Below are 46676 nucleotides of genomic sequence, written 5' to 3' on the forward strand. Positions count from 1 at the left end.
CTGGGCGCAGATGAACCACCAGGTCGACGCGGTCGTGTGCGGTGTCGGTTCGGGCGGCACGATCACCGGCCTCGGTCGTTTTTTCCAACGGGTCGCGCCCCATGTCGAGATGGTGCTTGCCGACCCCGAAGGTTCGGTGCTGGCGGACTACGTGAACACGGGCGAGATGGGCGAGCTCGGCTCGTGGCTTGTTGAAGGTATCGGCGAGGATTTCATCCCGCCGGTCAGTGATCTCTCACTCGCCGCGACGGCCGTTACCGTCTCCGACAAGGACGCGTTTTTGACCGCGCGCGAATTGCTGAAGAACGAGGGCCTGTTGGCGGGCTCGTCGTCCGGCACCTTGATTGCCGGCGCGCTCGCCTATTGCCGCGCTCAGAAAACACCGAAGAGTGTCGTGAGTTTCGTCTGCGACAGCGGCAACAAGTATCTCTCCAAGGTCTACAACGATTATTGGATGATCGATCAGGGATTCATCGAACGCGAAACCTACGGCGATCTACGCGATGTTATCGCCCGACTCTATTCCGAGCGCGCCGCCATTACGGTCAAACCGGACGACACGCTGGCCACGGCGCTGGCCCGCATGAAGCTCTACGACATCAGCCAGATACCCGTTTTGGAGGACGACAAGCCAGTCGGCATCATCGATGAGTCCGACATTCTGTGGGCCGTGCATCACGACCACGAGACGTTTACCGACACGGTCGGATCGGCGATGACCGCCGAGATTGAGACCATTCCGGTCAAGGCGGGGATCAAGAGCCTGATGCCGATCTTTCGCCGCGACCTCACGGCGATCGTTGTCGACGAGAACGATGCGTTCCTGGGTGTCATCACACGCATCGACCTGCTGAATCACTTAAGGCGCGGACTGTCGACGGCTTAAGACACGGGGCGATCGAAGGAGACGATCATGTCTGAGACAATAGCGAACTCAGGACGCGCGTTGGGCAACATTGCAAGTTTCACGCCGCCTGCCTTGGACGATCCCGGTGACGAGGCGATCGAGGCTTACAAGCGAGATGGCGTCATCTGTCTGCGCGGCGCGTTCGGGCGTGACTGGCTGGACGTGATCGAGTCCGCCGTCGACGACGCGATCGATGAGCAAAGTGCGAGCTCCGCGACCGTCCGGCACGATGACGAGCCGGGCTTCTTCTATTACGACAGCCTGATGTGGAAGCGGGTCGAGGCATTCCGGCGTTTCGTCTTCGACTCCCACGCGCCCGACCTCTACTGGCGCCTGCTCGAAACCAGCAGGCTCAATTTCTACTACGACTTCATTCTGCTGAAGTCGCCGGGTTGCGCCAGCGCCGTCACGCCGTGGCACCAGGACCACTCATACTATCCCCTGCACGGCAACAAGATCATCAACTGTTGGACGGCGCTTGATCCCATTCCTCTGGAAACGGCGCTGCGTTTCGCTAAGGGATCGCACCTGCGGAACACGATCCATCGTGCCGTGCACTTCGCGCCGGACCGGGAGTATGCCGGCAGCATGGCCGAACGGCCGCTGCCGCCGGATCTCGACAACGACCCCGACGCCGACATCGTCGCCTGCGCGTTGGAGCCGGGCGACACACTGGTCTGGAATTCCCGCATGTTCCACTGCGCGCCCGGCAACACGCTGGATCGCCGGCGTGCGGCACTGTCGACCAACTGGGCGGGTGACGATGTCACGTACTTCGACATGCCCCAGGAGTCCGACCCGTCCTATCGCGGCGAAAACCTGGTCGAAGGCGGGCCGATCACCTGCGAGACGTTCCCACAGGTAAGGCCGATCTAGATTGCGAGGTTCGGCCGGCGTTCGGGTCGGTCGAGCCAGGGCCGGCGTTCTTCCAGTGCGGCGGCAACGCGGAACACGGTGACGTCGTCCTCGACCCGGCCGATGACCTGAAGTCCGGTCGGCAGGCCCGTTACCGTCATGCCCGACGGCACGGCGAGCACCGGACAGCGGCCGAACATGTTCCACAGGACTGTCATGGCCGTATCCGTGTCGGTCAACGTCTTGCCGTTGACCGTGATCGTGTCCTTCTGCCAACCGTCGGCCGGAATGTCCGGGCACGACACCGTCGGTGTGATGAAGACATCGTGATCGCGCAACATGGGACCCAGATGCTGGTCCCAGACCTGCGCGGCCAGGCTCAGCGAGCGCCGATAGTCGTCCGCATCGAAGCTCAATGCCGTTTCTTCCAGTTGCGGCACGTAGTCGCTGACGATGTCGCCATGATTGCGCACAGCGTCGCTGATGCCGGGCGCGAACAGAAACTCCTGGGATCCGTGACCCAGGCGGATGACCTCGCCCGCCCAATCGACCGGGATCTCCGTTACTTCTGCACCGGCATCGCGCAACGCATCGAGCGACTCAAGCGTCGCGCGCCTGACGTCGTCGATGACCTCGTAGTGACCGAGGTCGATGGAGTACGCGATCTTCATCCCCTCGATCCCCTTGAGGTCGGCGGGGATCGTCACCTTGCGATGCAGGCTGTTGTGATCCAGCGGATGGGGACCGGACATGATGCTGGCCATCACCGCCGCGTCGGCCACCGTGCGCGTCATCGGACCGTGATGCAGGTAGCTTGAGAAGCTGGCCTCGCCCACCATGGGAATGCGGCCGAACGGCGCCTGATAGCCGACGACGCCGCACTGGCTGGCCGGCTGACGGATGGAGCCGGTGCTGTCACCGCCGGTAGCCAGGATGGTCGCACCGGCGGCGAGTGCGGCCGCCGAACCGCCCGACGAGCCACCTGGTGAGGCGTCGGGTCGCCAAGGGTTCCGCGTGACACCCCACATCCGCGACTGCGTCGTATAGAGCCAGCCGAACTCCGGACAGGTGGTGCGCGTGAAGATGTTCGCGCCGGAACGGATCAGCCGTTCGATATCGGGGTCGGTGCGCTCGGCGATCGCGTCCTTATAGATCATCGAGCCCATGGTCGCGCGCTTGCCGCGTATGGCGGAGGTGTCCTTGACGGCAAGCGGCACGCCTTCCAGGCGTCGCGGCCGGCCGTCGGTCTTGGCGTACTTTTCTTCGGCTTTGCGGGCGCGCTGCCGCGCTTCGTCATAGTAGGTATCGGCGAAGGGGTTGATGGTTTCGCGGATGGCCTCGCCTCGCGCGACGACGGCCTCCAGCAGCTCGACCGGCGACACTTTCCTCGCCTTGAACAGGCCGACTGCCTCGCTTGCCGTTAGATAACAGAGATCGTCATCGACCATGGTCTGAGCCCCCTCGACACTTGTATGGTGGGCGCGAATCCTGATACCTCCCGCCCACTCAGAGTTTCGCGCGCATCATGCCACAGCCTCGCACGAGGGGAACGTTCCCGTCATGACCGATCGACAGCAGTCCAACCGGCCCGGCTTTTCGACCCGGGCGATCCACGCCGGCCAGCGGCCCGATCCGACCACCGGCGCCATCATGACGCCGATCTACGCGACCTCGACCTATGTGCAGGACAGTCCTGGCGTCCACAAGGGCTACGAGTACTCGCGCTCGCAGAATCCGACGCGCATGGCATTCGAGGACTGCGTCGCCGATCTCGAAAGCGGCAACAGAGCCTTCGCGTTCGCCTCCGGTCTCGCCGGCTCGGCGACGGTCTTGGAGCTGATGGAAAGCGGCAGCCATGTGCTGGCCGGCAACGACCTCTACGGCGGCACCTACCGGCTGTTCGAGAACGTGCGCAAGAAGAGCGCCAACCTGGATTTCACCTTCCTGGACATGACCGACGAAGCGGCGATCGAGGCGGCGATCCGACCGGAGACACGGATGATCTGGATCGAAACGCCGACCAATCCGCTTTTGACCGTAATCGATCTGGACATGATCGCGCGGGTCGCCAGGCGGCACAACTTGCTCGCCGTCGCGGACAACACATTTGCCACGCCGTGGGTGCAGCGCCCCTTGGAGTTCGGCTTCCATCTGGTCGTGCATTCGGTCACCAAGTATCTCAACGGCCACTCCGACATGGTCGGCGGCATGGTCATTGTCGGTGACGATGCCGAGCTCGCCGATAGCCTGGCTTATCTGCAGAACGCGGTCGGCGGCGTCGCCGGGCCGTTCGACAGTTTCCTCGCCATGCGCGGCTTGAAGACACTGGCGCTGCGCATGGAACGCCACTGCGAAAATGCCGCGGCCATCGCCACCTGGCTCGACAGGCACCCAAAGGTCGCGCGCGTCTATTATCCCGGCCTTGAGAACCACCCACAGCACGACTTGGCCAGCCGCCAGATGCATGGCTATGGCGGCATGGTGACGGCGGTGCTGGACGCCGACCTGGACGGCACGCGGCGGTTCCTGGAGCGCTGCGACCTCTTCGCGCTAGCCGAGAGCCTGGGCGGCGTCGAAAGCCTGATCGAGCATCCGGCGATCATGACACATGCCTCGATCCCGAAGGAGATCCGCGAGGAGATCGGCATTTCAGATAGCCTCGTCCGTCTCTCGGTCGGCGTCGAGGACGGCGACGATCTGATCCGCGAATTGGAGAACGCACTGGCCGCCGTCTGACCCGATGGACGACCGCCGCCTAGCCTTCACGCTGCTGGCCGCCCTGACCGTGGTCTGGGGGCTCAACTGGCCGGTGATGCGCGTCGGTGTTCTGGGCGTCGAGCCCTGGACCTTCCGCGCCTTCACAACCGTCTTCGGCGGCATGGTGCTTTTGGCGGCGGCCTATGTGAACGGCCAGCGTATCACCGTGCCGCGCGATCAGTTCCGCCTGATCTGCATGATCGCGCCGGTCTCGATCGGCGGTTGGATGGTGTTCTCCGCTCTGGGCCTGGAGCACATGGCGTCGGGCCGCGCCGCGATCGTCGCTTACACCATGCCGCTATGGGCCGTTATCTTCGCGCGGCTCCTGCTCGATGAGCCCATCACCTGGCGGCGCGTCGTGGGTCTGGCCACCGGGCTTGCCGGTATGATCGTCCTGATCGGCGGCGACCTGCCGGCGATCGGCGAATCGCCGCTTGGCGCCATTTACATGCTGTGCGCTGCCGTGACCTGGGGCCTCGGCACCGTGCTCTTCAAGCGTGCGCCCTGGCGCATCCCGGTGCCGGTTATCGTCGGCTGGCAGTTTCTCGTTCTCAGCGTGCCGATCACCGCGGTCGCCTTGATCGTGGAGGCACCGGATTTCGACTACACGGCGTGGTCCTGGTTCACGATCGCCTATCAGATCTTCGCCGGCGCGCTGATCGGCAACTACGCCTGGGCCAAGATCGTGACCCTGTTGCCGGCCGGTGTCGCGGCGATCAGCAGTCTGCTTATACCGGTCATCGGCGTCGTCAGCGGCGCCTTGATCCTGGGTGAGCCCGTAACGTGGCGGGAGATTGTCGCGCTAGCCTGCGTCATCGGCGCGCTCGCCGTCGTGCTGATTGGCCCCGACACGCAGGCGAGGCGAACAAACTGATCACATCATTCCGGCATCGCCTCGCAGGTTCCGATGTTCGCGGTGACAGTGAGCCAATCCGGTTTCGAGCGTGTGAAGACGTAGCGCTCCGGTTTGTACCAGAACGTCGGTTGATCGAATGTGCCGCCGGCCAATCCGCGATAGTCTGGCCGGAACTCCAGCGTCCAGGTCAGCGCCGTGCCGCATGCGGTGCAAAAGCCCTGTTCGAGCCAGCGCCCGGCATCGGATGTCAGGCGATGGATGCCAAGCAGGCTCTCGTCGATCTCGACATTCTGTTTCAGGAAGTAGACGGAGATGCCCAGCGCGCTTCCGGTGCGCTTCTGGCACCATGTGCAGCTGCACAGGCTGACCCGTTGCGGTTCGCCGCTGGCCTTGTAACGGACCCGCCCGCACACGCACCCGCCTTTGTGACTGTCGACCATAGTCTCCCCGGCTGTCGTTAACTGTGCTGCGCGGCGATACGCGCCATGGTGTCCCAGAACAATCGCTCATAGCCCTGGATCAGGCGGGTCGCGCGCATGATCGCGATGTCGCTGACGCCGTGATCGAGACCGTCCTGGATGATCGCCAACGCGGTAGCCTCGATCGACGGCATCTTGGAGAAGCTGTCGAGGAACACGGTGTCGTCGGTCGAAAAGCCGTAGGCGTCGCGCAGCGCCGCGCCCACATCGGCGCAGTTCGCCCCCCACGCCTGGAAGTTGACGAAGAGACCGCACACAACCTCGGCCGCCGACCCGCGTTGGGCGAGCCACGCCATGTAGGCGGCATAGGCATAACCTTCCGGCTCGACCTCATAAGCGTCGAGGCCAGCTTTCGTCATGCCGAGCTTCTTAGCGAGCACCAGGATCTTCTCGCGCTCGCCAAGCTGGCCCTGCAGGATGCCGTTGAAGAAGTCGACATGGGGCGTATCGCCGAAGCGCGCGACCAAGGTCGCGATCGAGCGCATGTCCGAGATCGCCATGTGGTGCTGATGCCCCGGCAGCGCCTTGATCGCTTCGAGCGGCACGTCACCGGCGCGCAGTGAGGCGATATAGGGGTGGTTGCGGATCGCCGCCTCGACGGCGGCTAGCTGTTCGCGGGTTCGCGCAACGACGTCCTCGGCCTTCATGATGCTAACCCTCCCGACTTCCGTTCCTAGCCTCGACCGCATTGCCCGCCCAGCCAAGCGAAATCAGGTCGGAATCGCGCCTGGTTCAACGCTTCACATGTTATCCCGGGTTATCCCGAGCGGACTGTGTACAGATCCGCGGCGGACCGGTGGCATCAGCCCTGCCCTGTGCTAGAAGCCCGGGCTCCCGATCGGTTCAGGCAAGAGAGGACAGATGGCCAACGTGGACGGCATCGCCGGCGAACAGCTTCTCAACTACATCCAGCGCATCGAGCGGCTTGAGGAAGAGAAAGCCAACCTCGCCTCGGACATCACCGACGTCTACCGCGAGGCCAAGGGCATGGGGTTCGACACCAAGATCGTGCGCCAGCTCATCAAGCTCAGAAAGATGGAGCCGGACGACCGCCAGGAGCAGGAAGCGCTGATCGAATCCTACAAGATCGCTATTGGCATGGGCTGAACGCCATCGCACCATAGGTCATGGCCGAACGACATCTTGCGAAGGAACTGAAGCGCCGCATGGCGGCACTGTCCCTGTCGCAGAAGGGCCTGGCGCAGCTGGCCGGGTTGAACGACACGGCGGTGCGCGACATCGTCTCGGGCCGCTCGCGTCATCCGCGCCACGACACCATCGAAAAACTTGCCGAGGCGCTGGGCTGCAGCGCGGCCGAACTGCTGGACGACAAGGCGGGCCCAGTCGTCAGGGCCCACACGGATGGCGAAGGCTATGTCCTGATCGCGCGATACGACCCGCGCAAGGATGCCGGCCGGGAAATGTTGACGGGCCATGATCGCAGCTTCGCCGATGTGGCATTCCGCGCCGAGTGGCTGGCCGAGTTGACCCGCACACCGGCCAATCAGCTCGCCATGGTGACCATGTCTGGCGACAGCATGACGCCCACGGTGGGTGACGGCGATCAACTTCTGGTCGATTTGACCCAATGGTCGCCGGGCACCGACGGCATCTATGTGGTGCGCCAGGGCGATAGCCTTCTGGTCAAGCGGTTGACCGCCGATCCCATGCGCCAACAGGTGGTTATGAGCAGCGACAACCCGACTTACGCCAGCCTGGCGCCGCTGGCGCCCGCGGAAATCGACCTTTTGGGTCGTGTGATTTGGATCGGGCGCAAGGCTTAAGCAGGTTGCTTTTCCCCGATTTCCCCCCTTAAATGCAGCGATTCGGCGTCCCCAAGACGTGGGCGCGACGCCGCCGCAAGACACATACTCTCATTCCAAGGCCGGACGACGAGGTGCCAAGCCATGACCGTACTGCCCAATTCCCCCCATGCTCGCGACATCAAGAACGTGCTGCATCCCTATTCCAACCTCGTGAAACACGAGGAAAAGGGTCCGCTGATCCTGGAAGAAGGTGACGGCATCTATGTCAAGGACACCGAGGGCAAGAGCTATATCGAGGGTCTGGCCGGCCTTTGGTGCACGTCGCTCGGGTTCAACAACGAGCGTCTGGTCGAGGCGGCCGCCAACCAGATGCGCAAGCTGCCCTACTACCACGCGTTCTTCCACCGCTCGAGCATGCCGGCGATCGATCTGGCCGAGCGGCTGATCGATATGGCGCCTGCGCCGATGTCCAAAGTGTGGTTCGCCAATTCCGGCTCCGAGGCGAACGACCACATGGTCAAGTTCGTCTGGTACTACAACAACGCGCTGGGCCGGCCTGAGAAAAAGAAGATCATCGCGCGTATCGGCGGCTATCACGGCATCGCCGTGTCGTCGGGCTCGCTGACCGGTATGCCGCTGATGCACGCCGGCTTCGACCTGCCGATCCACAACATCATGCACACGGGATCGCCGCACCATTACAAGTTCGCCGAGTCCGGTGAGTCTGAGGAAGATTTCGCGACCCGGCGCGCCAACGAACTGGACCAGATGATCCAGGACGAAGGACCGGAGACGGTGGCCGCGTTTGTCGCCGAGCCGATCATGGGCGCCGGCGGCGTTATCCTGCCGCCCAAGACCTATTTCGAGAAGATCCAGGCGGTGCTGAAGAAGCACGACGTGCTGATGGTCGCCGACGAGGTCATCTGCGGCTTCCACCGCACCGGCAATCTGTTCGGCTCCAACACCTATGACATCAAGCCGGATATCATGGTGGTTGCCAAGCAGTTGAGCTCGGCCTATCTGCCGATCTCGGCCACGATCATCAACGAGAAGGTCTATCAGCCGATCCGCGACTTCTCCGGCGAGAACGGCGTGCTGGCGACCGGCTTCACCTATTCCGGCCATCCGGTACCGGCCGCGGTCGCCATCGAGACGCTGAAGATCTACGACGAGATGGATATCGCGAGCCACGTGAAGAAGGTCTCGCCGCTGGCTATGGAGCGGCTCGCCAAGCTGGGCGATCATCCGCTGGTCGGCGAGGCCCGCGGCACCGGCCTGATCGGCGCCGTCGAGCTGGTCAAGGACAAGGAGACGAAGGAGAACTTCGGTCCGGAAGTCGCGGCCTATTGCGGCGAGGCCTGCCTGGACCACGGTCTGATCCTGCGCGCGGCCGCGGGCAACTCCGTCGCGTTCTGTCCGCCGCTGATCATCCAGGAAGACGAGATCAACCAGCTGTTCGACCGCTGGGAAAAGGCGCTGGACGACACGCTGGCCTATGTCCAGTCGGAAAACCTGATGGCCGCCGAATAGACGGTCTTCAGAGACCTAGAGAGAGCCGCCGGGACCTTCAGGTTCCGGCGGTTTTCTTTTGGCCACGAAGTCAAGGAGATCATCCAGCAGATCCATGTCGTTGATGATACGCGGGACCTTGTGCTGACCGCCCAACTGGCCACGTTTCTTCATCCAGTCGTAGAAAGCCCCGGGCGTGGCGGCGTGCAATTGCGGTGCGAGCATGCCGATGCGGTGCGCGCCATAGTCGTCGTTGCACTGGGAGAGACCTTCGTCGATCAACCGCATGAACCGTCCGCATGTGTCGGGATCGGGCACCGGCCCGTCGAACTCAACGATATAGACGTGACCGCCCTTCGGTTCCGAGGCGGTCGGGTAGATCGGGCCCACGGCGAACTCAACGATACGCCTGCCGATTGCCGAAGCGGAGTCGGTGACGACATCGTCAATCTCCGAGGCAATCAGATGCTCGCCAAAGGCTGAGAGCATGAATGAGGTCCGGCCGGTAACCAGAAGACGCGGCGGCGCCCTGTCGACGAAGGCGACGGTGTCGCCGAGCACGTAACTCCAGGCGCCCGCGCAGGATGTGACGACGATGGCGTAGTCGACACCGGTTTCGACATCCGCAAGCCAATGACGCGTCGGGTTGGCGGTGCCGAGTTCGTCGGCCGGCACGAACTCATAGAACAAGCCACCATCGGCGATCAGACGCATGCCCTCACCGTCCGCGCGGTCGGCGATGGCGATGAAACCCTCGCTGGCGGCATAGACTTCGCGAGTCTTGCATCGGCTTCCCGTGAGCCACTCGCCGAAAGATGCACGGTAAGGCGCAAAATGGACGGCGCCGTGGACGATCATCTCGAGATTGGGAAAGAACGACGTCAGACGCGCCTCGTTGTCCGGCTGCAGCGCACGCAGCCTGTCGAGGAAGACCAAAAGCCAGCTTGGCGTACCGCTGATCGAACGGATGTCCTGGCCAATTGCGGCACCCGCTAAGGCATCGAGCCGCTCTTCCCAATCGGCAATCGTCTCGAGCTCTCGTGGCGGGAAGTAGCGCCAGCGCACCCAGCTTGGCATCACCGATGCGGCGATACCGCTGAGGTCACCAGTACGGACACCCGGCGCCAGTTCGCGCAGGCCCGTACTGCCGCCCAGCACGAAGTTCAGGCCGGCTAACAACGTGCTGCCGGGTGTGTTGCGCAAATGATGAACCAGAATGTCTGCGCCGGCGAAGGTGTTCGACCGGTTCATCTCGTGGGTGCACGGGATGTACTTGGTCTTACCGGTGGTCGTCCCGGAGGTCTCGGCGAAGAAGGGAACGGTTCCAGGCCACGTACAATCCGTCAACACTGGAAACGCGGATGACCAGTAGTCTTCCCAGAAATCCTCGAAGCGTCTTAAGGGTACGCGCTCCTGAAAGGTCTCAACATCGGTGATGGTGTCGAAGCCATGGTCCCTGCCAAAGCGCGTGTCGCGGGCCTTTGTGACGAGCTTCAGCAGTTCACGCTTCTGCGCATTGACCGCATCTTCGCGATCGAGCTGCCGGGAACGCCAGCCGGCATAGACTCGAAGCAGCGGTGTCGCATCAAGCATGGTGTCTGATGCCGACCTCCTAAGGCGACAACACGGTGGTCGCGACCGCCTGATCACGGACGGTGGCGACGGTTAGCGGCACCTGCACGTATTCACCGGTCTGCCACAGGTCGACCTGATCAAGAAACGTCGTGCTGTTGAACCAGCCGTCCTGACCGCCGAGCAGGACGAAGTAGTTGGCGTCGGGATCGGCCATGTCGGAGATGTGCCGGGCCTGCGAACCGTAACGCACCTGATGGCGCTCGCCTGCCGGACCGTGAGCCGTCTTCATCAGCGATTCAGAACTGCCGCCGGCGGGCAGGTCCAGGAACCTGTAGCGGCTGCCGACAATGGGGATATTAGCCAGGGGATGCTGGATAATCAGCCGGTGCCTGTCGCCCCAGGTGTCGCCACTGGCGTAGGCGCCGGACGCCGCCGCAAACCCCTCGCCCATCGCGGCGCGCAGGACGGCCTGATCGGCACCAGCGATGTCATCCAAGGTAATCTCCTGGGTCCGGTCCATGCCGGCGAAAGCCTCCCAGTCCTCGCCGCCGACGATCTCTTGATAGAACTTGGCGAGGAAGGCTGCGCGGAACGCCTCGAATGCGACGGCGCCACGGGAGTCCAAGTTGTAGTGACCGTCCCATGCCGTGATCGCCTGCCACGCCACGGCTTGATCCGGCGCCAACGCGGTCGCGGCATCCAACGTATCGACCTGGCGCGCGATGGCGTCACGCAAATCGACCGCCGAGGCCATGTAGACATCCTGCTGCAGGGCGGCGAGCAGATCGACGTCGACACCTGGTGACGTCTCAATCATCTCGGCCATGCGATCGACCCGATCATCAGGTGAGAAGAAATAGCCTACGGGAACAGGACTTCCCGCCGGACGGTTGTTCGCCGATGTCAGGTAACCGGCTTCAGGATTATAGGACGCCGGCAGGTCGGCGGTCGAAATCGACTGGTCCCAGGCCTGTGCATGCTCTTCGATGGCGATGATCACATCCTCGGGCGGCTCAGCACCGCGCCGCGGCAGGCGCGCCGCCATGATCTTGCCGATGTTGCCGTCGACATCGGCATAAAGCATGTTCTGGGCCGGCACGGCGAACGTTTCGAAGGCGCCGACGAACTGCTCGAAGGTTGTCGCCTGGCTAACCTTCAAGAAGGTCGTCACTTCGTCGCTTGGGGTGTGGCCGACCCAACTGAGCGCGAGCGGGCCCTCGGTCAGGCCGGCGAACTGCGGCGCGTCGGAGACAACCGGTCCTGCCGGCGCTTCACGGATCGTCACCGTATCGTCGAACCACCAGCGCACGCCGACCTCCTCCTGCCGGTCCGTGATGGCATCAGGCGGCAGCGAGGAGATATCGACGAGGTCGCTGGACGCGGCCCTCAGATTGGTGCCACCCCAGGCGATAGACGGATTTCGCCCGATGGCGAAGACCGGCAGGCCGGCGCCCATCAGGCCGACGACATGGTAGGACGGCGACTTGACGCCCGCGACCAGCCAGATGTTCGGCACAAAGATGCCGAGGTGCGGATCGTTTGCCATGATGGCGCTGCCGTTCGCGGTCAGCGATGGCGCGACCGCGACGCTGTTGCTACCGGATCGCGACGTGTAACCGAACAGGTCGTTGAAGCTCGCGATCTCGGCGCCGTCGCCGTTTTCCAGGATCGGTACCGAACCGTTGCCGATCAGGCGCGCCCACAGGTCGGGCCAGTCGTCGCGGTCGCGCAGCGGCAGCAGGCTGAACCAGACAAGCCACGTGATATCGGTCGCCGCCAAACGCCCCATGGTCAGGATATCCCTTACCGTCCACGGTTCGCGCTGCAAGTTCAGTACCCTGAACTCAAGCGGCAGGGTCTCCGTGTTGTCGACATAAAAGTTGATGCCGGCGACAAAACCCTCGAGCCATTCACGGGTCGCAGGCGGCAGGTCCGCCTCGATCGCTTCGGCGGTGCGCTCGAAGTTGAGAATGCGCAGGCCATAGTCGATATCGGTCGCGAGCGGACCGCCCATTTCCGAGACCCGACCCTGGGATACCTTTCGGAAGAGTTCCATCTGACCGAGCCGTAAGTGGGCATGCACCAAGCCCAAGGCGAACGCGGCGTCGCGGTCGTGGTCGGCCTCGACAAAGGGAATCTGATGACTGTCCCAATAGATGCGGACTGCCCCTTCGACAGGCGCGCCTTCGGTTGGGATCGTTGCGAGACGTGTCTCAACCGTCGACTCATCGGGCAGCGGCGTCAGCAACGAGCACCCCGCCAGAAAAACCGCAGACAATCCTCCTGCAGCCGCCCGCAACATCAATCTCCAATGTTTTTTCAACTACCGACTCGCGCGATCGAACCTCGACGCCCTATACGTCAGGAAACCTTGGTCAGATTTTGACAACGCGCCGGCGACAGCGTCTGCCGGGTCAACCCCGCTTTCGCCAGCGCGTCGGGCAAATCGCGATCCAACAGGATCGACGCCGCGTAAGCCGACAGCGCCGCCGACGTCTGGATACCCGCGCCACCCTGACCGACATTCCAGAAAAAACCATCGGCCCTGGCGTCCCACCCGGTGACCGGCAGGCGATCGGCGACAAAGCTCCTGAGCCCCGCCCAGCGTTTCTCGAAGCGTCGGATCTCCAGCGATGTCCACGCCATGATGTTCTCCGCTGCTTGGGCGAGGTCGAGTTCTTCCGGCTGGGCATCGCACGGCGCGCTCGATGTCTCATCGGCCAGGGACCCCATCATCAATCCAGCTTCCGGTTTGAAGTAGAAGGACTCGCCATCGTCTGCGACCAGGGGCCAGTCCGTGCAGTCGACACCGTCCGGTCCCCTAAATGTAAACGCCGTGCGCCGACAAGGCACGAGACCGACCGGATCGACGCCCGCAAGCTTCGCCACCGCATCGCCCCAGGCGCCCGCGCAGTTGGCGACAACCGGCGCGCTGAACGTGCCGGCCTTGGTTTCCACCTGCCAGACACTGTCACGGCGGTCGAGCGCCGTGACGTCGGCATCGCAGACGAGTTCGGCACCCGCCCTGCGCGCGGCTTTCAGGTAGCCGCCGTGGATCGCGCCGACATCGATGTCGCCCGCCGTCGGCTCAAAAAGGCCATAGGCGACTTTCTCAGGTTTCAAGACCGGACACCTCTGCAGACAGCCGTCGACTTCCAATCGAAAAAGAACCGTGCCCATGAGGTTCGACAACGAATCTTCACTGAAATGGGCGTCTTCGGTCTCATGTCCGACCAGCAACAGGACCGGACGTTCGCGCAGCAGCGGATAGTCGGTGAAGCCATCCGGCGGCGCATCGATGAAGCGGCGGGTCTCTTCCGACAACGCCTGCACAACAGTGCCGCCGATCACATCCGTATAGTGGGCGGCCGAACGGCCGGTGCTGTGATAGCCCGGCTGTTCCTCGCGCTCGATCATGATCACGCGCCGATGGGGCGCCAACTGGAAGGCGAGCGCCGCGCCGACCGCGCCAGCGCCGATGATGATGACATCGGCCTCGTTCAAACGCCTACTCCGCCGGTTCCCGCGTTGGCTGACCGGCGGCCGCCGCCTGCGCATGCGCCTTTGGTTTGGTCACCTTCAGGAAGATACCAAGCAGCGGCGGCACGAGCGCCAGCGTCAAAACCGCCGAAAGCGAGAGGCCGCCGACCACGACGGAGCCCAGCCCGCGGTAAAGCTCCGACCCCGCGCCCGGGAAGACGACCAGCGGCAACATGCCGCACACACTGGTCAGCGTTGACATGAAGATCGGACGGACACGGTTGCGCACCGCCTCCTCGACCGCATCGCCCGGCGACATCGCGTCTTCGCGGATGTGGTGCAGCGTCTGGTGGACGAGCAGGATCGCGTTGTTCACGACAATGCCGATCAAAATGACGAAACCCAGCATGGTCAGCATGTCGAGCGGCAGGCCGACGATCGCCAAGCCCAAGACGCCACCGGCGGCCGCGACCGGTACGGAGACCATGACAATCAGCGGATAGATGAAACTCTCGAATAGAACCGCCATCACCAGATAGACGATGATAAGCGCCACCAAAAGGTTGAGCACCATGGCGTCCCATGTCGTCGAGAGCTTGTCGGCGGTGCCGGAGAATTCCATCGTCACGCCGGGCGGCAATCCGGCCTCTTCCAGTGGCGCAATGACCTGATCGCGAATGATCTCGATGCCGGTCTCTAGCGGGATATCGTCGGCAAGGCCGATCTGAAGCGTCACCGTGCGTTCGCGTTCCAGCCTGCGGATCTGGGTCGGGCCGCTGGTCACCTCGATATCGGTCAGCGAACTGACCGGCAGAATAACGCCGCTGCGCGTCACGATGGGTAGTTCGCCGATGCCTTGCGTCTCGTCGATATGATCGTCGGGCCCGGTCAGCATCAGGTCGATCTCCTTGCCGTCGACGGAAATCTCGTCGACCCTGATGCCCGAGTTGAAGGCGTCGATGCCCATGGCGAGTTCGCGCGCCGTCACGTCGTTGTCGGCAAGCTTGACGCGGTTGGGAAACACCCGGACCTCGGGAGAGCCGTTTTCCAGACCGGGACGCGGCCGGATCTGATTGCCGGCTTCTTCCGGCAGGTTCATTGCGACAAGACCGTAGGCCTGGAGCGCGACCTGATAGATCGGCTCCAGTTCGGGCCCGGAGATGTTGAGATCGATGTTTCTGCCGCCACCGACACCGCGGCCAAACAAGGACGGCTGGCTGAAGAAGCCGAACGTGCCGGGTTCCTCAAAGACGGGATCGCGCATCAACGGGATGAGATCCCGGACACGATCGGGATTGCTGGCCGCCCCGCCGACAAAGGTCCAGGTCGGGCTGGCAACGAAGTAGAAACGCTGGAACTTCGGACTGCCATCCTCGGCGTCTTCCGGCCCGGTCTCGACCTCCCAATAAGGACGAGTCTCGGCTTCGACCCGCGCGGCGATTTCCGCCATGGTATCGAGGTTGTAGCCCGGCGGCGGCAGGATCGAGCCGAAGACGAAGTTCTGGTTGCCCTCCGGCAGGTACTCCAGCTTGGGCAGCAGAATATCGGCGACAACGACGGCCAGGACACAGATACCGCCGACGACAACGACGGCAGCGACACTGCTTTTCACGACGAAGCGGGCGAACCAACCCATCGCGTTGTTGAACGCGCGGGCGGGAACATCAATGAACGGCAATCGGAAGCCTGCGGTGCCTTCCGCGCGCGTCAGTATCTTGGCGGAAAGCGCGGGGATCAACGTGACGGCGACCACAAGCGACAGCAGCACCGAGACGGAGATGGCGACGGCGATATCACGGAAGACCTGACCGGCTTCAAGCTCCATCACCAGGATTGGAATGAACACCATGACCGTGGTCAGTGCCGAGACCAGAATGGCGCCCCAAACCTGACGTGCGCCCTCATAGGCCGCCTGCTTCGTCGGCATGCCCTGCTGGCGCAGCCGGTAGATGTTCTCCAGGACAACGATGGCGGCATCGACCACCATGCCGACGGCAAAGGCGAGCCCCGCCAGTGACACCACGTTGATCGACCGGCCCAACGCCGCCATGGCAACGAAGCTGCCGATGACCGAGATCGGAATGGCGATCGAAACGATGAGTGTCGCGCGCGGCGAGCGCAGGAAGACCAGCAGGACAAAAGCCGCGAGGACACCGCCGATCCAGATGTTCTGCTCGACCAGCGCAATCGCCGAATCGATATAGATCGTCTCGTCATAGACCTGAATCAGTTCCAGCCCGGCATCGGGCATCACCCCGGCATTAAGCTCGTCGACGGCCTCGCGAACGCCTTTCATGGTCTCGATGACGTTGGCGCCGGCCTCGCGGATCGCGTTGAAGACCAGCGCCGGCTGACCATTGAAACGGATACGTGATGACGGTTCCTTGTAGTCGAAGGAGACCTCGCCCAGATCGTCGACGGTGACCCGCGCCAGACGATCCGACTCGATATCCTGAAGGCTGCGCACGACAACGCTTCGGATATCGTCGAGCGCCTCGAAATCGCCTTCCGAGCGCACCGTATAACGGCGCTTGCCCTCGTCGATGTAACCGGCCGACGCCGACGAATTGGCATTCTGCAGGGCCAGCACGACCTCCGGCACAGTCAGGCGATAACGCGCCAGGTTCTCCGGTACGATGGTGACGCGGATCTCCCGCTCGCTGCCGCCATACATGTTGACGCGCGATATCCCGGGCACGCGTTCGATGCGCTCCTTGACGACGTCTTCGAAGAAGTCGCCGTACTCATGCATCTCCCGCTCGTTGCCCGGTTGATGGATGATCGTGAACCAGGCAATCGCCTTGTCCTCGGCGCTCGCGGTATCAAGCGTCGGTTCGTCGGCCTCGTTGGGATATCCCTCGACACGGTTCAGCCGGTTCGACACCAGCAACAGGGCGCGGTCCATGTTCTGACCGATGGCGAACTCCAGCGTGATTTCGCCATAACCCTGATAAGCCTGCGAGAGCATCTCCTCCAGACCGGTCAGGCCGGTCAGGACCTCTTCCTGGCGGATGATGATCTCTCGTTCGACCTCGGCTGGCGCGGCACCCGCCCAGTTGGTCGTGATTGTAATGACCGGACGTCGAACATCCGGCGTCAACTGGATCGGAATTGTCTGAAGCGCCAGCAGGCCGAACATGATGACCATCAGCACCGCCGCCACAACGGCGATGGGTCGTTCGATGGCCAGGCGAATAAGGTTCATGGCTAGAACGCCACCGCCTGTCCGGGGTACAGCCGTTCGTTGCCGCGCACCACGACCAGTTCACCGGGCTCAAGACCGCTCAAAACGATGAAGCGCGCGCCAACCGCCGATCCCAGAAACACTGGTCTCGGCTGGGCGGCACCATCCACGACGACGAAGACCGACGCACCGCCGCCGCCTCTGTTGATCGCGTCCTTGTGCACGGTGACGGCATCGCGCAATTCGCCGACCGGGATCTCGACCAGCACGGTCTGACCGTCGGCGACCGTTCCGGGTGTTACGTCCCAGTTTGGCGAAAACCGCACCGGCCGCGTTCTGGCCTGGGCATTCTCCGCGACACCCACCGCGCGCACCGCCGCCTGGTGCGGCTCGCCGCTGTCACCAACGTAGTCGACGCTGACGGAGACACCCGGCAACAGGCCGCCAATCGCGTCGTAAGGCACGTCGGCTTCGATCTCGATGGTGCCGTCGTTCACCATGTCGACAATGGCGCTACCGATATCGACATAGGAGCCGATCTCGGTGTGGCGCAGCTCGATGACACCGTCATAGGGCGCACGAATAACCGCGTCATCGACCTCGTCCTGAGCCAGGGCCAGGTTCGCCTCGGCGCGGATCAGCGCGGCGTTGGCCACGGAGACCTGCGCCACGGACATGGCCACCTGTTGTATCTGGTCGTCGTGGCGTGCTTGCGAATAGGCCGCGGACTCCGACAGATCCTCAAGCCGCACCAGCGCTTGGCGCTGCAGCGACAGGTCGGCTTCGGCGGCGACCAGGAGCGCGCGCGCCTGCTCGACCTCGGCGGCTAGGAGGTCGCGGCGCAGTTCCATGCGATCGGACCGGATTTGGACCAGCTTGTCCCCGGCCAGGACACGATCGCCGACCTCGACAAAAACGTTTTCGACGGTGCCTTCGACTTCCGTCGCGACGGTCCCGGACTGGCGCGACACAAATCGGCCGATGACATTGGCCGTTTCGTTCACCTGCTCGACAATCACCTCGTCGACGCCGACAAGCACCGCGTCGTCCTGCGCCAAGGCAGGCGAAGCGAGGCCGACCACGACAACTAGGCCTAAGAGAATCCGTGGAATCATGGGAGCGGGAGTGTACTATCGGGGTTCATAGGGGTCACGCTCGGCAAGTAGGCAGTTCGGCGCATTGTGATCACGCCTGGGTGAAGCACAACGCGCGGATCTGTTACGCCACATAGGCGAAATAATCAATGACAACACAGCTTTACGTTCATCCGTCTTACCTGGATCACCGAACCGGGCCGCACCACCCCGAACGCCCGGAACGGCTGGAAGCCATTCAGCAGGTTCTGGCGCACGACATGTTCGATGCCCTGATACGGGTCGAGGCGCCGCGAGCCGACGACAGCCTGCTGACGCTGATGCATCCGAAGGGTCAGGTCGACCGTGTTCTGGCGGCTGAGCCCAATCAGGGACTGGTTCACCTTGACCCCGACACGGTGATGTCGCCGGGTTCCGGCGACGCGGCGCTGCACGCGACCGGCGCGGTCTGCGCCGCGGTCGACGCGGTGATCGAAGGCGCCGCCGACAACGCGTTCTGCGCGGTGCGTCCGCCCGGTCATCATGCCGAGGCCGGCCAGGCGATGGGGTTCTGCTTGTTCAACTCTGTCGCGATCGGGGCCGAGCACGCACGCCAGGCGCATGGCATCGCGCGCGCCGCCGTTATTGATTTCGACGTCCATCACGGCAATGGCACCCAGGCGCTTTTCTGGGACCGTGAAGGATTGTTCTATGGCTCGACCCATCAGTATCCGCACTATCCCGGTACCGGCGCGGTCGAGGACACGGGCGCCTACAACAACATCGTGAACGCGCCGCTCGCCGCCCACACCGGAAGCGAAGCGTTCCGCGCCGCCATGGAGAAAAGGATCCTGCCGGCTCTGGACGCTTTCAAGCCGGAGATCATTCTGATATCGGCCGGGTTTGACGCCCATCAGCAGGACCCCCTCGCCAACCTCAATCTGATCGAGGAGGACTTCGCCTGGGCAACCGATCAACTGGTGGCCATGGCGGATCTGCATGCCGAGGGCCGGTTGGTGTCGTCGCTTGAAGGCGGGTATGACCTGGACGCCCTAGCCACCAGCACGGCGACCCATGTGATCCGATTGATGGCTGCGGCGTAAGGAATAGGGGAAATGGCAAAAAAAGAAACGAATGACGACATCAAGGCCATGAGCTTCGAACAGGCACTGGCCGAACTTGAGACAATTGTGGAGGGGTTGGAGAGCGGCGACAGCAAGCTCGACGATGCCATCACATCCTATGAGCGGGGCGCGGCGTTGAAGTTACATTGCGAAACCAAACTGCGTGAAGCGCAGGAGAAGGTCGAAAAAATCAAGCTGGCGGCTGACGGCAGCGTTAGCGCCGAGGCGACTGAAATTTCATGAGCGTCGCGCCCGTACAGGTCGACGAAAGCGTCGTCGCGAACCTGGCGACGACGGCACAACGGGTCGAGGCTGCTCTGGACGGCCTGCTGCCGACAAGCGGCGGTCTGGATAAACCCCTGTTCGATGCTATGCGCTATGCCACGTTGAATGGTGGAAAGCGCCTGCGCCCCTACCTGTCGCTCGCCGTGAGCGACCTGTTCGGTGTGCCTGAAGAGCGGGCAATGCGCGTCGCCGCCGCCGTCGAGATGCTGCATTGCTACTCGCTCGTGCACGACGACCTGCCAGCCATGGACGATGATGACCTGCGGCGCGGCCACCCGACGTGTCATGTGGCGTTCGATGAGGCGACCGCCATTCTGGCCGGCGACGCCCTCTTGACCCTGGCGTTTGACGTGCTGGCCGACCCGACAACTCACGACAGCGCCGCGGTGCGGGTCGACTTGGTTCGCGGCCTTGCGGGCGCGGCCGGCGCCCACGGTATGGTCGCCGGCCAGATGATTGATCTGGCGGTCGAGCACCGATCCGTCGATGTCGCCACAATCGAACATCTTCAGGCCTTGAAAACGGGCGCTTTGATCACATTTTCGGCCGAAAGCGGTGCCATCGTCGGCGAGGCGAACGATGGGGACCGGGCAGCGATCGTGAGCTATGGACGGGATCTCGGATTCGCGTTCCAGATCATCGACGATCTGTTGGATGCCGAGGGCAACGAGGAAGAAATGGGCAAGGCGGTCGGCAAGGACGCCGAGGCTGGCAAGGCCACCATGGTCGCCGCGGCCGGCCCTGAAATCGCGCGAAAACGCGCCGAGCAACTCGCCCTGCAGGCCATTGAAAGTCTCTCGGGATTCGGTCAACCTGCCGACACGTTGCGCGACGTCGCACGCTTTGTCGTGAACCGTCGCACCTGAAGACCGCAGCATGGCCGCACAGCGATAGACATAGGGATGGTGGATTGACGATCTCCAACGAGACTCCCCTCCTCGACGGCGTCACATGGCCGGCCGATATCCGTGAGATGACGCCGCAAGAGTTGCGCCAGCTGGCCGACGAAGTGCGTCACGACATGATCAACGCGGTCGCCGAGACAGGGGGTCATCTGGGCGCAGGTCTGGGTGTGGTCGAGCTGACCGTGGCCATCCATCATGTCTTCAACACACCCGATGATCGCCTGGTCTGGGATGTCGGCCATCAATGTTATCCCCACAAGATCCTGACCGGCCGGCGCGACCGCATCCGCACCTTGCGGCAGAAGGACGGGCTTTCCGGTTTCACCAAACGCGCGGAGAGCGAGTATGACCCGTTCGGCGCCGCGCACAGCTCAACATCCATTTCGTCCGGCCTGGGCATGGCCGTCGCCAGCGAACTGAAGGGCGAGGAACGCGACGTCATCTGCGTTATCGGCGACGGCGCGATGTCGGCGGGCATGGCGTATGAGGCGATGAACAACGCCGGCGCCCGCGACACCCGTCTGATCGTCATATTGAACGACAACGACATGTCGATCGCGCCGCCGGTCGGCGCCATGAGCGCCTATCTGGCGCGCGCGCTGTCATCGGGCACCTATCGTTCGGCGCGCAACATGGCCAAAGGCCTTGCCGCACGCTTCCCGCGGTCTCTGGAGGTCGCGGCCAAACGCTTCGAGGAATACGCCCGCGGCATCGCGACCGGCGGCACGCTGTTTGAGGAACTCGGTTTCTATTACATCGGCCCGATCGACGGTCATAACCTGGACCACCTGCTGCCGATCCTGAAGAACCTGCGCGATACGCGCGAGAATGGGCCGGTGCTGGTGCATTGCGTTACCCACAAGGGCAAGGGTTATGAGCCCGCCGAGAAGTCGGCCGACCGCTATCACGGCGTCTCCCAGTTCGACGTCATTACCGGCGCCCAGAACAAGGCCAAGCCAAAGGCGCCCAGCTATACGTCGGTGTTTGCCAAAGGGTTGATAGCCGAGGCGGAAGCCGACGACCGGATCTGCGCGATCACCGCCGCGATGCCGTCAGGCACCGGCATCGACAAGTTCGCCGAACGTTTTCCTGACCGTGCCTTTGACGTCGGCATTGCCGAACAGCACGGCGTCACGTTCGCCGCCGGCCTGGCATGCGAAGGGTTCAAGCCGTTCGCGACGATCTATTCGACGTTCCTGCAGCGCGCCTATGACCAGGTTGTGCACGACGTTGCCATTCAACGTCTGCCCGTGCGGTTTGCGATCGATCGCGCCGGCCTGGTCGGCGCCGATGGACCGACCCACGCGGGCGCCTTTGATGTCGCCTATCTCTCCACCCTGCCCGGGTTCGTGGTGATGGCGGCGGCCGACGAGGCCGATCTGATGCACATGGTCGCGACCGCGGCGGCGATTGACGACCGGCCGTCGGCGTTCCGCTATCCGCGCGGCGAAGGCATGGGCGTCGATTTGCCCGAGCGGGGCACCGTGCTGGAACTGGGCAAGGGTCGCATCATGCGCGAGGGAACGGCCGTCGCGCTCCTGTCGTTCGGCGCGCGCCTTGGCGAATGCAACAAGGCCGCCGACGTGCTGGCCGCGCGCGGCCTCTCGGCCACGGTCGCCGACGCGCGCTTCTCCGTGCCGCTGGATGAGGACCTGGTGCGGCGCCTGGCGCGCGAACACGAGGTGCTGGTCACGATCGAAGAAGGCTCAACCGGCGGATTCGCCGCCCACGTCTTCAACTTCCTGGCCCATGACGGCCTGTTGGACTCAGGGCTCAAGGTTCGTCCGATGATGCTGCCGCCGACGTTTATCGATCAGGCCAAGCCGGTCGAGATGTACGACGAAGCCGGCCTCAACGCGTCCGATATCGTCGCCACCGTCCTTACCGCCTTGGGCCAGGACGCCAACGAGGAGCCCGCCCGCGCCTGACGCGGCGGCATGGTCTTCGTGAAACTCAACGTCGTAGGACTGATGGCAGGGCTGATGCTGATCGCCTGCGCCCCGACCGAAGACACGGTCGCCAGCCCCACCGAGTATCACTCGCTGGAATGCATGGCGCTCAACATCTATTTCGAAGCGCCCGCCGGCGATACCGAAGGCCAGCGCGCCGTCGGCCACGTCACGATGAACCGTATGACCGACCCGAGGTTCCCCGACACCGTGTGCGATGTCGTCCACCAGGGGCCAGAGGGATCGCTTCACGGCTGCCAGTTCCACTGGTGGTGCGACGGTAAGAGCGACGAGCCGACGAACAGTGCAAAGTGGGGCGAAGCGGTAGAGGTCGCTCAGCTGGTCATGGGCGGCAACGATCCCGATCCGACTGATGGCGCGCTCTACTTCCACAACACGCAGGTCGAGCCGTCCTGGGCGTCGAAGCTCGAACGCACCGTTCAGATCGGCCCGCACATCTTCTACCGGTGACCAAGCGGCGCCTCGACCAGCTCCTGGTCGACCGGGGCCTCGCTGAAAACCGCACCCGCGCCCAGGCCCTGATCATGGCGGGCCTGGTGTTCTCGAATGACAAACGCCTCGATAAACCGGGTCACCAGATCGCCGATGACAGCGACCTGGACGTGCGCGGCAAGGACCATCCCTGGGTTGGGCGCGGCGGCCTGAAACTCGACCACGCCCTCGGCCACTTCGACCTCGATGTCACAGGCAAGACGGCGCTCGACCTCGGCGCCTCGACCGGCGGTTTCACCGACGTGCTGCTGACGCGGGGCGCGGCCCACGTCTATGCCGTAGATGTCGGCCACGGCCAGCTCGCCTGGAAGCTGCGCGAAGACGCCCGCGTCACCGTGCTGGAAAAGACAAACGCCCGCGACCTCGACAAGGACCTGATCGTGCAACCTGTCGATGTCATCACCGCCGACTTGAGTTTCATCAGCTTGAAGACCGCACTTCCCGCCTCCCTTGCCTTGGCCGCGCCAGGCGCCCTCCTCGTCGCCCTCATCAAGCCACAGTTCGAGGCCGGCCGCGGCGAAGTCAGCAAGGGCGGCATCGTCACCGACCCCGAAGTGCACGAGGCCGTCTGCCGCGACATCGAGAGCTGGCTCTCCGATCAGCCGTACTGGCAGGTTATTGGCATCACGCCAAGTCCGGTGACCGGCGCGGACGGCAACAAGGAGTTCCTGATCGCCGCCGGGAAAAACGGCTGATAGCATCTTCCGGACTCCGGGAGACGCTGCGATGACGACCAAACCCAACATCCTGTTCTTGATGGCCGATCAGCTCGCGCCGCACTTTTTACCGGCCTATGGGCACAAGGTGGTCAAGACGCCGCGGCTCGACGCCCTCGCCGCCGACAGTGTCATCTTCGATGCGCATTATTCGAACTCACCGCTGTGCGTTCCCGCGCGCGCCGGGCTGATGACCGGGCGCCTGCCCTCGGCGGTCGACGTCTTCGACAGCGGCTGCGATTACCCGTGGTCGACGCCGACCTTCGCGCACTACCTGCGCGCCGGCGGCTATGCGACGACGTTGAGCGGCAAGGCGCATCATATCGGTGCCGATCAACTGCACGGGCTGGAGACGCGGCTGACCACCGACATCTGTCCGGCCGACAACCACTGGTACGGCATCTGGGACGAGCCCGACCGCATTTTGCCCTGGTTCCACGACCTCAAGAATGTGGTCGAGGCGGGCGTCGTCGAGCGTGGCACGCAGCTCGATCACGACGACGATACCGCGCACTTTGCGGTGCGCTGGCTCTATGACTACGCGCGAAGCGGCGACGAACGGCCGTTCTGCCTGAAGGTTTCGTTCACCCATCCGCACGATCCCTATGTCACGCCGCCCGCCTACTGGGATCGCTATCGCCACGACGATATCGACATGCCGGTGACGCCTTTTCTGGCACCGGAAGAACGCGACAGTCACGGCCGATGGCTTTACCGCCATTACGATCGCGGCGAATACGAGGTCACCGACGAGGACATCCGTAATGCGCGTCACGGCTACTATGGCTCGATCGCCCTGGTCGACGATTTGATCGGCAAGGTGCTGGACGCCTTGAAGGCCGCGCGGCTCGACGACAACACGATCATCATCTTCACCGCCGACCACGGCGACATGCTGGGCGAGCGTGGCTGTTGGTACAAGATGAGCTTCTACGAACGGTCCGCACGGGTGCCGCTGATGGTGCACATTCCCGGCATGTCGGGCACGCGCCGCGTCGCCCAGGCGACGTCGCTGATGGATGTGATGCCGACCTTGCTCGACATGGCGCTCGACGGCGGTTCCGAAGAACTGGTCGAACCGATCGAGGGGCGCAGCCTGATGCCGCTGATCACCGGTGACGGCGCGACCTGGCGCGACGAGACGGCCTCGGAGATCTTCTTCGAAGGCGCGCGCGCGCCAGGTGTCATGATCCGGCGCGGCACCCGGAAGTTCGTCCATTGGGAGGGCGGCCCCTGCTCCCTCTTCGATCTGGCCGATGATCCGGAGGAGCGGGACAATTTGGTTCACGATGTCGACTGCAAGGCCGAGGTCGAGGGCTTCGAGTCGGAGGTTCGCCAACGCTGGCCGCTGAAAGCGCTGACCGAACGCATCCTGACCAAACAGCGGCGCAACGCCTTGGTCAACAAGGCTTTGATGGCCGGCAGGCGCACGCCCGTCGACTTCCAACCGTTCGACGATGCCGCCGTGCGCTATTATCGGGGCAACTGGCACGAAGCGGAGGCACGCGACGTCTTGCGCTTCGACAGCTGATTGGCCTGACAGCGACGAGGAGCCCGCCATGCTCGATAGACCCTTGCCCATGAACTTTCCGACCCAGCAGTGGGTGTGCCTGACCTGCGGCTACAACATGATCGGCGAGATGCCGGACGTCTGTCCGTTTTGCGGCGTCCGCCACGACAAATTCAGGACCTGGGACGAGACCGAACAGACCTATGCGGTCACGCCGAAACCGGTCAACGAGCGCATCACGCAGCTGATGTCGGAACCGCGCCTCGGTATCGAACACGCGGCCTATCGCATCGAGGGCGACGGCGGCGCGGTCTGGATCGACTGCCCGTCCGCCTTCAATCGAAATCTGGCGCCGGTCGACCACATCTTCTTCACCCACAAGGATTTCATGGGTGCATCAAACCAGTACCGCGCCTTGTGGGGTTGCCAAGTCCATATTCACGAAGCCGATGCGGCCAATCCCCTGGCCAAGGAGTTCACCGTCGACGACAAGTTCACCGGCGACTTCCGTCACGGCGACCTCGAGGCCTTCCATATCGGCGGCCATTCGCCGGGTTGGACCATGTACATCCTGGGCGATGTGCTGTTTGTCTGCGACTACGCCTTTCCGCCGGGCAACACGATGCGGCTCAACCCGCATGGCCCAAAGGATGCGACAAGGGAGCGGGCAGACCGCATCGTGGAGGTCGTCGACGGCCGCGATCTAAAGACCGTGTGCGGCTACAACTTCGTTGTCGACTTCGCTGACTGGCGCCGTGACTTCGACGGTGCGCTATCGAAGGCGGCGTAACTAGACCGGGATCAGCGGGTAGCCGATCAGCCATCCGATACCGTCCAGGATGAGGATCACACCGAGCACGGCCAGCAAGGCCACGATCACGCGCTGCCCCCATGTGTCAAAGAACCTCTTGATCCCGTCGAGCAACCGTTGGCTGCGGGTCCCGAGGACAACGCGCAGCACCACGATGGCGGCGATCGGCAGGACGAAGACAATGTTGTAGAACGCGAGCGCGCCCATCTCTTCGGCCATCGAGAGGTCCGCGCGCATCGTTAGATCGATCGCGGCGAAGTACGGAACGGCACCTGGCAATCCGACAATCGTCAGTACGGCACCCGATACGAAGGCCTGGATCGCCGTCATGGACGACGGTGCAGGCTTGTCGGCGCTTTTCTTGTCCTTCGCGATCATGCGCCACGCCACGACGCAGAGCACAACCCCGATGACGATCTGAAGGATCAGTTCTTCGAGATTCGGATTGACCCACAGCCGATCTACGTAAGCCTCGATGCGATCGATGATCGCCTGCAGGCCAAACAAGACGAGCAGGCCGAACGCTAGGTAGGCGACGAAAATCCCCAATATCAGCGCGCACGACCGGACGACCGGGTTGGGTCCGGCGAGCAGCATAACCAACAAGACAATGCAAAGCGGGATGATGGACGTGCTGTCCAGCAGTCCGATTGGAATCAGGACGACAAGAAGGTCCGTCAATGTCATCGCGCCCCCGCGCTAGAGCAGATCCTGTTTTGGTGGAATCGCTTCGCGATTCCGACGAGACAGGTGAATCTGCTCTATTCATAGATGGAGAGCGGATTCACATGGTTAGGTGGAACCGTAAGACGGTTCCACCTAACCATGATCCGCTCTCGCAGCCGGCAAATCACCACGCGGCCGCACCGCCATGCCGCGGCAATTCTGCACGATAGACGGCGAAAATCGGAATTGCCTCGGCAAAATCTATTCTGGTCCTGAGAAAGTTATGTTTTACGGAACCAGGTTCATCGTCCAGTTTCCCTGTATCGGCGCGTGAGGGAGGGCTGAGCCGCCCTGCCCAATGGATTCCCGTTACGAGGAGCGGGCGACAAACACGATGGGCCAAGCTTCCACGCACGTGGAGACAAACCGGGGACCGACACCGATGAACGACTTGACCAACGCCGATTTGAAGCAGCGGTTCTTCAACGGCATGAGCCATGCCGCCTGTACCGTCAACGTGGTGACCACCGACGGCGCGGCCGGCAGGGCGGGGGTGACGGTCTCGGCAATGTCATCGGTGTCGGCGGATACCCCGCAGCCGACGTTGCTTGTGTGTGTACATCACAAGAGCGCGTCGGCCGCCGCGATCCTGGAAAACGGCGTCTTCTGCGTCAACGTGTTACGGGACGATCAGTCCTTCATTTCCGATACGTTCGCCGGACGGATCAAAACCGATGACGGCGACAAGTTCTCTTGCGCCGACTGGACGGTCCAGACCACGGGGGCGCCGCGCGTTGTCGATCCCCTCGTCGCGTTCGACTGCCGCATGGTCAGTGGCGAACGTATCGGTACCCATCATGTCTTCCTTGGCGCGGTCGAGGACATCTTCGTCGCGCCCCACGGTTCGCCGCTGATCTACGCCAATCGCGCGTACGGCACACCGACGCGCATCCACAGCCTGCGCAGCGATGCACCTGAGGAGGTATCGGAACCGCTGCGGCTGGGCTGCTTCCATACCTTCGGGCCCTATCTGGTACCCGCGCTGTTGTCACGCTTGCTCGACGAACACCCGGCCGTGCAACTGCAGCTCCAGGACGGCGACCAGCGCCAGGTCGTCGAGGGCCTGAAGTCGGGTGAGACGGAGATTGCCCTGCTCTACGACATCGACCTCGGCGATGACGTCGAAACGGAGCCGCTCGACGCCCTGAATCCCTACGTGCTGCTCGCCGAGGGCCATCCACTGGCAGGTCAGCTCAGCGTGTCGCTCGAACAACTCGCTGGCGAGCCGATGATCCTTCTCGATGCGCCGCCCAGCGCCGACTACTTTCTGTCGCTGTTCGAACAGAGCGGCCACGATCCGGTCATCCGTTTTCGCTCGCGGTCTCTGGAAATGGTGCGCGGTATGGTCGGTCACGGTCTCGGCTACGCGTTGTTGGCCACCAAGCCGGCGTCGAACATGACCTATGACGGCCGTGCTTTGGTCGCGCGCCCCCTGTCTGGCGATGCCCAGGCCAGCGAGATTGTCCTGGCGCGCAAAGCGGACACCGACCTATCGGCTATTGCAACGGCGTTTATCGAGGCGTGCCGCGCGCATTTCAGGGCTTCCGTCTGAATCGAGACTCATGACAGACAACGCGTGTGCAGCTAGCGCGTTTTCCGTTACAACGGCATCGCCAGCCCGCTCCCCCTCCTCCGGGGCAAAACGCCGAGAGGCGTTTTCGCCGAGGCCACCCCGAGGATACTGCCATGGGTGGACGGGAGGGGGAGCGGGCTGGCACGGTTTCCGTGAAAACGAAAAATGCTCTAGCCTGCGCACGCCCGATTGGGCATGTCTGCCGTGAGATCTCCCGAAGGGATGCCTGCATGAGTGTCGCTGCGGTTCAGTCGGCCCGTTCGGGCGGCTATCGCCGAGGGATCGTTCTCGTCCTTCTGGGCGCGCTCGCCTCATCGTGGATGGGGCTTGGCGTCAGGATGATCGACGACGCGACGTCATGGCAGATCCTGGCGCTCAGATCCTTCTCGATGATGGTGTTCCTGCTGATCATCATCGCCTGGCGCAATCCCGGTCATCTTCTCAGCACGTTTCGTCAGGCAGCCGGCGCGACGCTGGTCGGCGGCATCGCCATCGCCGTCGCCTTTTGCGGTATCATTGTCGCCATCCAGTCGACGACCGTTGCGAATGCCTTGTTCCTGCTGGCGGCCGCGCCCTTCATGGCCGCCATCCTGGGGCGCGTGTTCCTGGGCGAACATGTCAGGCTGGCGACCTGGCTAGCCATCGTCGTGTCACTTGCGGGCGTTGGCGTCATGGTCGCGGAGAACATCTCCTTTGGTTACCTATGGGGCAATGTCGCCGCCGCCGCCGCTGCCTTAGGGCTCGCCGTATTCCTGGTCGCGCTGCGATCCAAGCCAAACATCGAGATGCTGCCGGTCGCCGCGTTTGGCGGTTTGCTTGGCACGATCGCGGCCCTGTTCATGTGTTTCGTTGTGACCGGCGTCGGTCTGTCGCTGTCGCTGCACGACGTCGGGCTTTCGGTTGCCCTGGGTGTCTTTCAGCTTGGCGTTGCCTGCTACTTCATCACAGTCGGTGCCCGTTACGTGCCGGCCGCCGAGGTCGCCCTTATCAACCTTGTCGAGGTGGTGCTGGGGCCACTCTGGGTCTGGATGGCGTTCAGCGAGACGACCGGACCCTATACGCTGATCGGCGGCGCACTGGTCCTGGCCGCCGTCATCGGCGACACGCTGACCGGTGAACGCGAACGTCGTCGTCAGATCGCCCGGGCGACGCCTAGAAACCTCTGACTAACCGCACTGCGCCTTGTGGCGCAGCAGGTGGTCGGCGAGCACGCAGGCCATCATCGCCTCACCCACCGGCACCGCGCGGATACCGACACAGGGATCGTGACGGCCCTTGACCTGAACGGTCGTTTCGTTGCCATCGCGGTCGACGGTCTGGCGTTCATGCATGATCGAGCTGGTCGGCTTCACCGCGAAGCGCGCGACCACATCCTGGCCAGTCGAAATGCCGCCCAACACACCACCATTGTGGTTGGACAGGAAAATCGGCGTATCGCCTTCCATGCGCATCTCGTCGGCGGCCGTTTCGCCCGGCTCGGCCGCAAGCGTAAAGCCGTCGCCAATCTCAACGCCCTTGACCGCGTTAATGCTCATCATTGCCTTGGCGAGATCGGAGTCGAGCTTGTCGTAGACCGGACTGCCGAGCCCGATCGGCACACCGGATGCGACGATCTCGATCACCGCGCCCGCCGACGAACCCTGCTTTCTGACGCCATCCAGGAAACCCTCCCATTCACCGGCCACCTGGGCATCCGGTGACCAGAAAGGATTCTTCTCGACCTCCGTCCAGTCCCAGCGGCCCCGGTCAATCTTGTAAGGGCCGATTTGCACGACGGCGCCACGGATTGTCACGTCGTCGCCCAATACCTTGCGCGCCACGGCACCGGCGGCGACCCGCATGGCGGTCTCGCGCGCGCTTGACCGTCCGCCGCCGCGGTGATCGCGCACGCCATACTTGGCGTCATAGGTGAAGTCGGCGTGACCGGGACGCCACTTTTCCACGATGTCACCGTAGTCCTTGGACCGCTGGTCCGTGTTTTCGACGATCATGGCCAAGGGCGTACCGGTCGTCACACCCTCAAAGACCCCGGAGACGATCTTCACCTCGTCAGGCTCGCGCCGCTGGGTGGTGAAACGCGACTGGCCGGGCTTGCGTCGGTCCATCCACACTTGCACATCCGCTTCGCTCAGCGGTAGACGCGGCGGCACCCCATCGATGACGACACCAATCTCCGGCCCGTGGCTTTCGCCCCAGGTCGTGAACCGGAACAGATGGCCAAAGCTATTGCCAGCCATAGCTATACGACCGTGATGTCCGGCGCCTTCGGGTTCTTCATGCCGACGATGTGGTAGCCGCAGTCGACGTGATGGACCTCGCCGGTCACCGCCGTCGAGAGATCGGATGCCAGATAGAGCGCCGCACCGCCGACTTCATCGATGGTGACGTTGCGAACCAGAGGCGAGTTGTACTGGTTCCACTTCAGAATGTAGCGGAAGTCGCCGATGCCCGACGCCGCCAAGGTCTTGATCGGGCCGGCGGAGATCGCATTGACCCGGATCGCCTTCTCACCCAAATCGGCCGCCAGGTAACGCACGCTGGCCTCCAGCGCCGCCTTTGCGACGCCCATGACGTTGTAATGGGGCATGACACGCTCGGCGCCATAGTAGGTGAGCGTGATCAGGCTGCCACCGTCGCTCATCATCGCTTCGGCGCGCCGCGCGACGGCGGTGAACGAGTAACACGAGACTTCCATGGTGTTCAGGAAGTTCTCACGCGACGTATCGACGTAGCGGCCCTTCAGTTCGTCCTTGTCGGAAAAGGCGACCGCATGGACCACGAAGTCGAGCTTGTCCCAGGCCTTTTCCAAGCGAGCAAACGTCGCGTCGACGCTTGCCATGTCGGTCACGTCACACTCGACGACGAGGTCGCTGCCCAAGCGTTCGGCAAGCGGCACGACCCGCTTCCCCAGAGCCTCGCCCTGATAGGTAAAGGCGAGTTCGGCGCCATGCTCGGCCAGTGCCGAAGCAATACCCCAGGCGATTGAGCGGTCGTTGGCCACGCCCATGATCAACCCGCGTTTGCCCGCCATGAGTGGGCGTGGCTCGGTCATCAAACCCTCATCATCGTCAGTTACAGATACGGTAGCGCTGGCTGGCCGCTGCCCCCCGTGCCCGCGCGATCCTACACGAAACACCGTTTGCGGCAAAGCCGGGCGCGGCCGCGCTTACTCCTCCAGGCGCTTCAAACAGCGGGCCAACACCCCGCGCCGGACGGACGCCGGCTCCTCGCCCAGCGCGGCGAATAGATCCCGCATACGGCCCTCCAGCGCCTGGCGCTGATCGATCAGGTCCAGGATCACCGGCACGGCCGCGTCATTGACCTCGAACGCCTCGAAGAGGTCGCGTATCAGGCGGGCGCGCGCGATGTCGATCTCAGTGAACGTCCAGTCGCCCTCGACGCTCTCCGGCAACAGCCAGCCGGCCTGGACCCAGTTTGTCACCTGGCGCCGCTCGACGCGGACGGTGATGACCAACTCCTCCAACGTCATCATGAGGCCACTCCCATGTGCTGGCGCGGATTGTACTCGTGGTCGGGTGCCCAGACCTCGATGAACGAGGTCAACGCATCGTCCGCCTTGTCAGGCAGGACGACCTTGAGCTTTACGTATTGGTCGCCGCGCTGGCCCGACCGCCGGTCTACGACGCCGCGCCCCTTTAGCCGCATGGTCTTGCCGGTGTTGGAACCCTTCGGCACCGTCATCTGCACATCGCCGTCGACGGTCGGCACCATGATCTTGGCACCCAGAACCGCTTCCTGCAGCGTTACCGGCAATTCGATATGAATGTTGTTGTCCTTGCGCTCGAAAAAGCCGTGGGGGTCGATATGGATGGTGACGTAGGCATCGCCCGCCGGGCCACCGCCGAAGCCCTCGCCGCCCTGGCCTGCCAGGCGCAGTGTCTGACCGTCTTCCATACCGGCGGGAATGGTGACATCCAGGGTGCGGCCTTCCGGCATGGTGATGCGTTTGGCACCGCCTCGGGCGGCCTCCAGGAAACTGACCCTGAGGCTATAGTTCACATCCGCGCCGCGCATCTTCAGTGGCGCGCCGCCCTCGGCACGGCCCCCTTGGGCGCGCCCGCCAAACAGGTCGTTCAGGATATCGTTGACTTCCTCGTGGCTCATGCCGTCGAAGTCGCCATAGCCTGACGGGCCGGCATAACGCTCGCGGTACTTCCAGTCGTCGCCGCCGGCCTGAGAACGGTAGAAACCTTGCGGTGTCTCGGCGCCGCTGGCATCGATTTCTCCGCGGTCGAAGCGGCCGCGCTTGTCAGCGTCCGACAACAGATCGTAGGCCGCTGAAATGTCCTTGAACCGGTTCTCCACCTCCTTGTCATTGGGGTGAAGGTCCGGGTGGGAGCTTTTCGCGAGCTTGCGATAGGCTTTCTTGATGTCGTCCTGGCTCGCCTTGCGGTCGACGCCCAGGACCTCATAGGGATCACGCACGGATGGCATTCCTCAAACAGAAAGGGCGGCGCCGAAGGTTTCGACGCCGCCCCTAATGTAGGAAGGAAGATGGTTTAGTTCACCACTTTCCACGAACCATCGGGCTGCTGGCACGCCGTGCCATAGGCTTCTTCGACCTTGCCGCCCACGGTGACCGTGGTCTGGTACTCCCGGCAATAGGCGCCGCCGCTGTCATAACCATCGCGCACCGGCGTATAGGTGCCGGAGTTACCGGATTCCGGATTGTTCCAGGCGATCGTCTGACCGATCGGCGCGTTATGCGCCTGCTGGGTCGCCTGTTCCGCATAGGCCTGATCGGCACGGTCCAGCGACTGGCCGATCTGGTTGCCCAGGAACGCGCCGGCCAGACCACCGGCCACGGCCGCGAGAATCTGTCCCGAGCCGCTGCCGACCTGGGCGCCCAAGAGAGCGCCGCCAGCGCCGCCCAGAAGCGTACCAGCGGTCTCCTTGCCGCCTGCGCCCTCGCACGCGGTGACCAGCGAAAACGCTACCAGAACCGCTGCCAGCTTTAATTTCATCATAACCAATCCCTCGCTTCAGATTTCCGCCGAAGTGGCGATGCGCCCATCGCTAAGGTCATTTTGGACTTACGGATCAAATCCGGCCATAACATGGCATCACTATAGCATGAGCGTACCGTAGGCACCTACGGCGACGACGGTAACTATCACGTTTGACCCCAAGAAACCCTACGTTTTCTTAGGGTCGTAACATAGTGCGGCGGCAGGGAGTGAAGCATGCCTTCGATTGAGGAGCGCGATCCCATTGAATTGTTCGGGGATTGGTTCGCCGAAGCCAAGGATTGTGGTCTGAAAGAACCAACGGCCATGGCGTTGGCAAGCGCCGACAAGAACGGCATGCCGTCACTTAGAATGGTTCTGCTTAAGGGATATGGCCCCGACGGCTTCGTGTTCTACACCAACTATGAGAGCCGCAAGGGCCGCGAGCTTCAGGAAAACCCGCAGGCGGCGTTGTGCTTCTATTGGATGCCGCTGGGCCGCCAGATTCGTGTCCAAGGTCGCGTTGAAACCGTCAGCGACGCCGACGCCGACACCTATTACCAGTCGCGCCATCGCGACAGTCGCATCGGTGCCTGGGCGTCCCAACAGTCACGGCCCATGGCCACCCGTTACGACCTTGAAAAGAGCGTCGCCAAGTACGCCGCGAAGTTCGCTATCGGAGAGATACCGAGACCGCCCTATTGGTCGGGTTTCAGAATTGCCCCCAGGCTGATCGAGTTCTGGTCGGAAAAGCCGTTTCGCCTGCACGAGCGCATCGTCTTCGAACGCGAAACCGACGATGCGCCTTGGAGGACGTCGCGTCTGTTTCCCTGAGGAGCCCGCGCTGAATGAACGACGCAGCGCATGACAGCAATCAGGAAGGTGGCGTAGGCCGCATTGATGCGACCGGCGCTCGCTTGATGCGCCTGGCGACCATCGCCTCTGTATGCGTTGCGATCGTCTTAATTCTTGCCAAGCTGGCCGCCGCCTTCATGACCGGATCGGTGAGCCTGCTGTCTTCCCTCATCGACTCCTTGCTGGACGGGTTCACGTCTCTGGTCAACCTGTTCGCCGTCCGTCACGCCTTGCAGCCGGCTGACAAGGCGCATCGGTTCGGCCATGGCAAAGCCGAGCCCTTGGCCGGATTGGTCCAAGCCGCATTCATCGCCGGATCCGGCGTCTTCATCATTATTGAGGCAATTCACCGTTTGGACAGCGGCCAGGCGATCCAGAACACCGAAATCGGCATCGCCGTGATGGTCGCCTCGATCGTGCTGACCGTGGGCCTGGTGTCGTTTCAAAACGTCGTTGTCAAACGGACGCAGTCCACCGCCATCACCGCCGATGCCCTGCACTACCGCATGGACATCATGATCAACATCAGCGTCATCATCGCCCTGGTTGTCGCCAGCGAGCTGGGCGTGCGCTGGGTCGACTCCGCGATTGCTATCGCCATCGCAGCGTACATCGCGTTCAGCTCGTGGAAGGTCGCGCGCCGCTCGCTCGACTTGCTGATGGACCGCGAGTTCCCCGACGAGGACCGCGACCGCATCCGCGAGATCGTCATGAGTCACCCAGAGGTTCGCGGCATGCACGACCTGAGGACGCGAAGCTCGGGCATTCAGCCGTTCATCCAGTTCCACCTGCAACTTGATCCCGACCTGTCGCTGGTGCGCGCCCATGAACTTTCCCACGAAGTGGAAGCGATGATCGTCAACGCCTTCAAGGGGGCAGAAGTCATTATTCATGAAGACCCCGAGGGTTACGAAAAACCGCACAGCGCCGCGGCAACCAGCCAGTGAGGGCCTGGCGATGACCGCGGGCGATCAGACCGACGTCATTCGCTTCGTGACATCCCCGGCCGCGTTTGGCGCCACACCGTCGACGCCGGTCGAGCGCATCGACACACACGGCGCCGTTGTCGCGCTGTGCGCCGACCGGGTGCTCAAGCTGAAGCGGGCCGTAACGTATTCCTTCCTGGACTACGGCACGGTTGCCAAACGCAAGGCAGCCTGCGAATCCGAACTCGCCATCAACCGCCGCACCGCGCCGGACATCTACCTGGACGTCAAGGCGATCACACGGGATGGGTCGGGGACACTGGCGATGGACGGCGACGGTGACCCGGTGGACTACGTCGTTGTCATGCGGCGCTTTGATCAAGAAGGCCTGTTCGACCGCCTGGCGGCAACCGGCCAGCTGACCAGTGGTCTGATCGATGGCGCGAGCGACGCGGTGGCGCGGCTGCACGATACCGCGGCGCTTCGACCCGATCACGGCGGCAGCGATGGCATGGCCTGGGTCATCGACGGCAATCTGAACGACATCGCCTCGTTCGTCCCCGCTGTCTTCGCCGAAGCCGACGTTCAGGACTTGGTCCGCCTAACCCGTAACGCGTTTGACACCCGGCGCGATCTCTTGGAATCGCGACGTCAATCCGGATCGGTGCGCCACTGTCACGGCGATTTGCATCTCAGAAATCTGTGCCTGATCGATGGTCAGCCTACGCTGTTCGACGCCATCGAGTTCAACGATCGCATCGCGTGTTGCGACGTGTTGTACGATCTCGCCTTTCTGGTCATGGACCTGATCGCACGCGACCTGCCGGAGCTCGCCAATCGGTCGCTCAATCGCTATCTCTGGCGCACCGGCGACTGGTCGGGCATGCCAGCGTTTCGGCTGTTTCTGTCGTGCCGCGCCGCGGTACGCGCGAAAGCGTCGGCGCTCAGCATTGATACGCAACCGGATGAGCCCGGCCGGCGCGACGCCATCGGGCGGGCACGCCGCTATGTAGCGCTGGCGACCGAGCTGTTGCTGGCAGAGCCCCCCAGGCTGGTCTCGGTCGGTGGTCTTTCGGGAACCGGCAAATCGACACTGGCCGCCGCATTGGCGCCGGGATTGGGCACGGCACCGGGCGCCGTCGTGCTGCGCTCCGACGTCCTGCGCAAGCGGTTGTTCAATCAGCCGTTCGAGTCCCCGCTTGACCAGGCGGCCTACCAACCCGCGGTTACGCGGAAGGTTTACGAGAAGGCAAACGCGTTGGCAGAAGCCTTGCTCGCGGCCGGATGGCCGGTCGTGGCCGATGCAGTCTATGCCAACAAGGACGAGCGCGACGGGATCGAAGCCATCGCGACCAAAAATGGCGTGCCATTTACCGGCCTGTGGCTGAACGCGCCGCTTTCGGCGTTGCGCACCCGGGTCGACCAACGACACGGCGATGCGTCGGACGCGGATGGTGCGGTCGTCGCACGTCAAGCGGAGCGCGATCTCGGCGCGGTCGCGTGGCGCTGCGTTGACGCCAGCGGCTTGCCCGCCGAAACGCTTGCGCGCGCCAAGACTGTCATCGATGACAACCCGGAGGTGGCAACGAGCGACCAACGGTCTTAGAGCGGATCCTGTTTTGGTGGAATCTGCTCTACACTTAGATAGAGAGCGGATTCACGTGGTTAAGTGGAACCGTAAGACGGTTCCACCTAATCACGATCCGCTCTAGGATTGCGCGTGGGGCAGACGAGACAGTGCGGAGCGACAGCTCATGAAAATCGCAAAGATCCTGGCGGCAGCGTCCGGGGACCCTGAAGCGCGGGCGGCGATGGAGACCGCCTTTCGCTTGGGCCTACGTTATGACGCCCATATTGAGGTCATCAATGTTCGCCGCAACCCGCGCGATGCCGTCGCGTTCATGACAGAAGGCATGACCGGCGCCGTCATTGAAGAGATTATCTCGACCGCCGAGCAAGACATCGACAACCGATCGCATCACGCACAACAGGACTTTCAAGCCTTGTGCAAGGACTTGGGAATTGAGCAGACAACCGAACCGGTCGCGGGAAAAGCGTCTGCCAGTTTTCATGTTGAGGATGGCCGTGAGGACGAGGTCATTGCCGAGCGCGGACGCCTGTCGGATTTGGTGATCGCAGCCCGCCCAGGCGCTGCCGGCGACGCCAAGGAAGAGGTCGTCGCGGAATCCGTCCTGATGGAGTCCGGCAGTGGCCTGCTGCTGATCCCACCGGGCAAGGCGTCGGATCTGAATGGACCGGCGGCCATCGCATGGAACGGTAGCGCGGAAGCAGCACGCGCTGTCCATCGCGCCATGCCGCTGCTGCTGGGCGCGGACACTGTCGCCATCATGTGCCCGGAAGAGAGTTCCATGCGCGGGCCGAGCGCCGAAGCACTGACCGACTACCTCGCGCTCCACGACATCAAGTGTCACAATCATCGTTTGCCGGGTGATTGGACCCATATCGGCGAGGCGCTGTTGAGCACCGCCCACGAAGAAAACGCGTCGTTCATCGTCATGGGCGCATTCAGCCAAGGCAAGTTGCGCCAGCTCATCTTGGGCGGCGCGACACGTTTCATGCTGAACAAGGCTGACGTGCCGGTGCTGTTTACCCACTGAGGTACGACGATGGCAAACCACGCCCAGCCTGACGCACCGACCGCCGGGACGCGATTGCGCGATGCCAACGATGCCGACCAGCCGGCGATCGCCGCTATCCTGCGCGACGCCACTCGCACGGCCTATCGATTCATGGCGTGGCCCCACACCGACCGAAGCTTCGATGCGTTTGTCGGTGACGCGATGACGCGATGGGACAGCGTCCGTGTCGCCGAGGATGCGGACGGCAGCGTGATCGGATTTCTGTGTCTAGAGGGCTCATTGATCGACCAGTTGTTTGTCGCGCCGCGGCACCAGAAACGGGGCGTCGGCAGCAAACTTCTGGACGATGCCAAGGCGCGCCAATCCAAGGGTCTCTCACTTCACACGTTTCAGGCCAACCGTTCGGCGCGCGGGTTCTATGAAAAGCGTGGTTTCCGAGCCGTCGGCTTTGGCATCAGCGAGGCCGAAGGCGAACCCGATGTAACCTATGTCTGGCCCGGACATGGCTGACGTCCAGACGATGAAGACCGTGGTTGTGACCGGCGCAAGCCGTGGTATCGGCCACGTCACCGTGATCCGCTTCGTCAGGGAAGGCTGGCGAGTGATCAGCTGTTCGCGCGACGATATTCCGTTTGACCGCAAGGTGGAGGATTCGCCGCATCGCCATATCCCGACCGACCTCGCCGATCAGGACGAAATCGCCGCCTTCGTCGAGGAAGCCAACGCCATCATCGGTGACGGCCCGGTGCATGCGCTGGTCAACAACGCCGGCGTATCGCCGAAGACTGACTTCAAGGAGCGTCTGGGCACGCTTAACGGCAGCATGGATCACTGGCGCAACGTCTTCGACCTTAACTTCTTTGCGCCTCTGGTTCTGGCGCGCGGCCTCGCCGCGCCGCTCCACCGGGGCAAGGGCGCCATCGTTAACGTGACGTCGATCGTCGGACACCGCGTGCATCCGTTTGCCGGCAGCGCCTATGCCTGTTCGAAAGCGGCTTTGTCGGCGCTGACCCGCGAGATGGCGGTCGAGTTCGCGCATCTGGATGTACGGGTCAACGCGGTCGCGCCGGGTGAGATCGAGACCGCGATGCTGTCGCCGGAATACGACGACCTGGTGCCGCGCATACCGCTCGGCAAAATGGGAACGCCCGAGGATGTGGCCGGCACGATCTTTTACCTGTGCGGCGACGACTCCCGCTATGTCACGGGGTCAGAGATTATGATCACCGGTGGTCAACATTTGATATAGTGCCGCGCACGCGTATGGGGATCCGCGAAGGAGGGACCTGAATGTCTGAGAAGAACATTACGGACCTGGTAAGCCAGGCCGCCGGGAAAACAAGCACGTCAACGCTGATGCTAGAAGGTGTCCTGTTGATTGTGCTCGGCTGCTTGGCGATCTTGCTGCCGTTTCTGTTCACGGTCGCGATCACGCTTCTGATCGGCATTCTGCTGCTGGTCGGCGGTGTCGTGCGCGGCTACACCGCCTTCAAGGAGCACTCGCGCCGCAGCCTGGTCTGGAACATCATCGCCGCCATCGTGGCCATTGTCGCCGGCGCGCTGGTCTTGTTCGATCCCCTGGCCGGCGCCGTGGCGCTGACGGCGATCATCATCGCCCTGTTCATCGTTGAAGGCATCACGAAGATCATCGCGGCGTTCCAGCACAGGCCGGATGCCGGCTGGGGCTGGGTGCTGTTCGCCGGCGTCTTGGATCTGGTGCTGGGCATCATTCTGTGGGTTGCATTTCCCAATGACTTCGGTTGGGTCATCGGCCTGTTGGTCGGCATCAGCCTACTGTTCACCGGCTGGACGGCTGTCATGCTGGCCGCCGCGATGCGCAAGGCGGCAAAAGACGCCCAGAAGGGCACAGAAGCCGAGGCGTCGTAGAACCGGGTGGCCTAAAAAACCAAACCGCCCCGGACAATTAAGGTCCAGGGCGGTTGTGGTCGTGACGCCAACAGGCGTGAAGCCGCAGACAAGTCCTCGCCCCGTCACCCGCCGGGTGTGGGGCGAGCCACCTTAGTGATACCAATCCCTTGGATAGGTGATCAGCAACTCGACATCAGGAAAGGTCTCGCGCAGTTGATCGAGATCTTCCGCTGCGTCTGGCCCCCAACGGGTCATATCGATCAACACAACATCGGGCTTGGGATCGTCGTCACGCAACGACAGAAGTGACCGGAGGCTGGTCGCTTGTCTGCCGATACACCGTCCGGGCTCATCAAACGCCTGACGGAGTTCCTTACGCGGACCCTGTTCTTGCCCAACAACATAGGCATTGCTGGTAGCTGCCATAGATAGGCTCTCCATGTCTTATTCGTCCCTTACACGCACATCGGTACAGGCATCTGACGCGCTGGAGATGGTGTCACGTCGTTGCGCGACGGCGTCGAGCCTGGCCACCGTCATTTGAAACGCCAGAATGGGGCTTAATTGCGCCAAAGAACCGCTATCTTTTAGGTAAGCCTTTGGTGCATCGTCAGTACTACCATTGAGCCTGACATAGATCGGACTGGGTAAGAGTACGGAGGGAGTCCACCCCTATCTTCTGGGCTCTCGATCCTTGGCCCTCGGCCTGCTTTGGCATTTCGGCTCGCCAATCGGCCCAAGAAAGGCAAAAAATGTCGGATTGCATGCGGAACAAAAAGGTCATGACATCACCGCAAATGTGCTGTTGAACGCACGTATGTGCTTTTACGGCAATCTTTTTGGGCATTGAGGGATGGTTCAGCCACAACGCCGATCGATTCTTGAGGCGGGTTTCTATGTGTTGGTCGGGTTGATCGGCCTTGTAGCAGCGGCGCCACTCACGGGCGTCGAGGCGTGGCCGCTCGAGCTCGTTGTCAGCTTCCGCCTGCAGATCCTGGTGCTGCTGGTGCTGATCGCTCTGCTCGCCGTGATCAGGCGTCACCGTTGGATCGCCGCTTGCCTGGCTTTGGTCGCTCTCGTCAACCTCGGCGATGTCGCGGGTACCGCTATCGCCTCCTCCCAGGCAACCGCCACCGGCGTCATTCATGACGATGCGGTGACGGTCAAGGTGCTGTTCGCCAATGCTTCACGCTACAACGGCAACCATCGCCCGATGATCGCCGAGATCGCGCGGCTGGACCCCGATGTCGTGGTGGTCGCCGAGACGACGCAGGCCTGGGCGGACGCGCTCTCCAGACTCTCGCCGCTCTATCCACACATCGTCGCCGCACCGCGCGAGCACTCGTTCGGCATGATGCTGCTCAGCCGCCTGCCGCTGACCGGCGACGAAAACCAGCAGATCGAAGCACTACCGGCGCCATCAGACTGGCAGACCGAGCCGGTGATGATTCTAGCGAACGTGGAGACCGATGCCGGACCGGTCTTAATCGCCGGTCTACATCCCTATCCGCCGCTCCACCAGTCCGCCTACCACCTGCGGAACGCACAACTGGACGCCATGGCACAGTTGATCGCGCACGAAGAAGGCCCGGTGATCGCCGTTGGCGACCTGAACGCAACGCCGTGGTCGCCGACCTTCCGCCGCTTTCTCGACCGGACCGCTCTGGAAGGACCCAACATCATGCCGACATGGCCGACCATACTCGGCCCCGCCGGCCTGGCGATCGATCACATCCTGCTGTCGCGCAGCCTGGATCTTCAGAGTATCGAAAGGGGATCGGATATCGGCTCCGATCATCGACCGCTGTTTGCCGTCGTCGTTATCGGCGCCTCTTAGAGCAGATCCTGTTTCGATGGAATCGCTTCGCGAATCCGTCAAGGCAGGTGAATCTGCTCTACTCATAGATCGAGAGCGGATTCACATGGTCAGGTGGAACCTTCAGAGGTTCCACCTGACCATGATCCGCTCTAGGGGTCGCCCGGCACGCCGTAAGACGGCGCGCCCGTTGGATCGAGCGCGCGCTGGATGTAGTCGGCCATCTGCGGTTCATAGGCCTCCCACACGCGCCGCAGCTCGGCGATCGGCTCGTCGTGCCAGTCGACGCGCATCTCGCAGATCGGCCAGTCGTGCTGGTGACAAACCTTGATGCCGACCGACTTGACGTCGCCCTCCTCGCCGCCGGCCGCCAAGCCGGCTTCGACACCACGCAGTAAGCGTTCGGCCAGATGCTCGCCTGATGAGTCCTCGAACGCCTTGACCATCTGGACAGGCACGTCCGTCGTGCTCAACAGATTGCCGGCCGCGATGCAGTCCCGGCCTTCAGCGATGTTGTTGGTGCCCAGCACGCCGGTGCCTGAGTGGTGGGACGTGTGACCCAGCCGGTCGATCAGGGCGAGCTGGCGGTACTCGCTATAGGGTCGCGCCTTGACCAGGATCTCCATGGTCGCCTCGGCGCCATAGCCTTGTTGCAACAGGTCGAGGCCCATCAGGCCCAGGCCGGGATCGGTGATGTTCTGGCTGGCAACGGCGCCGACATTGCCCTTCACCCAGGCGCAGCGTGTCGCGACGCAGATGCTGGACGATGTCACGACGATGCCGAACATGCCGGTCTGGGCGCAGCGCGCCGTCAGCGAAAAGGTCATGGCGTCAGCCTTCGCCGTCCGGAATCACCGCGTCGACGTCGATCTCCATCACCATCTCCGGTTTGGCGAGCGCCTGAACGACCAGGCCGGTCGAGACCGGATAGACACCCTTCAACCACTTGCCGATGACGTTGTAGACGGGTTCGCGGTAGCGGGGGTCGGTAAGGTAGATCGTGACCTTGCAGATGTGCTCCAGCTTGGCGCCAGCCTCTTCCAGCAGCTGCTTGACGCATTTCATGGCCTGCTCGGCCTGGGCCGCGCCATCGCCGACGCCATGGAAGTTGCCGTCCAGGTCGAAACCGGTCTGACCGCGCATGAAAACCATGTTGCCGGCGCGCACGACCATGCACAGGTCGTTGTCGAGCGACTGCTCGGGGTACATCTCCTTGGTGTTGAACTTGCGAAAACGCTGATGCGCCATCGTTGTCTTTCCTTCCCCAGAAACGAATGTGTGCGGCTTACTTCTTGGCCATCACCTGATCGGACAAACCCGCCGCCGTCTTGACGAAGTCCAGCGACTGATCGAAATCGTAGTTGCGGTAGACGGCACCCAGATGCGCGAACGGCGGTGACTGCGCGAACAGCTGGAACGTCACCTTGTGACCGGCGTAGTCGGAGTTCAAGAGATCGCGCCCGAAGGCCAGCAGCTTGCGCCGGTCTTCGGCCTGCCAGTTGTCGTTGACGTTGTAGAACTTCTCCATCCACGCCTTCGTGTCGTCGGACAGGAAGGACGGACTGTCAGGCGTGACGCAGATCTGGCCACCGCACAACTCGCGCGCCAGGTGCATCATGGCCGGCAGTTGCGAACACGCGAGCACGCGGCCGGTATAGAGCAGCGACTGGTTCGGCATCAGGAACCCGCCCGGGCTCTTTTCGGCCAGCGCGATGGCACCGGACAGATGGGCGTTGATGCCCTCGCGATAACAGGCGAGCTGGGCGAGCTTTTCCTGCACCGCCTGTTGTCTGTCGAGGCCGGTCTGGCGCACGTTGAACAGCGCCGTGCCGATCATCAGATCGGCGATATACATGATGCGCAGGACGAACATATAGGCGCTGTAGCGATGCAAGGTGCCGCGAATGAAGCTGGCCGCCGCCGTGTGGCGATAGAACAGGACGTTCTCCCAAGGCACGAGAACGTTGTCGAAGACAAGCAGCGTGTCGACCTCGTCGAAACCGTTGGATAGCGGATAGTCGGCTTTCGGCTTCACGCCGGCGAAGCCATTGCGGCAGATGTGCTTCAGACCCTCGGCGTTCATCGGACAGATGAAACCGAGCGCGTAGTCTGAAAGCTTGGCATCGCCCCAGTTGGCGATCGTCGGCTTGACGAATGCCTGATGGGCATAGGCAGCCGCCGTCTCGTACTTGGCGCCGCGCACGATGATGCCGGCGTCGGTCTCCTTCACGACATGCAGCAGCATGTCGGGATCTTGATCCTGGGGCGCTTTCGAACGGTCACCCTTGGGATCGGTGTTGGCGGAGACGTGAAAGATGTCGTTCTTCAGAACGTTGTCGATGTGATTGTCGATGTTGGTCGCCCAGGAATCGTCGACCTGGTTCAGGATGTCCTTGCCGTCGGCCAGCGACCACATCTCGCCCACGGTCTCGTCGCCGATACGCGTCACGACACCGCCGATCTCCTTCATGACCGTATCGACCCAGTTGCGCTTGGCCCACCAGTCGTCCTGGGTATGGGGCGGCTGCCAGGCGACGGCATAGTCCTCGCCGTCTTCCGTGTAGGCCATGATCGACTTGAAGGCGTTTTCGCCCGCCATGTCATAGATGCGCGCGCGCACGTCGACGATCGGCTTGAACGCCCGATGGTCCGGCACGCTCTTGACGCGCTCGCCATCGATATAGACCTCGCGGCCGTCATTGAGAGACTCGCGGTACTGGTCGCCGGTCATCAGCATGGGATGGGTCCTCTCCTGGCAAAAAGTGGCGCAGTTTGTCTCGGCGCCATTCTATGGCAAAAGATATTTATGCGACGTATAGGATAGATTTTCGTGATCCTCTATACCCTGAAGCAACTTCGTTACTTCGTGGCCGCGGCCGAGGCCGGCAGCATTACCCGTGCGGCCGAGGCGACCCATGTGTCCCAGCCCTCGGTTTCAGCGGCGATCAGCCATCTGGAAGACGTATTCGGGCTGCAGCTCTTCATCCGCCATCACGCGCAGGGCCTATCTCTGACACCGGCGGGACGGCGCCTGTTCGCCTCGGCGCGCGAGCTTTTGGCCCATGCGGAAGAGCTGACCCAGGACGCCGCCGGCCTGGGCGAAGCGCTTGAGGGCGACCTGGATATCGGCTGTTTCGTGACCTTCGCACCCTTCGTGCTGCCGGGCGTGCTGCGCGTTTTTGCCCGCGAGCATCCGGCGATCCGCGTGCGCCCGCACGAGGAGGACCTGCGCGCCCTGCCCGAAGGCTTGAGGCGCGGGCGTTATGAGTTCGCCGTCACCTACGACCTCAACATGCCCCAGGACATCGATTTCGAGCCCCTGGTCGCGGTGCCGATCCACGTCATCGTGCCCGCCGAGCACCGTCTGGCCGGTAAAAAGACCGTCAGGCTGATCGAGCTGGAAGGCGAGCCGCTTGTGCTACTCGGCCTGCCCGAAAGCCGCAGCCATTTCCTGTCGGTGTTCGCCGAGGCCGGCATCGAGCCCAACATCGCCTACGAGACCATGTCGTTCGAGATGGTGCGCGGACTGGTCGCGAACGGTTACGGCTACAGCTTGCTACATTCGCGCGCGCCCCATCACCGCGCACTGGATGGTTCCAGCCTCGCTTCCATACCGCTATCGGAACCGAAGCGGGAAATGCGCATGGGCCTCGCTCGTCTCGCAACGTCGCGCCCGACACGCATGGCGCTTGCCTTCGCCGATGTCTGCCGCGCCCACCTGCCCGAGCTGTTGGCCGAGCAGGGCGAGCGCTGAACAACGGACAAACCGGCCAGACATTCTATGCGCGATCTCAGTATACGTGAGGTCGACACCAGAAACTCGCCAATAACGAGATAATCTAGACACAATCGGGCAGCAACCCGCCTGCAATCCTCGCGCAACGATGATTTGTCGATTAGCGACTCCCGCCTTGCAGAGCCATGGGCTAACCTTGCAAGTGTTCAACTAGTAAGACAGGCAAAAAGCCGCAATCCACAAGGGAGCTTTGCGAATGGATAAACTTAAACCTCTTATGGGCGCCAACCAGTTCAAGGACATGATCTGCGAGGGCAAACTGACCCGCAGGCAGGCGCACAAGGTTCTGGCCTCGGCAGGCGTGATGTCGATGGCCGCGCCGCTTGCCGGACCCGCCCTGGCTGCCGAAGGCAGCGACCTCATGATGTTCACTTGGGGCGGCTACGAAGACGAGAACTTCGCGATGGCCTATACCGAAGCGTACGGTTCGCCGCCGAGCTACTCGTTCTTTTCCGACCAGGCCGAAGCGCTCGCCAAGATGCGTGCAGGCTTCGAATGCGACGTCACCTTCCCGTGCTCGTCAAAGATCAAGCTTTGGTATGACGCCGGTGTCGTCGAACCGATCGACGTCAGTTTGATCAGCCACTGGGACGATATCGCCGAACCCATGAAGCATGTGCCCGGCGCAAACCTTGAAGACGGCACGCCGCTGTGGGTGCCCGAGGACTGGGGTCAGACGGCCATCATCGTGAACACCGAACTGGCGCCTCAATACAAGGATCCGGCCACGCACTCCTGGGGCATCTTCTACGATGAGGAGCTGTCCGGGCGCCTCGCCATGTTCGATGCGGTCGAAGACCACTTCAACCTGATCGCCATCTACATGGGCATCGACTTCCTCGACATGTCGGACGAGGAGATCGAACTGGTCGCCAACAAGGTGCGCGAGGGCATCCCGCTTCTGCGTCTTCTGACCAGCGACGTGACAACCATGACACAGGCGCTGTTCTCCGGCGAAGTCGTGGCATCCGCGGCGTGGAACGGCATGATGCTGACGGCGAGCGAGGAAATGGCGGCCAACGGCACCGAAGGCAAGTACATCTGGATGAACCCGAAGGAAGGCGCCCTGACCTGGGTTTGTGGTCTGGCCCTTAATCCGGGCGCCAAGGAACGTGGCCTTTATGAGCAGGCCCACGCCCTGATCGACGCCTATGTCGATCCGGAATCCCAGGTCTATGAGCTGTTGAACTGGGGTTACGGCGTCGTCAACACCAAGGTCTACCAGATGCCGGAAGTGACCGACGAGTATCTGGCGTCCGTCGGCCTGACGCGCGACATCGAAGCGTTCCTGGCC

The 46676-nt window shown here is 62.9% G+C and carries 45 protein-coding genes; 27 read left to right on the top strand and 18 right to left on the bottom strand.

All coding sequences use genetic code 11. The annotated features are described in order from the left end of the window. Positions 1 to 886, top strand: an 886-nt coding sequence (locus tag AAF563_18315) for a pyridoxal-phosphate dependent enzyme (GenBank protein MEM7123242.1), incomplete at its 5' end; no start/stop codon positions are given. Between the two features lie 27 nt (positions 887 to 913). Beyond that, positions 914 to 1783 carry a phytanoyl-CoA dioxygenase family protein gene (locus tag AAF563_18320; protein ID MEM7123243.1) on the top strand — a complete coding sequence of 290 codons (870 nt, stop codon included), beginning with the start codon at positions 914 to 916 and terminating at the stop codon, positions 1781 to 1783. Here AAF563_18320 and AAF563_18325 read toward each other — a convergent pair. Next, positions 1780 to 3210, bottom strand: a complete 1431-nt coding sequence (locus AAF563_18325; GenBank protein ID MEM7123244.1) for an amidase — start codon at positions 3208 to 3210, stop codon at positions 1780 to 1782. The genes AAF563_18320 and AAF563_18325 overlap by 4 nt on opposite strands. 112 nt (positions 3211 to 3322) lie before the next feature. Here AAF563_18325 and AAF563_18330 point away from each other — a divergent pair, with 112 nt between their 5' ends. Both AAF563_18330 and AAF563_18335 read left to right on the top strand, forming a co-directional pair. Then, positions 3323 to 4498 (top strand): PLP-dependent aspartate aminotransferase family protein, encoded by a 1176-nt coding sequence (locus AAF563_18330; GenBank protein MEM7123245.1) that lies wholly within the window; start codon positions 3323 to 3325, stop codon positions 4496 to 4498. Positions 4499 to 4502: 4 nt separating this feature from the next. After that, positions 4503 to 5393, top strand: coding sequence for a DMT family transporter (locus tag AAF563_18335; protein ID MEM7123246.1), 891 nt, complete (start codon positions 4503 to 4505; stop codon positions 5391 to 5393). Positions 5394 to 5398: 5 nt separating this feature from the next. Here the strand turns inward: AAF563_18335 and AAF563_18340 are convergent, their stop codons facing one another. Together AAF563_18340 and AAF563_18345 are read right to left on the bottom strand one after the other, a co-directional pair. Further along, positions 5399 to 5815, bottom strand: coding sequence for a GFA family protein (locus AAF563_18340; GenBank protein MEM7123247.1), 417 nt, complete (start codon positions 5813 to 5815; stop codon positions 5399 to 5401). Positions 5816 to 5832: 17 nt separating this feature from the next. Continuing rightward, the gene (locus AAF563_18345; protein MEM7123248.1) at positions 5833 to 6501 is read right to left on the bottom strand and encodes a hypothetical protein; all 669 of its coding nucleotides are present in this window, start codon (positions 6499 to 6501) and stop codon (positions 5833 to 5835) included. 214 nt (positions 6502 to 6715) lie between these two features. Between AAF563_18345 and AAF563_18350 the strand changes: the two genes are divergently transcribed. From AAF563_18350 to AAF563_18360, 3 genes are all read left to right on the top strand, one after another. Then, positions 6716 to 6961 (top strand): DUF2312 domain-containing protein, encoded by a 246-nt coding sequence (locus AAF563_18350; GenBank protein ID MEM7123249.1) that lies wholly within the window; start codon positions 6716 to 6718, stop codon positions 6959 to 6961. Between the two features lie 20 nt (positions 6962 to 6981). Next, positions 6982 to 7638: a LexA family transcriptional regulator gene (locus tag AAF563_18355; protein ID MEM7123250.1), complete on the top strand. Its 657-nt coding sequence runs from the start codon at positions 6982 to 6984 to the stop codon at positions 7636 to 7638. A gap of 123 nt (positions 7639 to 7761) precedes the next feature. Further along, entirely contained in the window at positions 7762 to 9150 is a 1389-nt protein-coding gene (locus AAF563_18360) for an aspartate aminotransferase family protein (GenBank protein MEM7123251.1), read from the top strand. A gap of 15 nt (positions 9151 to 9165) precedes the next feature. On the opposite strand, the gene AAF563_18365 is transcribed toward AAF563_18360, so the two are convergent. The 5 genes from AAF563_18365 to AAF563_18385 form a co-directional block, all read right to left on the bottom strand. Beyond that, positions 9166 to 10722, bottom strand: a complete 1557-nt coding sequence (locus AAF563_18365) for a GH3 auxin-responsive promoter family protein (protein ID MEM7123252.1) — start codon at positions 10720 to 10722, stop codon at positions 9166 to 9168. 19 nt (positions 10723 to 10741) lie between these two features. Then, on the bottom strand, positions 10742 to 12952 hold the full coding sequence (locus AAF563_18370) for a penicillin acylase family protein (protein ID MEM7123253.1): 2211 nt from the start codon (positions 12950 to 12952) through the stop codon (positions 10742 to 10744). A gap of 113 nt (positions 12953 to 13065) precedes the next feature. Next, entirely contained in the window at positions 13066 to 14208 is a 1143-nt protein-coding gene (locus AAF563_18375) for an FAD-binding oxidoreductase (protein ID MEM7123254.1), read from the bottom strand. A gap of 4 nt (positions 14209 to 14212) precedes the next feature. After that, a complete protein-coding gene (locus tag AAF563_18380; protein ID MEM7123255.1) occupies positions 14213 to 17389 on the bottom strand; it encodes an efflux RND transporter permease subunit in 3177 nt (1058 codons plus the stop codon). A gap of 2 nt (positions 17390 to 17391) precedes the next feature. Next, positions 17392 to 18450, bottom strand: coding sequence for an efflux RND transporter periplasmic adaptor subunit (locus AAF563_18385; protein MEM7123256.1), 1059 nt, complete (start codon positions 18448 to 18450; stop codon positions 17392 to 17394). 161 nt (positions 18451 to 18611) lie between these two features. Here AAF563_18385 and AAF563_18390 point away from each other — a divergent pair, with 161 nt between their 5' ends. The 8 genes from AAF563_18390 to AAF563_18425 are packed head-to-tail and all read left to right on the top strand — an operon-like array spanning position 18612 to position 26233. Beyond that, positions 18612 to 19544, top strand: a complete 933-nt coding sequence (locus tag AAF563_18390; GenBank protein ID MEM7123257.1) for a histone deacetylase family protein — start codon at positions 18612 to 18614, stop codon at positions 19542 to 19544. A 12-nt stretch (positions 19545 to 19556) separates the two neighbouring features. Then, on the top strand, positions 19557 to 19808 hold the full coding sequence (locus AAF563_18395; GenBank protein MEM7123258.1) for an exodeoxyribonuclease VII small subunit: 252 nt from the start codon (positions 19557 to 19559) through the stop codon (positions 19806 to 19808). Next, positions 19805 to 20716, top strand: a complete 912-nt coding sequence (locus tag AAF563_18400) for a polyprenyl synthetase family protein (GenBank protein MEM7123259.1) — start codon at positions 19805 to 19807, stop codon at positions 20714 to 20716. Before AAF563_18395 ends, AAF563_18400 begins: the two co-directional genes overlap by 4 nt. Positions 20717 to 20760: 44 nt before the next feature. After that, positions 20761 to 22683, top strand: a complete 1923-nt coding sequence (gene dxs, locus AAF563_18405; GenBank protein ID MEM7123260.1) for a 1-deoxy-D-xylulose-5-phosphate synthase — start codon at positions 20761 to 20763, stop codon at positions 22681 to 22683. Positions 22684 to 22701: 18 nt separating this feature from the next. After that, complete coding sequence (locus tag AAF563_18410) at positions 22702 to 23175, top strand: cell wall hydrolase (protein MEM7123261.1); 474 nt, start codon at positions 22702 to 22704, stop codon at positions 23173 to 23175. Further along, positions 23172 to 23912, top strand: coding sequence for a TlyA family RNA methyltransferase (locus tag AAF563_18415; GenBank protein MEM7123262.1), 741 nt, complete (start codon positions 23172 to 23174; stop codon positions 23910 to 23912). The genes AAF563_18410 and AAF563_18415 overlap by 4 nt, the downstream gene beginning before the upstream one ends. Positions 23913 to 23943: 31 nt before the next feature. Continuing rightward, positions 23944 to 25464 carry a choline-sulfatase gene (betC, locus tag AAF563_18420; protein ID MEM7123263.1) on the top strand — a complete coding sequence of 507 codons (1521 nt, stop codon included), beginning with the start codon at positions 23944 to 23946 and terminating at the stop codon, positions 25462 to 25464. Between the two features lie 28 nt (positions 25465 to 25492). Further along, positions 25493 to 26233: a rubredoxin-like domain-containing protein gene (locus AAF563_18425; GenBank protein MEM7123264.1), complete on the top strand. Its 741-nt coding sequence runs from the start codon at positions 25493 to 25495 to the stop codon at positions 26231 to 26233. Here AAF563_18425 and AAF563_18430 read toward each other — a convergent pair whose 3' ends face one another. Further along, positions 26234 to 26941, bottom strand: coding sequence for a GAP family protein (locus tag AAF563_18430; GenBank protein ID MEM7123265.1), 708 nt, complete (start codon positions 26939 to 26941; stop codon positions 26234 to 26236). A 421-nt stretch (positions 26942 to 27362) separates the two neighbouring features. On the opposite strand from AAF563_18430, the gene AAF563_18435 reads away from it, so the two are divergent. Both AAF563_18435 and AAF563_18440 read left to right on the top strand, forming a co-directional pair. Next, positions 27363 to 28532 (top strand): LysR substrate-binding domain-containing protein, encoded by a 1170-nt coding sequence (locus AAF563_18435; protein MEM7123266.1) that lies wholly within the window; start codon positions 27363 to 27365, stop codon positions 28530 to 28532. Positions 28533 to 28783: 251 nt separating this feature from the next. Next, positions 28784 to 29719: a DMT family transporter gene (locus AAF563_18440; GenBank protein MEM7123267.1), complete on the top strand. Its 936-nt coding sequence runs from the start codon at positions 28784 to 28786 to the stop codon at positions 29717 to 29719. Here the strand turns inward: AAF563_18440 and aroC are convergent, their stop codons facing one another. The 5 genes from aroC to AAF563_18465 all read right to left on the bottom strand — a co-directional run bounded on the left by aroC (position 29720) and on the right by AAF563_18465 (position 33541). Beyond that, complete coding sequence (aroC, locus tag AAF563_18445; GenBank protein ID MEM7123268.1) at positions 29720 to 30790, bottom strand: chorismate synthase; 1071 nt, start codon at positions 30788 to 30790, stop codon at positions 29720 to 29722. It lies immediately after the preceding gene. A gap of 2 nt (positions 30791 to 30792) precedes the next feature. Further along, positions 30793 to 31605, bottom strand: coding sequence for an enoyl-ACP reductase FabI (gene fabI / locus AAF563_18450; protein ID MEM7123269.1), 813 nt, complete (start codon positions 31603 to 31605; stop codon positions 30793 to 30795). Between the two features lie 114 nt (positions 31606 to 31719). Next, complete coding sequence (locus AAF563_18455; GenBank protein ID MEM7123270.1) at positions 31720 to 32046, bottom strand: chaperone modulator CbpM; 327 nt, start codon at positions 32044 to 32046, stop codon at positions 31720 to 31722. Further along, entirely contained in the window at positions 32043 to 33008 is a 966-nt protein-coding gene (locus tag AAF563_18460; protein ID MEM7123271.1) for a DnaJ C-terminal domain-containing protein, read from the bottom strand. Before AAF563_18460 ends, AAF563_18455 begins: the two co-directional genes overlap by 4 nt. A gap of 65 nt (positions 33009 to 33073) precedes the next feature. After that, positions 33074 to 33541, bottom strand: coding sequence for an RT0821/Lpp0805 family surface protein (locus tag AAF563_18465; protein MEM7123272.1), 468 nt, complete (start codon positions 33539 to 33541; stop codon positions 33074 to 33076). 216 nt (positions 33542 to 33757) lie between these two features. Here AAF563_18465 and pdxH point away from each other — a divergent pair, with 216 nt between their 5' ends. The 7 genes from pdxH to AAF563_18500 all read left to right on the top strand — a co-directional run bounded on the left by pdxH (position 33758) and on the right by AAF563_18500 (position 39788). Continuing rightward, on the top strand, positions 33758 to 34354 hold the full coding sequence (gene pdxH / locus AAF563_18470) for a pyridoxamine 5'-phosphate oxidase (GenBank protein MEM7123273.1): 597 nt from the start codon (positions 33758 to 33760) through the stop codon (positions 34352 to 34354). 14 nt (positions 34355 to 34368) lie between these two features. Then, a complete protein-coding gene (locus tag AAF563_18475) occupies positions 34369 to 35322 on the top strand; it encodes a cation diffusion facilitator family transporter (protein ID MEM7123274.1) in 954 nt (317 codons plus the stop codon). A gap of 10 nt (positions 35323 to 35332) precedes the next feature. Next, the gene (locus AAF563_18480; protein MEM7123275.1) at positions 35333 to 36907 is read left to right on the top strand and encodes an AAA family ATPase; all 1575 of its coding nucleotides are present in this window, start codon (positions 35333 to 35335) and stop codon (positions 36905 to 36907) included. Positions 36908 to 37055: 148 nt separating this feature from the next. Then, positions 37056 to 37919: a universal stress protein gene (locus tag AAF563_18485; protein MEM7123276.1), complete on the top strand. Its 864-nt coding sequence runs from the start codon at positions 37056 to 37058 to the stop codon at positions 37917 to 37919. A gap of 9 nt (positions 37920 to 37928) precedes the next feature. After that, a complete protein-coding gene (locus AAF563_18490; GenBank protein MEM7123277.1) occupies positions 37929 to 38411 on the top strand; it encodes a GNAT family N-acetyltransferase in 483 nt (160 codons plus the stop codon). Beyond that, positions 38404 to 39150, top strand: a complete 747-nt coding sequence (locus tag AAF563_18495; protein ID MEM7123278.1) for an SDR family oxidoreductase — start codon at positions 38404 to 38406, stop codon at positions 39148 to 39150. The genes AAF563_18490 and AAF563_18495 overlap by 8 nt, the downstream gene beginning before the upstream one ends. Before the next feature lie 41 nt (positions 39151 to 39191). Continuing rightward, positions 39192 to 39788, top strand: a complete 597-nt coding sequence (locus AAF563_18500) for an HdeD family acid-resistance protein (protein ID MEM7123279.1) — start codon at positions 39192 to 39194, stop codon at positions 39786 to 39788. 132 nt (positions 39789 to 39920) lie between these two features. On the opposite strand, the gene AAF563_18505 is transcribed toward AAF563_18500, so the two are convergent. Next, positions 39921 to 40196: a hypothetical protein gene (locus AAF563_18505; GenBank protein MEM7123280.1), complete on the bottom strand. Its 276-nt coding sequence runs from the start codon at positions 40194 to 40196 to the stop codon at positions 39921 to 39923. A 427-nt stretch (positions 40197 to 40623) separates the two neighbouring features. Here AAF563_18505 and AAF563_18510 point away from each other — a divergent pair, with 427 nt between their 5' ends. Further along, positions 40624 to 41607, top strand: coding sequence for an endonuclease/exonuclease/phosphatase family protein (locus AAF563_18510; GenBank protein MEM7123281.1), 984 nt, complete (start codon positions 40624 to 40626; stop codon positions 41605 to 41607). A gap of 131 nt (positions 41608 to 41738) precedes the next feature. On the opposite strand, the gene AAF563_18515 is transcribed toward AAF563_18510, so the two are convergent. Genes AAF563_18515 through AAF563_18525 form a run of 3 tightly spaced genes read right to left on the bottom strand, consistent with a single transcriptional unit; the run spans position 41739 to position 44323 of the window. Then, positions 41739 to 42413, bottom strand: a complete 675-nt coding sequence (locus AAF563_18515; protein ID MEM7123282.1) for a DUF1028 domain-containing protein — start codon at positions 42411 to 42413, stop codon at positions 41739 to 41741. Positions 42414 to 42417: 4 nt separating this feature from the next. After that, a complete protein-coding gene (locus AAF563_18520; protein ID MEM7123283.1) occupies positions 42418 to 42834 on the bottom strand; it encodes a RidA family protein in 417 nt (138 codons plus the stop codon). Between the two features lie 37 nt (positions 42835 to 42871). After that, the gene (locus tag AAF563_18525; GenBank protein ID MEM7123284.1) at positions 42872 to 44323 is read right to left on the bottom strand and encodes a 4-hydroxyphenylacetate 3-hydroxylase family protein; all 1452 of its coding nucleotides are present in this window, start codon (positions 44321 to 44323) and stop codon (positions 42872 to 42874) included. 93 nt (positions 44324 to 44416) lie between these two features. Between AAF563_18525 and AAF563_18530 the strand changes: the two genes are divergently transcribed. Both AAF563_18530 and AAF563_18535 read left to right on the top strand, forming a co-directional pair. After that, the gene (locus tag AAF563_18530; GenBank protein ID MEM7123285.1) at positions 44417 to 45340 is read left to right on the top strand and encodes a LysR family transcriptional regulator; all 924 of its coding nucleotides are present in this window, start codon (positions 44417 to 44419) and stop codon (positions 45338 to 45340) included. A gap of 238 nt (positions 45341 to 45578) precedes the next feature. After that, the coding region (locus tag AAF563_18535; protein MEM7123286.1) for an extracellular solute-binding protein at positions 45579 to 46676 on the top strand (1098 nt) is incomplete at its 3' end.

Source organism: Pseudomonadota bacterium (assembly GCA_039028155.1).
GTDB lineage: Bacteria > Pseudomonadota > Alphaproteobacteria > SP197 > SP197 > JANQGO01.

Bases quoted from the DNA above. Each gene is read 5' to 3' on its own strand.
- AAF563_18320 (MEM7123243.1), top strand. From the start codon at position 914: ATGTCTGAGACAATAGCGAACTCAGGACGCGCGTTGGGCAACATTGCA.
- AAF563_18325 (MEM7123244.1), bottom strand. From the start codon at position 3,210: ATGGTCGATGACGATCTCTGTTATCTAACGGCAAGCGAGGCAGTCGGC.
- AAF563_18330 (MEM7123245.1), top strand. From the start codon at position 3,323: ATGACCGATCGACAGCAGTCCAACCGGCCCGGCTTTTCGACCCGGGCG.
- AAF563_18335 (MEM7123246.1), top strand. From the start codon at position 4,503: ATGGACGACCGCCGCCTAGCCTTCACGCTGCTGGCCGCCCTGACCGTG.
- AAF563_18340 (MEM7123247.1), bottom strand. From the start codon at position 5,815: ATGGTCGACAGTCACAAAGGCGGGTGCGTGTGCGGGCGGGTCCGTTAC.
- AAF563_18345 (MEM7123248.1), bottom strand. From the start codon at position 6,501: ATGAAGGCCGAGGACGTCGTTGCGCGAACCCGCGAACAGCTAGCCGCC.
- AAF563_18350 (MEM7123249.1), top strand. From the start codon at position 6,716: ATGGCCAACGTGGACGGCATCGCCGGCGAACAGCTTCTCAACTACATC.
- AAF563_18355 (MEM7123250.1), top strand. From the start codon at position 6,982: ATGGCCGAACGACATCTTGCGAAGGAACTGAAGCGCCGCATGGCGGCA.
- AAF563_18360 (MEM7123251.1), top strand. From the start codon at position 7,762: ATGACCGTACTGCCCAATTCCCCCCATGCTCGCGACATCAAGAACGTG.
- AAF563_18365 (MEM7123252.1), bottom strand. From the start codon at position 10,722: ATGCTTGATGCGACACCGCTGCTTCGAGTCTATGCCGGCTGGCGTTCC.
- AAF563_18380 (MEM7123255.1), bottom strand. From the start codon at position 17,389: ATGAACCTTATTCGCCTGGCCATCGAACGACCCATCGCCGTTGTGGCG.
- AAF563_18390 (MEM7123257.1), top strand. From the start codon at position 18,612: ATGACAACACAGCTTTACGTTCATCCGTCTTACCTGGATCACCGAACC.
- AAF563_18395 (MEM7123258.1), top strand. From the start codon at position 19,557: ATGGCAAAAAAAGAAACGAATGACGACATCAAGGCCATGAGCTTCGAA.
- AAF563_18400 (MEM7123259.1), top strand. From the start codon at position 19,805: ATGAGCGTCGCGCCCGTACAGGTCGACGAAAGCGTCGTCGCGAACCTG.
- betC (MEM7123263.1), top strand. From the start codon at position 23,944: ATGACGACCAAACCCAACATCCTGTTCTTGATGGCCGATCAGCTCGCG.
- AAF563_18425 (MEM7123264.1), top strand. From the start codon at position 25,493: ATGCTCGATAGACCCTTGCCCATGAACTTTCCGACCCAGCAGTGGGTG.
- AAF563_18430 (MEM7123265.1), bottom strand. From the start codon at position 26,941: ATGACATTGACGGACCTTCTTGTCGTCCTGATTCCAATCGGACTGCTG.
- AAF563_18435 (MEM7123266.1), top strand. From the start codon at position 27,363: ATGAACGACTTGACCAACGCCGATTTGAAGCAGCGGTTCTTCAACGGC.
- AAF563_18440 (MEM7123267.1), top strand. From the start codon at position 28,784: ATGAGTGTCGCTGCGGTTCAGTCGGCCCGTTCGGGCGGCTATCGCCGA.
- aroC (MEM7123268.1), bottom strand. From the start codon at position 30,790: ATGGCTGGCAATAGCTTTGGCCATCTGTTCCGGTTCACGACCTGGGGC.
- fabI (MEM7123269.1), bottom strand. From the start codon at position 31,605: ATGACCGAGCCACGCCCACTCATGGCGGGCAAACGCGGGTTGATCATG.
- AAF563_18455 (MEM7123270.1), bottom strand. From the start codon at position 32,046: ATGATGACGTTGGAGGAGTTGGTCATCACCGTCCGCGTCGAGCGGCGC.
- AAF563_18460 (MEM7123271.1), bottom strand. From the start codon at position 33,008: ATGCCATCCGTGCGTGATCCCTATGAGGTCCTGGGCGTCGACCGCAAG.
- AAF563_18465 (MEM7123272.1), bottom strand. From the start codon at position 33,541: ATGATGAAATTAAAGCTGGCAGCGGTTCTGGTAGCGTTTTCGCTGGTC.
- pdxH (MEM7123273.1), top strand. From the start codon at position 33,758: ATGCCTTCGATTGAGGAGCGCGATCCCATTGAATTGTTCGGGGATTGG.
- AAF563_18475 (MEM7123274.1), top strand. From the start codon at position 34,369: ATGAACGACGCAGCGCATGACAGCAATCAGGAAGGTGGCGTAGGCCGC.
- AAF563_18480 (MEM7123275.1), top strand. From the start codon at position 35,333: ATGACCGCGGGCGATCAGACCGACGTCATTCGCTTCGTGACATCCCCG.
- AAF563_18485 (MEM7123276.1), top strand. From the start codon at position 37,056: ATGAAAATCGCAAAGATCCTGGCGGCAGCGTCCGGGGACCCTGAAGCG.
- AAF563_18490 (MEM7123277.1), top strand. From the start codon at position 37,929: ATGGCAAACCACGCCCAGCCTGACGCACCGACCGCCGGGACGCGATTG.
- AAF563_18495 (MEM7123278.1), top strand. From the start codon at position 38,404: ATGGCTGACGTCCAGACGATGAAGACCGTGGTTGTGACCGGCGCAAGC.
- AAF563_18500 (MEM7123279.1), top strand. From the start codon at position 39,192: ATGTCTGAGAAGAACATTACGGACCTGGTAAGCCAGGCCGCCGGGAAA.
- AAF563_18505 (MEM7123280.1), bottom strand. From the start codon at position 40,196: ATGGCAGCTACCAGCAATGCCTATGTTGTTGGGCAAGAACAGGGTCCG.
- AAF563_18510 (MEM7123281.1), top strand. From the start codon at position 40,624: ATGGTTCAGCCACAACGCCGATCGATTCTTGAGGCGGGTTTCTATGTG.
- AAF563_18515 (MEM7123282.1), bottom strand. From the start codon at position 42,413: ATGACCTTTTCGCTGACGGCGCGCTGCGCCCAGACCGGCATGTTCGGC.
- AAF563_18520 (MEM7123283.1), bottom strand. From the start codon at position 42,834: ATGGCGCATCAGCGTTTTCGCAAGTTCAACACCAAGGAGATGTACCCC.
- AAF563_18525 (MEM7123284.1), bottom strand. From the start codon at position 44,323: ATGCTGATGACCGGCGACCAGTACCGCGAGTCTCTCAATGACGGCCGC.